Origin of the sequence: Nostoc sp. 'Peltigera membranacea cyanobiont' 213 (genome assembly GCF_002245975.1) — a bacterium.
Classification (GTDB): Bacteria; Cyanobacteriota; Cyanobacteriia; order Cyanobacteriales; family Nostocaceae; genus Nostoc.
In genome coordinates this window covers 57,672-115,342 of the sequence record NZ_NOLI01000001.1, presented here as the reverse complement: position 1 = coordinate 115,342, position 57,671 = coordinate 57,672, and the positions used below count along the sequence as shown (strand labels likewise).

The 57,671-nt window shown below is 38.8% G+C and carries 46 protein-coding genes and 1 pseudogene; 15 read left to right on the top strand and 32 right to left on the bottom strand.

All coding sequences use genetic code 11. From position 1 onward, the window contains the following. Positions 1-427 precede the first annotated feature (427 nt). The 4 genes from CDG77_RS00505 (at position 428) to CDG77_RS00490 (ending at position 4,170) form a co-directional block, all read left to right on the top strand. A complete protein-coding gene (locus CDG77_RS00505) occupies positions 428-2,896 on the top strand; it encodes an ATP-dependent Clp protease ATP-binding subunit (protein ID WP_094327349.1) in 2,469 nt (822 codons plus the stop codon). An 83-nt stretch (positions 2,897-2,979) separates the two neighbouring features. Next, positions 2,980-3,252, top strand: coding sequence for a hypothetical protein (locus CDG77_RS00500; protein WP_317615900.1), 273 nt, complete (start codon positions 2,980-2,982; stop codon positions 3,250-3,252). A gap of 283 nt (positions 3,253-3,535) precedes the next feature. Beyond that, positions 3,536-3,808, top strand: a complete 273-nt coding sequence (locus CDG77_RS00495; RefSeq protein WP_094327348.1) for a hypothetical protein — start codon at positions 3,536-3,538, stop codon at positions 3,806-3,808. Beyond that, a complete protein-coding gene (locus CDG77_RS00490; RefSeq protein ID WP_094327347.1) occupies positions 3,805-4,170 on the top strand; it encodes a clan AA aspartic protease in 366 nt (121 codons plus the stop codon). The genes CDG77_RS00495 and CDG77_RS00490 overlap by 4 nt, the downstream gene beginning before the upstream one ends. A 54-nt stretch (positions 4,171-4,224) precedes the next feature. On the opposite strand, the gene CDG77_RS00485 is transcribed toward CDG77_RS00490, so the two are convergent. Both CDG77_RS00485 and CDG77_RS00480 read right to left on the bottom strand, forming a co-directional pair. Beyond that, a complete protein-coding gene (locus CDG77_RS00485; protein ID WP_094327346.1) occupies positions 4,225-5,202 on the bottom strand; it encodes a Bpu10I family restriction endonuclease in 978 nt (325 codons plus the stop codon). Then, the gene (locus CDG77_RS00480) at positions 5,175-6,416 is read right to left on the bottom strand and encodes a DNA cytosine methyltransferase (RefSeq protein ID WP_094327345.1); all 1,242 of its coding nucleotides are present in this window, start codon (positions 6,414-6,416) and stop codon (positions 5,175-5,177) included. The genes CDG77_RS00485 and CDG77_RS00480 overlap by 28 nt, the downstream gene beginning before the upstream one ends. 184 nt (positions 6,417-6,600) lie before the next feature. Here CDG77_RS00480 and CDG77_RS00475 point away from each other — a divergent pair, with 184 nt between their 5' ends. Further along, positions 6,601-8,127 carry an ArnT family glycosyltransferase gene (locus CDG77_RS00475; RefSeq protein WP_094327368.1) on the top strand — a complete coding sequence of 509 codons (1,527 nt, stop codon included), beginning with the start codon at positions 6,601-6,603 and terminating at the stop codon, positions 8,125-8,127. 296 nt (positions 8,128-8,423) lie between these two features. On the opposite strand, the gene CDG77_RS00470 is transcribed toward CDG77_RS00475, so the two are convergent. The 4 genes from CDG77_RS00470 to CDG77_RS00450 form a co-directional block, all read right to left on the bottom strand. Next, on the bottom strand, positions 8,424-9,806 hold the full coding sequence (locus tag CDG77_RS00470) for a DUF2079 domain-containing protein (protein WP_094327344.1): 1,383 nt from the start codon (positions 9,804-9,806) through the stop codon (positions 8,424-8,426). A gap of 41 nt (positions 9,807-9,847) precedes the next feature. Beyond that, positions 9,848-10,963, bottom strand: coding sequence for a hypothetical protein (locus CDG77_RS00465; protein ID WP_223269673.1), 1,116 nt, complete (start codon positions 10,961-10,963; stop codon positions 9,848-9,850). 313 nt (positions 10,964-11,276) lie between these two features. Beyond that, on the bottom strand, positions 11,277-13,208 hold the full coding sequence (locus CDG77_RS37305; protein WP_223269672.1) for a DMT family transporter: 1,932 nt from the start codon (positions 13,206-13,208) through the stop codon (positions 11,277-11,279). A 44-nt stretch (positions 13,209-13,252) separates the two neighbouring features. Beyond that, positions 13,253-14,560 carry a mannosyltransferase family protein gene (locus CDG77_RS00450; protein WP_094327342.1) on the bottom strand — a complete coding sequence of 436 codons (1,308 nt, stop codon included), beginning with the start codon at positions 14,558-14,560 and terminating at the stop codon, positions 13,253-13,255. Positions 14,561-15,017: 457 nt separating this feature from the next. On the opposite strand from CDG77_RS00450, the gene dxr reads away from it, so the two are divergent. Further along, positions 15,018-16,214: a 1-deoxy-D-xylulose-5-phosphate reductoisomerase gene (gene dxr, locus CDG77_RS00445; protein WP_094327341.1), complete on the top strand. Its 1,197-nt coding sequence runs from the start codon at positions 15,018-15,020 to the stop codon at positions 16,212-16,214. Between the two features lie 418 nt (positions 16,215-16,632). On the opposite strand, the gene CDG77_RS00440 is transcribed toward dxr, so the two are convergent. The 12 genes from CDG77_RS00440 to CDG77_RS00385 form a co-directional block, all read right to left on the bottom strand. Then, positions 16,633-17,457: a WecB/TagA/CpsF family glycosyltransferase gene (locus tag CDG77_RS00440; protein WP_094327340.1), complete on the bottom strand. Its 825-nt coding sequence runs from the start codon at positions 17,455-17,457 to the stop codon at positions 16,633-16,635. A 126-nt stretch (positions 17,458-17,583) separates the two neighbouring features. Then, a complete protein-coding gene (locus CDG77_RS00435; protein WP_094327339.1) occupies positions 17,584-18,735 on the bottom strand; it encodes a glycosyltransferase family 4 protein in 1,152 nt (383 codons plus the stop codon). A 106-nt stretch (positions 18,736-18,841) separates the two neighbouring features. Then, on the bottom strand, positions 18,842-19,735 hold the full coding sequence (locus tag CDG77_RS00430; protein WP_094327338.1) for a glycosyltransferase family 2 protein: 894 nt from the start codon (positions 19,733-19,735) through the stop codon (positions 18,842-18,844). A gap of 75 nt (positions 19,736-19,810) precedes the next feature. After that, the gene (locus tag CDG77_RS00425; RefSeq protein ID WP_094327337.1) at positions 19,811-20,827 is read right to left on the bottom strand and encodes a hypothetical protein; all 1,017 of its coding nucleotides are present in this window, start codon (positions 20,825-20,827) and stop codon (positions 19,811-19,813) included. Between the two features lie 24 nt (positions 20,828-20,851). After that, positions 20,852-22,123 (bottom strand): glycosyltransferase family 4 protein, encoded by a 1,272-nt coding sequence (locus CDG77_RS00420; RefSeq protein ID WP_094327336.1) that lies wholly within the window; start codon positions 22,121-22,123, stop codon positions 20,852-20,854. 67 nt (positions 22,124-22,190) lie between these two features. Next, the gene (locus CDG77_RS00415; protein ID WP_094327335.1) at positions 22,191-23,018 is read right to left on the bottom strand and encodes a class I SAM-dependent methyltransferase; all 828 of its coding nucleotides are present in this window, start codon (positions 23,016-23,018) and stop codon (positions 22,191-22,193) included. 42 nt (positions 23,019-23,060) lie between these two features. Further along, a complete protein-coding gene (locus CDG77_RS00410) occupies positions 23,061-24,281 on the bottom strand; it encodes an O-antigen ligase family protein (protein WP_190233877.1) in 1,221 nt (406 codons plus the stop codon). 33 nt (positions 24,282-24,314) lie between these two features. Next, positions 24,315-25,241 (bottom strand): hemolytic protein HlpA-like protein, encoded by a 927-nt coding sequence (locus tag CDG77_RS00405; protein WP_094327333.1) that lies wholly within the window; start codon positions 25,239-25,241, stop codon positions 24,315-24,317. Between the two features lie 54 nt (positions 25,242-25,295). Then, entirely contained in the window at positions 25,296-26,618 is a 1,323-nt protein-coding gene (locus CDG77_RS00400) for a flippase (protein ID WP_094327332.1), read from the bottom strand. Between the two features lie 100 nt (positions 26,619-26,718). Further along, complete coding sequence (locus CDG77_RS00395) at positions 26,719-27,672, bottom strand: glycosyltransferase family 2 protein (protein ID WP_094327331.1); 954 nt, start codon at positions 27,670-27,672, stop codon at positions 26,719-26,721. A 51-nt stretch (positions 27,673-27,723) separates the two neighbouring features. After that, positions 27,724-28,665: a hypothetical protein gene (locus CDG77_RS00390; RefSeq protein WP_094327330.1), complete on the bottom strand. Its 942-nt coding sequence runs from the start codon at positions 28,663-28,665 to the stop codon at positions 27,724-27,726. Between the two features lie 73 nt (positions 28,666-28,738). Beyond that, positions 28,739-30,943: a GumC family protein gene (locus tag CDG77_RS00385; protein ID WP_094327329.1), complete on the bottom strand. Its 2,205-nt coding sequence runs from the start codon at positions 30,941-30,943 to the stop codon at positions 28,739-28,741. 1,518 nt (positions 30,944-32,461) lie between these two features. Here CDG77_RS00385 and CDG77_RS00380 point away from each other — a divergent pair. The 4 genes from CDG77_RS00380 (at position 32,462) to CDG77_RS00365 (ending at position 35,856) form a co-directional block, all read left to right on the top strand. Next, complete coding sequence (locus CDG77_RS00380; protein ID WP_094327328.1) at positions 32,462-32,878, top strand: hypothetical protein; 417 nt, start codon at positions 32,462-32,464, stop codon at positions 32,876-32,878. 71 nt (positions 32,879-32,949) lie between these two features. Then, the gene (locus tag CDG77_RS00375) at positions 32,950-33,306 is read left to right on the top strand and encodes a deaminase (RefSeq protein WP_094327327.1); all 357 of its coding nucleotides are present in this window, start codon (positions 32,950-32,952) and stop codon (positions 33,304-33,306) included. A 939-nt stretch (positions 33,307-34,245) separates the two neighbouring features. Beyond that, positions 34,246-35,265 (top strand): RNA polymerase sigma factor, RpoD/SigA family, encoded by a 1,020-nt coding sequence (locus tag CDG77_RS00370; protein WP_223269671.1) that lies wholly within the window; start codon positions 34,246-34,248, stop codon positions 35,263-35,265. Between the two features lie 96 nt (positions 35,266-35,361). Next, a complete protein-coding gene (locus tag CDG77_RS00365) occupies positions 35,362-35,856 on the top strand; it encodes an ureidoglycolate lyase (RefSeq protein WP_094327326.1) in 495 nt (164 codons plus the stop codon). Positions 35,857-36,170: 314 nt separating this feature from the next. Here CDG77_RS00365 and alaS read toward each other — a convergent pair whose 3' ends face one another. Next, positions 36,171-38,813, bottom strand: coding sequence for an alanine--tRNA ligase (gene alaS, locus CDG77_RS00360; protein ID WP_094327325.1), 2,643 nt, complete (start codon positions 38,811-38,813; stop codon positions 36,171-36,173). Positions 38,814-39,064: 251 nt separating this feature from the next. On the opposite strand from alaS, the gene CDG77_RS00355 reads away from it, so the two are divergent. Further along, positions 39,065-39,265, top strand: a complete 201-nt coding sequence (locus tag CDG77_RS00355) for a heavy-metal-associated domain-containing protein (RefSeq protein ID WP_094327324.1) — start codon at positions 39,065-39,067, stop codon at positions 39,263-39,265. A 935-nt stretch (positions 39,266-40,200) separates the two neighbouring features. Continuing rightward, the gene (locus CDG77_RS00350) at positions 40,201-41,226 is read left to right on the top strand and encodes a GGDEF domain-containing protein (RefSeq protein ID WP_094327323.1); all 1,026 of its coding nucleotides are present in this window, start codon (positions 40,201-40,203) and stop codon (positions 41,224-41,226) included. A 20-nt stretch (positions 41,227-41,246) separates the two neighbouring features. On the opposite strand, the gene CDG77_RS00345 is transcribed toward CDG77_RS00350, so the two are convergent. Then, entirely contained in the window at positions 41,247-41,930 is a 684-nt protein-coding gene (locus CDG77_RS00345; RefSeq protein ID WP_094327322.1) for an ATP-dependent Zn protease, read from the bottom strand. A 565-nt stretch (positions 41,931-42,495) separates the two neighbouring features. Here CDG77_RS00345 and CDG77_RS00340 point away from each other — a divergent pair. Then, a complete protein-coding gene (locus tag CDG77_RS00340) occupies positions 42,496-43,131 on the top strand; it encodes a PEP-CTERM sorting domain-containing protein (RefSeq protein ID WP_223269670.1) in 636 nt (211 codons plus the stop codon). 153 nt (positions 43,132-43,284) lie between these two features. Here the strand turns inward: CDG77_RS00340 and CDG77_RS35080 are convergent. The 5 genes and pseudogenes from CDG77_RS35080 to CDG77_RS00320 form a co-directional block, all read right to left on the bottom strand. After that, positions 43,285-43,374, bottom strand: a pseudogene (locus tag CDG77_RS35080) (formyltetrahydrofolate deformylase); the annotation flags it as partial. Between the two features lie 79 nt (positions 43,375-43,453). Continuing rightward, positions 43,454-44,044 carry a hypothetical protein gene (locus tag CDG77_RS00335; protein WP_094327321.1) on the bottom strand — a complete coding sequence of 197 codons (591 nt, stop codon included), beginning with the start codon at positions 44,042-44,044 and terminating at the stop codon, positions 43,454-43,456. Positions 44,045-44,191: 147 nt separating this feature from the next. Further along, a complete protein-coding gene (purU, locus tag CDG77_RS00330) occupies positions 44,192-45,046 on the bottom strand; it encodes a formyltetrahydrofolate deformylase (RefSeq protein ID WP_094327320.1) in 855 nt (284 codons plus the stop codon). Between the two features lie 19 nt (positions 45,047-45,065). Further along, the gene (locus CDG77_RS00325; RefSeq protein ID WP_094327319.1) at positions 45,066-45,692 is read right to left on the bottom strand and encodes a DUF4340 domain-containing protein; all 627 of its coding nucleotides are present in this window, start codon (positions 45,690-45,692) and stop codon (positions 45,066-45,068) included. 273 nt (positions 45,693-45,965) lie between these two features. Then, on the bottom strand, positions 45,966-47,777 hold the full coding sequence (locus CDG77_RS00320) for a GldG family protein (RefSeq protein ID WP_094327318.1): 1,812 nt from the start codon (positions 47,775-47,777) through the stop codon (positions 45,966-45,968). Between the two features lie 139 nt (positions 47,778-47,916). Between CDG77_RS00320 and CDG77_RS00315 the strand changes: the two genes are divergently transcribed. Further along, a complete protein-coding gene (locus CDG77_RS00315; protein WP_094327317.1) occupies positions 47,917-48,291 on the top strand; it encodes a four helix bundle protein in 375 nt (124 codons plus the stop codon). 24 nt (positions 48,292-48,315) lie between these two features. Here CDG77_RS00315 and CDG77_RS00310 read toward each other — a convergent pair whose 3' ends face one another. From CDG77_RS00310 to CDG77_RS00285, 6 genes are all read right to left on the bottom strand, one after another. After that, entirely contained in the window at positions 48,316-49,128 is an 813-nt protein-coding gene (locus CDG77_RS00310; protein ID WP_094327316.1) for an ABC transporter permease, read from the bottom strand. After that, positions 49,129-50,133: an ABC transporter ATP-binding protein gene (locus CDG77_RS00305; RefSeq protein ID WP_094327315.1), complete on the bottom strand. Its 1,005-nt coding sequence runs from the start codon at positions 50,131-50,133 to the stop codon at positions 49,129-49,131. 163 nt (positions 50,134-50,296) lie between these two features. Continuing rightward, positions 50,297-50,560: a hypothetical protein gene (locus CDG77_RS00300; RefSeq protein WP_094327314.1), complete on the bottom strand. Its 264-nt coding sequence runs from the start codon at positions 50,558-50,560 to the stop codon at positions 50,297-50,299. Between the two features lie 88 nt (positions 50,561-50,648). Continuing rightward, the gene (locus CDG77_RS00295; protein ID WP_094327313.1) at positions 50,649-52,385 is read right to left on the bottom strand and encodes a diflavin flavoprotein; all 1,737 of its coding nucleotides are present in this window, start codon (positions 52,383-52,385) and stop codon (positions 50,649-50,651) included. Between the two features lie 29 nt (positions 52,386-52,414). Continuing rightward, positions 52,415-52,936 (bottom strand): phosphate-starvation-inducible PsiE family protein, encoded by a 522-nt coding sequence (locus CDG77_RS00290; RefSeq protein ID WP_094327312.1) that lies wholly within the window; start codon positions 52,934-52,936, stop codon positions 52,415-52,417. Between the two features lie 135 nt (positions 52,937-53,071). After that, entirely contained in the window at positions 53,072-54,802 is a 1,731-nt protein-coding gene (locus tag CDG77_RS00285) for a diflavin flavoprotein (protein WP_094327311.1), read from the bottom strand. 208 nt (positions 54,803-55,010) lie between these two features. On the opposite strand from CDG77_RS00285, the gene CDG77_RS00280 reads away from it, so the two are divergent. After that, positions 55,011-55,961: a 1-aminocyclopropane-1-carboxylate deaminase/D-cysteine desulfhydrase gene (locus CDG77_RS00280; protein WP_094327310.1), complete on the top strand. Its 951-nt coding sequence runs from the start codon at positions 55,011-55,013 to the stop codon at positions 55,959-55,961. A 30-nt stretch (positions 55,962-55,991) separates the two neighbouring features. Here the strand turns inward: CDG77_RS00280 and CDG77_RS00275 are convergent, their stop codons facing one another. Beyond that, positions 55,992-57,374 (bottom strand): DUF2079 domain-containing protein, encoded by a 1,383-nt coding sequence (locus CDG77_RS00275; RefSeq protein WP_094327309.1) that lies wholly within the window; start codon positions 57,372-57,374, stop codon positions 55,992-55,994. Between the last annotated feature and the right edge of the window lie 297 nt (positions 57,375-57,671).

Genomic DNA, 57,671 nt, shown 5'->3' with positions numbered 1-57,671 from the left:
GCAGGCTACTGTAGGCATCGCGGCAGGCTACGATCGGGCTTGCGATCGGCTTCAGCAAAAAAGAGCAACTTTGCTAGCTTTATTTATATTTAAATATTTTATAGAAAAATTAAATAATATAAAGAAAACATATATAATGTTTTTTCTGCTTGATATTTGAAAATTTATATGGTATTTGTAGGTGTTTGGGATTAAGTAAGTAAATTCTCAATATAAGCAGTCAGCTATTTGTAATAAATCCCAAAAACGCTGGTGAACTAAAGCTCCTCAGTACACTAGCCACACAAAAGTAGTCAATAGTTAACAATTAGCCCATCAACTAAAGTCATAGCTTCAAGATGTCTATAATCTGTTATACAGGCATCCAAAAGCTTTGCCTGTGCTAAAATCAGCATACCGGCACGACCGCAGATGATGGGATAAAGCCATGTTTGAGCGCTTCACTGAAAAAGCCATTAAGGTAATCATGCTGGCCCAAGAAGAGGCCCGCCGTTTAGGTCACAACTTTGTCGGAACCGAGCAGATCCTCTTGGGTCTGATTGGCGAAGGCACTGGTGTGGCTGCTAAGGTGCTGAAATCAATGGGTGTCAATCTCAAAGATGCCCGAATTGAAGTTGAAAAAATTATAGGACGGGGATCGGGCTTTGTTGCCGTGGAAATTCCCTTTACGCCACGGGCAAAGCGAGTTTTAGAACTCTCCCTAGAAGAAGCACGCCAACTGGGGCATAACTACATTGGCACCGAGCATCTGCTGTTGGGCCTAATCCGCGAAGGGGAAGGCGTCGCAGCCAGGGTGCTAGAAAACCTCGGTGTGGATCTATCTAAGGTAAGAACCCAAGTTATCCGCATGTTGGGAGAAACTGCCGAAGTTTCACCAGGCGGTTCATCCGGGCGGACAAAAACCCCGACTCTGGATGAATTTGGTTCAAACCTGACCCAAATGGCGATGGATAATAAGCTCGATCCAGTGGTGGGACGCGCCAAGGAAATTGAGCGCGTTATTCAGATATTGGGTCGCCGAACCAAAAATAACCCAGTGCTGATTGGGGAACCAGGGGTTGGTAAAACTGCGATCGCTGAAGGTTTAGCCTCCCGCATTGCTACTAAAGATATCCCTGACATCCTGGAAGATAAACGCGTCGTCACGCTGGATATTGGTTTGCTCGTAGCAGGAACCAAGTACCGGGGTGAATTTGAAGAACGCTTGAAAAAAATCATGGATGAAATCCGCTCGGCGGGTAATGTCATTCTCGTGATTGATGAGGTACACACCTTAATTGGTGCAGGTGCGGCAGAAGGTGCTATTGACGCAGCAAATATCCTCAAGCCAGCTTTGGCTAGAGGTGAGTTGCAGTGCATCGGTGCTACCACCTTGGATGAATACCGGAAGCACATCGAGCGAGATGCAGCGCTAGAGCGGCGTTTCCAGCCAGTGATGGTTGGCGAACCTACAGTTGATGAAACAATTGAAATTTTATATGGTCTGCGCGAACGCTACGAGCAACACCATAAACTGAAAATCTCCGACGAAGCATTAGTGGCGGCGGCGAAGTTATCAGATCGTTACATTAGCGATCGCTTCCTCCCAGATAAAGCCATCGACTTAGTTGATGAAGCTGGTTCTAGGGTGCGCTTGATTAACTCCCAACTGCCACCCGCAGCCAAAGAGTTAGACAAAGAACTGCGTCAGATATTAAAAGAAAAAGATGACGCGGTGCGCTCTCAAGACTTCGACAAAGCTGGGGGACTGCGCGATCGCGAAATGGAAATCAAAGCCGAAATCCGAGCGATCGCTCAAAGCAAGACCAATGCAACAGGTACAGAAGGTGAAGAACCTGTAGTTACAGAAGAAGACATTGCCCACATTGTCGCTTCTTGGACTGGAGTACCGGTGAACAAACTCACCGAATCTGAATCTGAAAAGCTGCTGCACATGGAAGACACCTTGCATCAGCGTTTAATTGGTCAGGATGAAGCTGTGAAGGCAGTCTCACGAGCAATTCGTCGCGCTCGTGTCGGTTTGAAAAATCCCAATCGACCCATAGCTAGCTTTGTCTTCTCTGGGCCGACTGGTGTAGGTAAAACCGAGTTGGCGAAATCCTTAGCAGCTTACTTCTTCGGTTCCGAAGAAGCGATGATCCGCTTAGATATGTCCGAATACATGGAGCGTCACACCGTCAGCAAGCTGATTGGTTCCCCTCCAGGTTATGTTGGCTATAACGAAGGTGGTCAGTTGACCGAAGCCGTGCGGCGGCGTCCTTACACCGTGGTGTTGTTCGACGAAATCGAAAAAGCGCACCCCGATGTCTTCAATATGCTGCTGCAAATTTTGGAAGACGGTCGGTTAACTGATGCCAAAGGTCGCACGGTGGACTTCAAGAACACCTTGCTGATTTTAACTTCCAATATTGGTTCTAAGGTAATTGAAAAAGGCGGTAGCGGTATCGGCTTTGAATTCTCCGAAGATGCCAGCGAGTCAACTTACAACCGAATTCGCTCTTTGGTGAACGAAGAACTCAAACAGTACTTCCGTCCAGAGTTTCTCAACCGACTTGATGAAATTATCGTCTTCCGTCAGTTGAACAAGCCGGAAGTGACCCAAATCGCCGAAATTATGCTCAAGGAAGTATTTGGTCGTCTGACGGAAAAGGGTATCACCTTAGAAGTCACAGACCGCTTCAAGGATCGTTTGATTCAAGAAGGTTACAGTCCCAGCTACGGCGCGAGGCCATTACGTCGGGCAATTATGCGCCTGTTAGAAGATAGCCTAGCAGAAGAAATTCTGTCTGGTCGCATTAAAGATGGCGATACAGCCCTTGTTGATGTGGATGAAAATGGCATTGTCCAAGTTAGTTCTCAACAGCGTCGGGAATTGTTACCCCAAGGTGTTGAGTAATATTTAGGGTTTGGGATTTTTAGATTAAATCCCAAATTAAAAAACGGTAGAGTATTAATTGCTCTACCGTTTTTTGTTTGAATATGTCTAATGCAGACGACGAATACCGCGTTATTGCGCCGCAAGATCCAATGAAGAATAATTGGGAATTTATGGAAGTATGGATAGATTCAAGTCATTCCCCTCCATATATTCTTTTATTGCTTTGCGACAGTGAAGATAACTGTCAGATTTATGATCCGGCACAGGGTTATAAAGTTGTATTTTCTACTAATAACTATGATGAAGCCAAGTTATATTTACTAGAAGATGAGTTTGAATCAGTTCAAGGTAGGCTTTTAGCTGCGGAATTATAGCGGTTCTCAGTTGGGTGCAAACGCCCAGTTATTGGGGAGTCCGAAACCAGAATTCAGGAGAACTTTATATTCTGACTCCTGACTCTAAGCTGTCTTGGGTGTATTTTAGTCATTTGAAATCGCCATAGCTTGAAATTGATTCATTTGTTAGAGAAATAAAATTAGGTGATCGCTATTTGTTTTATTGCTTAACCCAAAGATAACAGATGTAGAAAATTCAGTTTAAAGGCACAACAGATAATCAAGTAGAATTAATACACAGTAGCAACAAAGGAGCAAAGCTGTGCAAAGCATACTTTTAAGCCGAGAAGAAGTTGCACGACGTGCGAAAGAATTATACGAAAACAGCATTCGTCAACAAGTAGAGCGAGAAGAAAACATAGGTAAAATGGTGATTATCGATATAGAAACAGGTGAATACGCAATTGATAAAACAGGCTTAGAATCGGCACGATATTTACGTAATAAAAACCCATTAGCTCGACTTTTTGGCATTCGCATTGGTTATAAAGTCGCTGTTTCCTTCAGTGGTGACATGGAGCGCGATTATCGGTGATTTCTGGTATTGTCAAGAACGGACGCGCAACCATTGATATCATATTTCGACTGCCCAATCAACCAGACTTTACCATTGAATTTGTTATCGATACAGGTTTTACAGAGTTTCTTTCTTTACCCCCAGCAGCAGTTACTTTGTTGTGTTTTCCTTTTGTGTATGATATGTATGCAAATTTAGCTGACAATAGTAATGTAATCTTGCCAGTACATCAAGCTACCATTATTTTGAATGGAGAAGAACGGGAAGTGAATGTACTTGCTACAGGACGGCTACCTCTATTAGGAACTGCTTTACTTGATGAGCATGAACTTGTCATACAGTTTATCGAGGGCGGTTTAGTAACAATTGATGAATTGTAGTTGCTTTCTGGATATCTTAATTTTCTATCAACAGTATGGTGAATAGGTCAATCGCTACTCGTCAATTAGCCACCCACGCTCTATGCCGTGTTCAATTCCGCCAGTCCAATCCATTTTCAGATGCTTCCGCACTTTATGGAATAGATGTTGAACTACAACTGGATTAATTGAATTTTTAAGATATTTTTCTTCATACCTAAATTCTCGGTCAGTGTTTTTCTGCTGACGTAGTACGTAAATCTGGTCAACCTTGTACTTGCGAAGATTGACATCACTGGTCAGCTTAATCCACTCCATAAGTACAACATATAAACTGTTTGGATTTCTTGCCTTTAAGTCCTCTGCTGCTCGTGATGAACCTTCGAGCATAGTTTTATCGAGATATGTCTTACATTCAATTGCAACAACTGGAATATCGAAAATGTGCGTTTCGGTGTTTCCTGTAACTGTAACTTCAGAGTAATTTTCCGGTTCCTCTTTAAGAAGTGGGAGTATTTCACCAGGATTTTCATCTTTCTCCGGTGGGGTTGCTGCTTCAAATGATACTTGAATAGTGGCTCCAATTACAAAGTCATGATCTTTCTTTTCAATACGTGCATACGGTCGCTTCAGCATCTCAGAGTATTTTGGCGGCACAAAGAAAATATCTTTGAATGTATGTGATTTGCCGATGAGAGCATTTTCTCCAAAGTCTCTGACCAAATCTTTAAACAGATAATAAAGAAATTCCTCCAGTACGCTAGAGTGAAGGTTTGATCGAGAATCAAACTTTTCAGCATAGTGCTGCTGGTCTAAAAAATCCTTATATTTTGATAGAAGTTCTACCCTAGTAGCAATAATTGCGTCATCTTGAGCAGTAGGTGTTGATGTCGGCCCAAGTAATTGGAGATTAACTGAACGCCACTTATCATACTCAGTTCTAATTTCAGTGAGATATTTTTTACTCTCAACATCTCTGTATTTTGTGCGGTGATTCTCCTTTTGTTCAAGATTAGAGCCGTGAACTAAAGGGTTCCTATCGCTTTTGGGCATAGCTGTAATTTATTTTGAAGATGAAGTGCGATCGCTTTAGCAAGAATAGGTGGTACAGCATTACCTACCTGATTGTACTGGCAAAGAAACTTCTCATCAAATCTCTCTTCCCGATGTAATAACTTGTGAGATACAACAGTCTTCTTTCCTAGAAACCGATAAGTGTCAGGAAAAGATTGAACACGCGCCCCTTCACGGGCTGTCAAATTGCGATGCTGGAAAGGATGAAGAAAATTGGCGTAAAACGAAGCGGCTATTGTATGTGATGGTTTATATGGATTTAAACGTCGGTTATTCTGGTCATAACTTATCTCAGATAACTCACCATTTCCACTACGTCGTCTCGCCCCATGTTCTTTTGGTGCATCTGAACTTGATTCACCCCATTTAATATGTTTGAAGCGTTCTACAAGCCTCTGGGAATGATCCATTGCAACATGATTGTAAAGTGTTGTACTGCCATTTCTGATCCAGCTTTGATAATTATTGAGAGGTTCTGAAATGTAAGGTTGTTCCTCTTCACCCTCACGTGCATTCAGTGGTGGTAAATCTGATATAGCATGCCACAAGCTTATGGCAGGAAGTAAACCCATACAGGCAAATATTGATAATTGAGAGCTATTGATATGTAATAAATCTAAGGAATGTGTTTTTGGAGGAATACCTAATTTTTTTCCTGTTTTATTTCCCACAATAAAAATTCGCTCCCTAATTTGGGGCACACCATATTCGGCAGCATTTAATGACCATACTTCTACAAAATACCCTAGATTCTCAAAAGTTTCTTTAATGATATCTGTTACCTTTCTACCTTCAATATTTTTGCGCGAAAGTAAACCTTTAACATTCTCCATTACAAAAGCTTGAGGTTCGAGAAAACATATCCAGTGAGCAAAGTTAATGAATAAACTATTTCTAGGGTCTTTAGGATCTTTTTGTGCTGGGCCGGCAATACTAAAGCCTTGACATGGAGGCCCACCAATAACAATATCCGGTTTGAAGTGACAGATATCGTTAATGCTACTTGCAGTGTTTAAATCACGGATATCCTGTTGAAGAACTGTCATATTAGGGCGGTTATAACGTAGTGTATCACAAGCCCAGGTATCAATCTCAACGGATAAAGGAACAGAGAAACCTGCCATCTCGAAACCTAGACCAAAGCCGCCAGCCCCAGCAAACAAATCAATAGTGATAGGTTGTGCTGTTACCATAGGCTCTTAATGTGGTTACTCATCTGGTTTACCTTCTAAACATTCTAGGATGATACCCTTGTAGCGCTTTGTCAACCTGCTACACAGTTATACGCTCTTTTAAAAAACTAACCAAACTCTCGTTACGAAATCTGGGGTACAATACCGCCTTACAGCCGTTGAAATGATTATCCCGATTTTAGATATGCGTCTATTCCGAGAAAAAGAATGGTTATTTAGCTTGCTGATAATATCTCTAGTTCTGTGGCTGGTATTTTTAGGAAACTCCCCTTTACGAGATTGGGATGAAGGTACTTATGCTATAGTTGCCAGAGAAATTTACCGGACTGGGAACTGGCTTTATCCCACCCTTCAGGGAGAACCATTTTTATTAAAACCGCCTTTGATGCAATGGTTAATTGCTTGGTGCTACCAACTAGGAGGAGTGCAAGAGTTAACTACACGTTTACCTGGTGCAGTTTTAACTGCCTTGGGAGTGCCTTTGCTTTACTTGGTAGGGCGTTTAGCTTTTAAGCAAAGTTTACCAGCTTTATTTGCTGCTTTAGTTTACTTGACAATGTTGCCTGTGGTGCGTCATGGACGACTAGCAATGTTAGATGGGATGACTATTTCTTTTTTCTTGCTGCTGTTGTTTTGTCTTTTGAAAGCACGTCAGAACCGAAAATATGCTCTAGGTGTGGGATTTTGTCTGGGGTTAATTATTCTGACTAAGGGGATGATAGTTTTGCTGTTGGGGGCGATCGCAACTTTATTTCTGCTTGCAGATCGACAATTAGCTTTGTTGAAAAGTCCCTATCTCTGGGTGGGAATTTTGTTAGGAAATGCCCCTGCGATCGCTTGGTATACTGCCCAATGGCAACATTATGGGAATACTTTCTTAGAAGTGCATTTTCAAGCACAAGCTTTTGACCGCCTTACACAAACTGTTGAAGGTAATAGCGGGCCTCCTTGGTACTATTTATTAGAATTACTCAAATATGGTTTTCCCTGGCTGCTATTTTTACCTGGAGGGCTTTATCTAGCATGGAAAAAACGTCATAATACTTGGGGTTCTCTAGTTCTGTTAGGCATAGTTGTTTACTTAGGAACTATTTCTTTTATGAGAACTAAACTTCCGTGGTATGTCATGCCTGTATATCCATTTTTAGCCTTGGCAATTGGTGCTAATTTGAACGAGGTTTGGCAGAATCGTCATTTTAAAATGCGAAGTTGGACAATATTTTTGGCGATTATTTCTATCGCCGGTTTAGGAGGCTGTGTTTACTTCTTTATGAAGAAACAGCCGATTTTAATAGTTATGAGTATTGTTTTGGCAATAAGTATAGGAATTGCAGCATGGCTAGTTAAACAGCGCGATCGCAAATTCATTCCAGTTTTATTTACAGGTATGTATTTAGTTTTAATCCTACTGGTAAGTTCGCAATCTTGGATTTGGGAATTAAAAGAAGCTTTTCCAGTCAAACCAGTTGCAGCATTAATTCGCCAACACGTATTACCAGGAACAACAATCTATAGCTCATTTGCTTATAATCGTCCTAGTTTAGATTTCTATAGCGATTGCAAAGTAATTTCTGCTGCTGTTGCTGTCTTAAAAGAACAATTTGATAAAAAATCTTATTTATTATTAGATAATCCGACTTTACAACAGACAAATTTATCTGAATATCATATTTTAGGCATTGCTGATAATTTTACTCTGATTTCACAATAAATTAAGGTGATTTCCGTCAATAAATCTACCATCGCTGTTGGTTTCGACTTCGCTCAACCAACTAAGGGATAGAGAGTTGAGCGAACTCGAAATTCATCAACCTGGGTATACAGCGCTTCCGGCTATTATGCAATACAGTTTTTTTCCTTGCCCTCTCCTATCAAAGCTTTCAGATTTGGGGATGTACCTCATAGCTGCCGTAAGTGCTGTATTCTTTGTCAGAAATCACCTAAGTAATCCCTGATAGACTTTTTTGCAAAAGAATGTCAAGACTATTTGGTTTTATAAATATGATATTAGCTAATTTTTTTTTCAAAAAGATATATATCATCTTGTTGATATTGTAATTTGTATTTTGACTGATTTTTCAAAATATTTGCCAAGTTTGAAAGAGATTCTGAACTTGCAGCCCAACCGGGATGACGGACATTGAGCAAGACATAATGAAACTTATTCAATTCAGTAATATCTTGAGAAGGATTATATTTAAAACTAATCAAATCTCTATGGGTTAAATGTGGAGTAATTATATCTGTAGTCAGAACGCTATCTTTAGTTTTAACTAAAGCGATCGCCTCTTTTGTGGCTGACCAATTGTCCAGATGATGAAGATATTTTGAGCTAAAGAACCCAACTTTACCTAAAGCAAAAAACCAAACTAAAGACCACAAAAAAATTACTCGTCTTTGTTTTAGCCATCCTTTACCTGCTGCTAGGCTGGCAATTCCAACTAAAATAATAAATGGAATTGCTGGTAAAGAATAATGCAAAACTAGATTTTTTTGTGAGGGATGATCTGCAAGCAAATTTAGTGCTACACAAGGAATTAGACTAATCAAAGGGATAAGATATTGTGGTTTTAAAGCCCAAACAATAGGTAATAATAAGAAACATAAATATTCTAAATTTATAGCTGAAAAAATGTTTTTAAAAATAATTTGCGGCTGGTAAAGTAATATTTGTACCATTTCGGAAAATGAGTTTCCTAAATAGCTATATCGATAAAGATGACGGGTAAGTAGCGCTGCTTCGCTACCAAAGAAAGGGATGATAATCCAGTTAGCAATCAAAAACCACATTGTCCCACCAATAATGGCGATCGCACCATATAAGCGTCGCTTTTCAAACAAGAGTAACCAAATCCCCATAGCCACTACAGTCAGGGACAATACAGCTTTACAACCCAATATCAAAAGAATACTGACGCAAAACCAAACTATTTTTCTCGATCTAGCAGCGAAAACTGCCATCAAAAGTGCAGGGACAGCGATGGTATCTGGATGAAAATCGCATAAATTGCTATTGTAAATCACTGGATACATTAGATATACAGCTACCATTGCAACTGCTAAATTTTCTTTTAAACCTGCTTGTAGTGCCAGAAAATATGTAGGTAAAACACCTAAAGCTAAAGCAACAGACTGGACTGCAAATAGCCAATAAACACTAGGATAAATTTTGTATAGTAAAGCCAAAGGATATAAAATCCAAGCAGCATGATCGGCTAAAACATGAAAACCAAGTACAGAAGAAACTGGCGGTTTTCCCTGACTAATTAAGTAAATTCCTTGGTCAAAAAATGCTAAATCTCCAGATGAATTAAATAACTCATGTCGTAAGCTACTGGAGATAAATAAAATTAAGGTACTAATGCCGATAATTGCTCTGATATTATTCATTTTTGGCAGTCGTCCTATTACTTAAATCCTAGTTGCCTTTACTACAATTTTCTATCGATATTCGAGGAAAATTCAGCTTGTAATTTCGGATAAATTACATCGCACTTTCGCACAACAAACCAGAGGGTAAAACCTAAAGGGATTGAAAATAACTGGATAAATATGGGAGTTCCTAAATAGCCAAAAAATGATGCCATTTGCACAACTATAGCTACCCAAAAATATCTGGGAAAGTAAAAGGCAAAGATAATCGAAAGAATATCAGCAGGATAAAAATATCTTTCGTGCATTTTAGGCAGGATATATGGCATAAACAAAACTGATATGGTCGCTAAGTGTATCAGTCTGTCTTGAGTGATTTTTAATCTACTTTTATAAACAATATATACCAATAAAAATATTGCACATATAGTTAATGTTAAAGCTATAGGGACAACAATATTATAAAAATTGTTAGGAATCCATTGATAAAGATTAGGTGCGCCTTTAGCCAATTCCTTGTACTTATTAGCTTGGTTAAAGTATACCAAAAGCAATTCTAATATCGGTCTTCCCATCAACCAAGATGGTAAAACTGTAACTACATATACTGCTGGAATTAATGGTAAATAATACCAGTGTATTCTTTTTTTGAGCAAGAGAATCAATAACAAAGGTGCTAAAAACATAGCTTGCAATTTAAAAGAAAGTGCTACACCAAAACTAAGTAAGGCTGGTATTTCTTTTTGAATAGATAAGAAGTAAATACAGGCAATCAAACCCGTTGTATAGATAACATCACATTGACCCCAGAGGGCACTATTATATATAACAGTCGGACTCAATATAACTACCAAAAAGGCAAATATAGGTTTCCTCCCCTCTGGGTATTTTAGTCTGACAATTTTGTAAGTTAAAAAGGCACAAAGAAAATCAACAGTCATCGCAAAAAGCTTGATTGTGAAGATTTTCGGCAACGCAGATAGCAGGGTGGCAGAAATTAAAATCCAGTATAGGTAGGAGGGTGTGTAATCGGCAAAACTATATTTGAGGGCGCTAAAGCCACCATGAGATGCTATGAAATCATACCAGGGTGCTAAAAAAAACTTATAATCTACCGATTTATTTGGAACACAAACTAATCGAATCAGCACTGCTAATATAATGCCAATAACCAAGTATCCCGAAGCCAGGGATGGGAAAGAGTTTAACAGCCTATTGAACTGGTGTTTCACTGATTTTAATAATGTCTTATCGGAAGTTTTCGTTATAAATTGTATCAGTCTTGGCAGTGTCCACTAAATCAAGAGTAATAGAAGCAAGTACATCTAAGAGGATTTTTGTAAAGTCTAATTTTTTACTTGACTGGACTATTGTCGCGGCGATATGAGACTTTATCTACCTCCATTGGTTGGTTTAAAAACTTGATTTTTCGTGCTTTCTGCGTAGGCAGATTTTGTTTGCATAGTAGCTAATTATATTCGCCCAATACTACGAGCCTTCGTTTGTAACTTGAACAGTGGATTGGCTAGATTGGGCTAGATAAATACCCACTAAAACTACAGCGAAAGTCGCCCAGTCAAACAAACCTACCTGTTCTGAAAAAATGAACCAAGCAAAAATCGAGGCTAAAACTGGTTCGAGGAGAAGTGTGACGGCGACGACGCTTGAAGAGATTCTGCTGAGGCTATAAGCTAAAAGTCCCTGACCCAACACTTGGCAGAAGAGGGCTTGGAAAATGATGAAAAACCAACCCATCCAGGAATATGGCAGCAGCCTATCTTCGAGGAATGCTACGACGGGTAGGAGAAACATTGTTGTTACTCCACAGCGCCAGAGCATGATAGTTGCGGTGCTAAATCGGGTTCGGAGTCGTTCTATCAGCAGCATACACGTGGCCATGAAAACCGCAGTTAGCAATGCCAATGCATCACCCAGTATTTGAGCGGTTGCAAATTGTACCTTATTGAGTTCAAATGCGATCGCTCCCGCCAAGGCTATAACCAGTCCAATCACGAATCTGTTATTGAAGCGCCGACCAAATAACAGATACCCAGCCAAAGCCACAAATAAGGAGTTCAAATTAGATAGTAAAGCAACATTGGCAACACTAGTTTGACTCAGCGACCAAGCCCATAAAAGAAGGTAGGTTCCAGCAGAGGTTCCCATTGCCAACAAGAGCCACACTTCTTGACTCGTAAAAGGCTTCTTCTCTATAGGTTCATTATCAGACTGTTGGCTGCCAAAAGCCTCAAGTCCATTCCATAGTGCAAAGACGATTGTGGCAATCCAACTGCGATGAAATACTACAGCATTTGCACCAATTTCTTGTTGACATAATTTGGTCAGAGATGGTGCTAAAGATATGGGAATTAGGGCAAACAATAACGATGCAGTTCCTAAGAAAGCTGGTGTTTCGGAGAACTGTTGCTTTAGTAATGACAGTTTGCTCGTCATACTTTTAACGAAAGTGTTAACTATAGTTGTGACTGATTCTTGGAATGGGAAATTAACGGCAGGTTGGCTAGATACGGCTAAGTATAAACCCATTAAAACTACAGCGAAACCTGCCCAATTTGAGAAAGTTAATTTTTCTGAAAATACGATCGGAGCGAAAATGCCGCTAAATACAGGCTCTAACAGATGCACCAAGGAGACAACCACAGAAGAAAACTTGGCAAGGCTGTAGGTCAAAAGCCCATGACCTAAAACTTGGCAGATCAGCGCTAGAGAAATGACCCAAAGCCACCCACTGACTGTAGATGGGAAAAGCGGATCTTGAGTGAATAAAAGTATGGGGAAGATGACTAGGGCGCTAATCGTACAGATCCATAACTGGATTGTGGTTGGAGTAAATTTAGTTCGTAATTTTTCTACCAAGAGCAGGTATCCACTCAAGAAAATCGCAGAAACGATCGCAGCAAAACCCCCTTGAACTTCATCTGTAGCGATTTGCAATTCCTCAAATTCTATAGCGATCGCTCCCCCAAGGGCGATGACCATGCCAATCAGGAATTGGCTCTCAAAAGCTTTACGATATAATAGCCACACCCCTAAGCTAGTAAATATAGGGGCGAGATTATGCAACACGCTAGAAATCGCAACGCTAGTTTCAGTTAGCGACCAAGCCAAAAAGACTAAAGTGCCAGCCCAAAAGATCCCAGCACTTCCCAATAGCCATAAATCCTGGCTGGTGTAGCATTGTTCTTCTACAGGTTTGTCTGAGGAAAGTCGCTGACGTATTGCCTTGTATCCATTCCAGAGCAAGAAGAACACACTAGCTAGCCATAAGCGATTAAATACAGTGGCATTGGGGCTAAGTTGAGTTTCGCTCAATTTCACGAAAATAGAGCCAAAAGAGATGGCACCGACACCGACAAATAATGCCGCAAGGGCTATCTTCTTTTGATTGGATACATTCATTAGGAAATTTAAATTCAACTTCTCACCGATAAAGAATCAAACCTCTAACCAACCCAACGCTCTTGGGCAAATCCTACAGCTATTTTGGCTAGTAATGTCACAAAAACGCCCAAGATTAAATATCCCTGACGCGGATGGCGAGATAGCAGCACACCAATGGCTATATTCAAAGGCACAATACCATAAGCGAGACGGCTCAAAGAAATAGTACCTCCAGAGGCTAGCAGCAAACCAATACCGCAAAAACCATACATCACGGTAACTGCGGTCAGTTGCGTGCGTAAGCGCCACAACACATAGCCACCACCCAAGACCATGAACAAGTTGAGCAAGTTATTGATCCACTGTTCGCTTGCTAGGAGCAACAAAAATAAGACTAAAGCATAAAAGCCATAAAATAATTTTACAGAACTAAAACGTTGACGGAAGCGCCATAAAGAATAAGCACTGGCAACAATCACGCTCAACAACAAGAGATACCAATGGTCTTGAATCCCACCAGAGGAGTTTTGAACCCAACCATATTGCCAGTTTTTTGTGCCAACTGCAATTTGCATGAACATATTTAACCAACCCTGCCAATCAAATCCTAGAGTTGGTCGCCATCCTCGTTGCGCTTCGATAAAAGCTAAAGGGTTGTCAAAATAAATCGCACAATAAAAACTGAATAGAAGTATGCCAATGGCGGTAACGAAACCAGCGATATAGGCAATAGGTGGTCGGCGTTCTTTCCAGGCTGCGATCGCTAATGCTGGAATTAGTGCCATCCCTGTAGGACGTGTTGCTGTCGCCATCGCGCCCCAAAGCCCAGTCCAGCCATACTGCTTTCGATCGAAAGCCTGCAAAGCTGACGTACTCAAAAACAAATACAGCCCCTCTGTGTAAACCACCCCCGTAAACATGGAAGATGGATATAAAGAAACTACAGCAGTAGTCCACTGTGCTGCATTGATGCCATAATGCTCCTTAACCCAAAAGTACAAACAGTAAAGGGCTGCGAAAAATGCCAGGTTGTTGACTAACGTTCCTGCTAATTCAAACGGCAAGCCCAATTTCATCAAAACCCAGATGCTTAAAGGAAACAGGGGAAAGAAAGCAAGATTATGTTGCTTACCGTCATTTACAAATTCATATCCAGAAGTAGCGATCGCTCGATAGTGGATACTATCCCAGGCATCAAAAACTCCCCAGCCAAAATGCGGCAAAAATTCTTCTGCTGGTGATGGTAGTTTTGGCGCAACCAGCAACATAGCTATCCAAATGAATATTCGACTGGCAAGCCATAAGGCTGCTGGAAACAGGAAATCATTTTTCCATAAAACTTTTTTTATAACTATCTGAACTTTGACCATAAGGTTGAGTGCTTTAACAAACTCCTTTCTGCATTCTTTTACTTATGGCTGTAACACAGCAATTGATGAGTAATATTTTGCATATTAAATCCTCCATTAATTTAATTAATAAACTGGACAGATTAGCAATTAATTGAAATTATTTCTTATTTGGTTACTTTTGCCAATTCTCTCGGAGTTTATCTCTAAAAACATAGTATTTATAAATACAATTTTTGTCTAGTTCTCTGCAAAATAAACAATTTTATTACTTTATGGCTAGCAGTCTATGAGTTAAAACTAATGGATTTGGTCTAGCGCAGTAAGAAAAACATGGGTAATTTTCCCTTTGTATCCCTGCATCTCTCTCCCCATGTCTACTACTTGTCCGCGTCAGTGTATCGATTATAGTGATTGCTGTTATGAAAGAGTCCCCAGCAATTTATAGTGGGAGTTGTCTGTAAATCCTTAAGCAATTGTGAAAGCGATTACTCTTCTTGGTTCCACTGGTTCTATCGGTACTCAGACCTTAGATATTGTCACTCAGTACCCAGATCAGTTTCGGATTGTGGGATTGGCAGCTGGGAACAATGTAGAGATGTTGGCTGCTCAAATTCGGCAATTTCGACCGAAAATAGCAGCAATTTGCTCAGAAGATAAATTACCAGCGCTCAAAGAAGCTATCATTGACCTAGATCCCCAACCGATTCTACTGGCAGGTGATGCCGGAGTGATAGAAGTTGCTCGCTATGGCGATGCTCAAACTGTTGTCACTGGAATCGTTGGTTGTGCTGGTTTGCTACCAACGATCGCAGCTATTGAAGCTGGTAAAGATATTGCCTTAGCGAACAAAGAAACTTTGATTGCTGGGGCCCCTGTGGTTCTACCCCTGGTCGAAAAACACGGTGTAAAATTACTCCCAGCTGATTCCGAACATTCCGCAATCTTTCAATGTCTCCAAGGTGTGCCAAAGGCAGGATTGCGGAAAATTATACTCACGGCATCTGGCGGGGCTTTCCGCGATTGGGATGTAGAAAAATTAGCAGATGTAACCGTTGCGGACGCTCTCAAACATCCTAATTGGTCAATGGGGCGGAAAATCACGGTAGACTCTGCTACTTTGATGAATAAAGGACTGGAAGTAATTGAGGCTCACTTCCTGTTTGGGTTAGATTATGACAATATCGAAATTGTCATTCATCCCCAAAGCATTATTCACTCGCTAATTGAACTGCAAGATACTTCTGTTTTAGCTCAACTTGGCTGGCCCGATATGCGCTTACCTTTACTGTATGCTCTATCTTGGCCCGATCGCATCTACACCAACTGGGAACGACTAGATTTAGTGAAAGCTGGAAATTTAACCTTCCGGGAACCAGATCACCAAAAGTATCCTTGTATGCAGTTAGCTTATGCTGTGGGTAAAGCTGCTGGTTCGATGCCAGCTGTGTTAAACGCTGCAAATGAGCAAGCTGTGGCTTTATTTTTAGATGAAAAAATTCGCTTTTTAGATATTCCCCGGTGTATAGAAATGGTGTGCGATCGCCATCAAAATGATAACCGGACAAGTCCTTCTTTAGATGACATTTTGGCAGCAGATAAATGGGCAAGACAAGAAGTTTTAATAGCGACTGAAAAGTTAGAAACTCAATCGCGGATAATTTCTCTGCGATAAAAACCTCAACTCATATACCCGAAAGGCAGATTTTCTGACTATTGACCAATTCTTGTTTAGCCTTCAGCATTAGCTTGAAGGCTAACGGTTAAATTCACTTGCGCTAAGTAATTCTTGATTAAGAGGATGTTTTAAAAGTCTTATTGTTGGTATCAAAACGTTCTAGATCCCCCTAAATCCACGCCACTTGCTTCACTTTGGGAGACCCCAAGACCGCAGTGGCTCCCCTTCAAAAGGAGGACTTTGATTCTGGTTCCCCCCTTTTGAAGGGGGGTTAGGGGGGAGCGACAAGTGCCTAAAATCACAGCTAAATACTTTTAAAACATCCTCTAAGCCTTAATCCTCTAAGCCTTAATACAGTATTTCATAAATTCATAACGAATTGAGTTACCTACTGACAAGGCTTTGCAAGACTCAATCACGCAACAAACTTGTGAAATCTTGTACTGAGAAATAACAGCATTTTATTTTTTTTTTGTTGGCTTGGTATACTCCAAATTTCCCGTAGAAATAACGTAGCTACAAACCAAGGCTCAAGTAAGTAACGTCTCCAAAGTCTCTTCGGTTCAGACAACAACCGATACAACCATTCCAAACCCACCTTCCCCATCCAGCGAGGAGGAGTGGGTAGTACTCCTGCGACATAATCCATACAGGCTCCACTAGTCAAAATACTATTGGCATGAATATGTTCAAGATTTTCAGAAATCCAATGCTCTTGGCGTGGCATACCCATCCCCACCATTAATACATGAGGTTTGTAAGCATTAATTGCAGCCAGAGTAGCGAGATTTTCTTGACTATCTTTATCCAGATCGATGTAGCCATGAGCGCAAGCAATCTGTAAATTAGGAAATCTCTGGTGCAAAATACTTGCTCCTTGTTCCGCTACTCCTGGCTTTGAACCTAAATAGAATACACGCCAGCCTTTATTCGCTGCTTCTTCCATCAAAGGCCACACCCAGTCAGCATAGGTTACTCTTTGTTCTCGTTTCATCGGAAAACCTAACAATTTTCCAATAAACAATAGAGGCATACCATCAATATGGATATATTCAGCCTGGGCATAAAAAGATTGCATCTTTGGATCGTTATGAAATAGATAAAGACTATGCAAGTTATGATTAGCAATAATCCATTTCTCATTTTTATCAATAGATTCTTCAATTAGTAAGTTTAACTCTGGGATAGAGAGTGCATCAACTTTAACACCAAGAAGCTTATAAGAAAATCGATTTTTCATGACTTAAGATTTTTATTTTTAGAATTTATGAGAGTTAATGCCACAGGGAAGGTTATTATTTAAAAAGCAATTTGTAACAATATTTAAAATCTGAAATATTTAAATATTAAGTATTCTTCGCTTAAACTAAGAATGACTGATTTTCATAAGGATTTCGGCGATATTGTGCGCTCTTGCATTCCAGGAATATTTCTCTGTAATTAAGTTATATGCTGTATCCACAAGCGATTGATATTTATCAAAGTTTGAAGCTGCATCCAGCACTGTGTTAGCAACTTCTTCAGTAGAGTATCCTGTTACTAAAAGATGTTCTAAATTCCGAAATTCTTCTAAACCTCGCAATCCTTCTGGTGTTGATACAACTAGTTTTTTACTAGCGAAATAATCTAATGCCTTATTCCGAGCGCCACCTGCTACTGCTTGTTTAGAGAATGGTAACAAAGCAATATCTGCATACTTAAGATGCTCAACAAAATCCTCTCTTTTAGGTAAAAACCCTAAAAAAGAAATATTAGAGGGTATTGGTTCTGAAATATCGCTACTATCCCTACCTATGATAACAAAATGTACTTTTTGCTGATGACTTTCGAGATGTTTAGCAACCTCAATAGTCATTGATACAGACATATCATTACTTGGAAATTGAAATGTTTTAGGAGCAATAAGAACCACTATTTTTGCCGGTCTAAATGCTTGATAGGGGTCTTTATCCAAAAACGATTCAGTATTTAGCAAGTCTTCCGTCACTCCATTCCCAATACTATAAATCTGCTGTGGAATTTTACCATACCACTGAGAAATTAGTTTAGGAATCGAGTCACCTGCTGCAATAATTGGACTACCAGAGAATATCAAAATTCCCTGAGCAATATATGTCTTAATACATTGTACAAACTCTTTGAAAGGATTGGCAACTGAAAATAAGCGCATCCAGTATTCATACGCTGAAAATGTATGAAAATCTAAGACAAGAGAGGAACTGCTGTGCTTTCTAAGCTTTAGTGAAATTAAAGCAGCTAATCCAGGTAAAGTTTCTTGAGCATAAACAATATCTGGGCAAAACTCATCAATGCACTTTTCTATAGTCTGAATATATGACTTCAGGCTTCTTGAGCCAATGGAAATCGAAGGTGCATACTTAACAGATGAACAATCTAATCCTAGCTGAAAAACATCAAAATCTTTAGTAAGATATTGTCCAAGATAAAAAGGTCTAGTAAATGCACCAAATGGTTGACTAGAATCAAGTGTTGAGACAATTAGTAAGCGTTTACCCATAATATGAGGAATTATTTCAATGTTTCTTAAATGGATTTTTTAAGATAAATTTTTCAGCTAAGATTCTTCTTAATTGTATAAAAATTATTTTATACTAAGAGGATAATCAAATTTTCGAGTTAGTTTGGCTGATGTCATCAGAAAATGTAGGAGAAATTGCCAAATCTTTGTAACCAATAATTGCTCTAATATAGGGTAAAAACCAGTAAAATATCCATAATGGCCCAGAGTGTCTGATACAAAATACAGTCCAGGGTTTTAATGGAAATCCTTTAATTTGCAGCGCCTTTTTCAAGCGTTGTAATATACTCAAATTAGTATCTACCCAACTATTGCGGATAGAATTTTTTGTACAGCTACCAATATACCCAGGGGCTACCCATATTTGACAACCTAATTTACGCGCTCTGAGCGCATAATCTAAGTCTCCTAAACTGTGAATAAAAGCTGTATCAATATTGCCAATTTTTGCCGCAACACCTTCAGGAATTAGCACACAGTTACCATACATAGCATCGCATTTTTGAATAACCGAACTTGGTTCTAAAAATTCAAACTTATTGGAATACCACTTTTTAGATTTTACTGCTCCTCCATAGGTTGCTTTTCCTGTCATTGGGTCTTTAGTTGAACCAACTACAATTGAGTCTGGATAACCTTGTTCCGTCAAATTTTGATGAATCTGTAATAATTTACTAACAGCATTAGCTTCTAGAAATGTGTCATCATTCAACCACAGATAATAGTCATATTGATTTTTTATCGCCTCACCAAAGGCGAGATGCATTCCTCCCACCCAAAATAAATTTCCATTACCCTGAAGAATGTGTACCTCTGGGTATTCTGCTTTGATAGCCTGTGCAGTTCCATCAGAGCTACCATCATCAGTTAAATAAACATCAAAATGATTTTTTTGCTCATATAAAGTATGTAGACAGGCAAGAGTGGTATTACGCCTGTTATGACAGGTCATAACTATAGCTAAATTTGCTTGTTTCATCCCATTTACCTCATGTCTTCCTATGAAAATGTTCAATCCAAATAATCAAGTTATACGGAATTATTTTGATTACGTTTAAAGTTTAGCTATTTTCTCTATCCAGCTACTCAAATTAATATCTAAATTAAAGTTTCGTAATTTTTGTTCCATTCTTCTAACTACCAGCATATATCGATGCAAAACTGATACGCGAGGCATCTTGAGCCTGACAACCTCTTGACACAACCATCGATATTTTTCTGAATCAAGATTAAGTTTTTTCAGTCTTTTAATTTGTGCATCCCAATCGTTATAGAAGAATAGGTTGAAATAATGAATTGATGTAATATCATTCCAGTCTTTAATTTGTAGTTCTGTTGATAATCGGTTATGTAAAGGCAAAGGATAACTATAATTAGCAGGAAGATGTTCGACGTTTTCTTCTAATGCACATAAAGTTACCGATAAAACAGACTGCTCAACAAAATAAAGACCTTGAGGAGGAGTGATATCAAGGCGCATTACTTTTTCAAAATTCTCTTTCCAAGCTGTAAATATACCTGCACTCCTTCTCACAACGACTAAACCAGAATTCCAGTAGGCTCTAATTTTTTTCTTACCAATTGGTGTTTCCACAAATACCTCGCGCTTTACCCCCAGCACTTCATATAACTTTTGCCAATACCATTCTTGAGAGTCTTGCAGACCTGTAGAACCAATTCCTTGACCATACTCAGGACGTAACCGAGCGTTACAATTGACGGGTAACAAAAACTCTTTTGGCTCAGAAAAAAAGCATTTGTCACTGTCTAGAAAAACTAATATTTCTGCGTCGATATGTTGTTCAGCATAGGCACAAGCCAGAGGTTTATTTGCTAAATAATATTCATGAAATTCTTGATTGATAGGGACTTGTTGATGATTTACCTGCAACGCTTCAAATGCTTTTTGGGTTTGCTTTGATATAGGTTCACCCACTCTAGGATGAAAACTAAATATAGGCGTATCCTTTAATTCTCCACAGAACTTACGAATACTTTCTGCAAGCATTAAAGATTGAGCTTCCAAGCGACCAGGTTCTGTACAAATTATAAAAGCTATAGGTATTGACATATTATAAAGTATTGATTTACTAAGTCAGTTCCTAAATGAAGATTTCTTTGCTGTCATCAATATTTCCTGAAATAAAGCTGAATAACGACGCGCTTGAAGTTCTAGAGTAAATTCTTGTTCTGCTTTCTCGCGAGCATAAAATGACAGCTTTTCTAATCTCTGCTCATTTTCAAGTACCCAGGCAATTCCTTTGGCAAAATCCTCAATTTCATAAGGTTTAGCTAAATAGCCGTTTTGCTGATGATCGACAATATCTTTTAAGCCAGTAGAATTAAATGCAACAACTGGAGTACCACAAGCGAGTGATTCAGAAGCTGTCTGTCCAAAAGATTCTTGCAGAGACGGCACAAGCATCACATCAGCTGCTGAGTAAACAGTTGCTAAAGATATATCATCATATAAATGTCCCAAATAGTGGGTTTTGAAGCCCAAATCAGGTGGATTTTCAGGTTGAGATGCACCGAAAACAACGATCTCTAACTTATCTTTCCAGCCAGATTTGCTAAATTCTTGTAGTGCTGGTTGCAGGTAATGAAAACCTTTTCTAGAGTCATTGGTTGCATCTAATGCTCCAAATAAAATGAGTTGTTTATCCAGAGGTAAATTCAGTAGTTCTCGCGCTAAACCTTGATCGACGGGTTTATATTTTTGAGTATCCAACCCATTGGGAATTACTTCAATTCGTAAATTTTTAAACAAAGAACTAGATTTGGCGCATTCGGCTAACCAAGAACCTGGCGAAACAATGGTCAGATTTAAATTTTTCAAAGCTTTGGTTTTACGTTGCCATACCCAATGGGATAAATCACAATCCTTTTTGCTGTTCAGTTGAGGACAGGCTCCACAGGAGATTTGGTAACGATCGCAATCCCCAGTGTAGCTACATCCTCCAGTAAATGCCCACATATCATGAATTGTCCAGACCAAAGGGCGCTTTAGTTTAGCAATAGTTTCTATTTGCATAAAAGCTGCGCTAACCCAATGCAAATTGATTATATCTGGATTAATCTGAGCAACTTGAGAAATAACTCTATCTGGCAACCATTGAATAAAAAATGGAGTATTTTGCTTTTGAGAATAAAGTTTTAAAGGTAAAGTTTCCAATGTCAACTTTGCCTTAGCGATGCCTTGCAATAATCTGATATTAGGTGCAATTACTGTTTTGTCATCAGTATATTTTTCTTGCACCAGCATTTGTGATTGTAAGTTAATATTTTGTAAACCTTTGTGCAACCGATATGCAGCACGAGCCGCACCACCTGCCACATCCTGGGTACTAAGGAGCAAAACCTTCATATTAGTATTATTGAACTTGAAAAAAATATTCTTGATAAGACTAATCCTCTATCGCAGAGAATCAATATTAGTTGTTTGGCTTTATGCCCTCACAATATAGCGAGCCTGGTAGATATACTGCCCCATCAGCATTAATATCCAAGACTTCATTACTAAAGTTTGGAATATCACTTGTATGGGCATCCATAAATTTAATATCTGAAAAACCAACTCTTTCAAAGAGCGTTTTCATACTATAGCTATCATACATCCACTTATGTTTTTCACCCAAGGATGTTTCATCTATCATAGACTTGCGGACATAGCGTGGTATTAACTTCTTTACCATGTCAATATAGAGGTATTTGAATTTGTTTCTGAGTTTATTTTGATTGATATTAAATACCTTTTCTAACAAAGAAGAAGTATTATTATTTGCTATCTCTTCTTTGATTTTAACACCTGTTCTTTCTTCTACATAGGTGATGGATGGCTCATCATTGTTTTCAAGCACTTGCCGCCAATAAGTTTTCATCAATCCGCCTTGTTCTGTTCTTACCAATTGATCGATTAACTCAATAATAACCCATTCATATTGTTTCCTTGCTTCCTCGTTTTTAATACTGTCGATAATTCTTAAGTATTCACGGCATGTTCGTTCTAAGTCAGGAACAACGATGCGTAAAATGCCTTGAGGTTTGAGAACTCTATAGCATTCTTTAACCAGCATTTCTCCTGTGTCTTTAGAGAAATGCTCTAGGACATGACTGCTATAAATTACATCGAAATAATCTTTAGGATATGGAAGTGGTTGCAGTAAATTATGAGCAATTACTTCAGGATGCTCAGAATTAAAATCTATATTGATCCATCCAGAAGAAAATCTGTGTCCACATCCAAAATTTAACTTTTTCATGTTTTCTCTCCTTTCAATTATGGAAGTATGTAAACTACTGACTTATTTATATATTGGTGTACGCTGAAAACTAAGAGTCAGAGATAAAGAGGTTGTGACATACATTAACCAATTCCAACTGGGAGTTAATAATCTTGCTTCTGAAAAATTCACGATGACGATGATAACTAGCATCTGCATTGGCCAATAATCTTCAGGTTTTTCTGCCACCGAAACAATTCGAGTCAGTGCCATTACGAAGAACCGGATAAATCCTGCTGCAAAAGTCAAGAAACCTAAAAATCCTAATTCTAACAATAGTTCTAAAAAACCATTGTGAGCATTACTTGCCCAATCATAAGTAGCTCTCAGATTAGATGCAGCATTACTAGTCCAAAATCCAGAAAATCCATAACCTAGCCAAGGTCTTTCCAAAACCTTAGATATCACTAGTTCCCAAAGATCAGAGCGTCCATTGAAGGTAAGGTCTTTACCAGAAGTACCAACTACAGTTTCGGCATTATTGATCAGTAATATTGAAAAAATAATGAGTAGCATTAGAGCTGAAGTAATCATAATAACTTGTAATTTATAATTAGTTTTTTGAAAGGATCGATAAAAAGGCAAAAGTAATATCATTGTAAATAGGATCGCCAAAGATGTTGTTGAACGTGTGAGGATAATTAGACATATAGATAACCCACATAGTGCCCACATTAACCAGCGATATCGATAACTACTAAGGGCCAGATGTAAGAAAACTCCTGCACTCCAGTTCATCATGTAACCTAATTCATTTTTATGACCATAAATTCCGCTCCACATATCTACTAATTCCGGTGATTTGTGAATATAACCTGGTATGAATGCAGAGAAGATCATAGACAATAATGCAGCTGCACCAAGAGCCCAAGCTATTAGCCTCATTTGTTCTCTAAGGGGATAACGTACTGCCAAATAGATTGCAAGAAAATATATTCGGATTAGACCTTTTATATCTTTTAGAGTAGAACTTAGGTCTTCTGACCACAATATAGAAAATATAACTATTGCTAGTAAAAGAAACTGTAATGGACTTTTTCTAATTACATAAATAAAACCTTTCCAGTACGAAATTAGAAAATAAAATAATATTAAATATGAAATTATATTGAACAAAGTATCTACCTTATCGCCTCCAAGTGTAGACATAGAAACTTCTTGTGCAGGGTGTATTGTTAATACCCCTGCTGCAATGAGTAGTAGTAAGATAGTTAATATTTTTTCTGTTAACTTTACGTTCATTATTGACATTTAATTAATTAACTAAAGATATCACTATTTTTTTATCGTTGAGTAATTCAATCTTTTCTTCACTTCCTCTTTAAAAATATTCAATATAGTTGCTTTATATACTGTTTTCTGAGTAAAATTATCTGCCTCTACATTTCTCACAATATACGGTGGATGTTTTAAAGGAAATTCCATTGCTTGCATCGACATATTGATGAACGAAAATTCCTGGTTGGAAGTGAAGTGAGTCGCGTCCGCCCCAACGCCAACATTAGAAATCAAATTTACATTGGGAATAATGCTTAAGCTACCCTGTATCCAGCAGGCAAATGTCCATTGGTAATCCCAGGTTATACCTGTAGGATTGTTATAAACAGACTGAAATATTCGTCGCCAATAACTTACTGCTTTCGGATCGACAAGAATGTCATGTAAGAGGTTTTCTGATTCCACTTCTTGCCAGAGTTTGATAGTCAAATCATAATGCTGCCAAGCACGTCTCCAACTTGCCCAACCCCAGCAGTGGTTGTAACGAGAAAAATAGTAACTGTAATTGGTGCGTTTTCGTCCAAATTGAAGATTTTGAGCAGAGATTGTGGCAATTCTGGTATCGTCTCTATATTTTTCTAGCAGTTCTTCGCTAAATCTGAAAAATGTCGGATGAGGGATACAATCATCTTCTAAAATAATTGTCTCTTCAACATTATTAAATACCCAATCTAAACCACTAGATACTCGTTTTGCACAACCTAAGTTGATATCAGAATAATTTTTGATAACCTCGCATTCCCAATCAACTCTTTCAATAATTGCGCGAGTTGCTTCACACTTTTCTGCCTCATCTTCGCGGTCGGTGCGTGCCCCATCTGCAATTACAAAAAGTTTTCTTGGTTTGGCTTGGCGAATAGCTTCAAAAACCTTCTCTGTTGTTTGTGGGCGCTTGAAAATAATAAAAGTTACTGGTGTTTCCATCTTGGATTAATTTTGCTCAATATACTTGATACTGCAAAAGTTAGATAATAACGATCAATACTTATAGAAAGGAAGAAGCGATCGCACCTGAATCTTAAAAATCTTTTGTGTTCTTGAATCAAATGCATTGCATATAAAAGTAGCAGCAGCTTGTGAAATTATTGTTGCACTCGCAGCCCCAAGTCCACCATATTTAGGAATAAGGAATAAATTGAGAATAATGTTTAGCATCGCCCCGAATAAAGTTTTACCTAAAGAAACATGGTTCAAACCCTCAGCAATAAACCAAGGTGATGTGGCCAGACCCATAAATACAAAGAAAGAAGTCCAAATATGAACTGATAATATTGGTCCCGCTTCCGCATATCCACTTCCAAACATCACTATAATTATCTTTTCGGATAGGAATGTCATTGGCAGAGCGATTCCTAACGATATACATGTCATTAGACTGAGTAATTGTCCTATTCTCTGATAGTAAAGACTTTCTGATTTTTCCTTAGCTGCGTAAATTGAAGGAGCAACAGAAGAAACAATAGCCCCTGGAATGAAATACCAAATTTCAGAGACACGGACAGCAGCAGAATAAATTCCAACCTCACTATTTCCGATCATTTGACCTAACATCACCTGATCGATTCTCATAAAAATCATGATAGCGAACCCCGAAAAAATTAGAGGTAAACTCTCTTTAAGAAGGGTTTTGGCAGTAGACAAACTCCAACGCCATAACCAGAATGAATACCCTTTAACTTGGTAAACAATTAGTAAGCCAATTGCACTCATTGCAAATTCTGCTAATGTTACCCAAGCAAAAGCTAACAATGATGCTTTTGTTAAAATTAGTACGATTTTAATAACAGTATTTAGCAGAAATGCTATGTTTCTAGCGATCACACTATATTTTGACTGCACCTGTGATTGAAACCACAAATCAATGGTATCAGTCGCCCTGAAAATTCCTGCCATTCCTAAAATTGCAACTAGCGATATTTTCAGTGTTTCATGCTCACCCAAGAAAAACATAGTGCTAACTGCAAATAATACAGAAGCAGTTCCACCAAGCAATTTTAGCCAAAAAGTGGTTCCTAAAATTTCCTCTCTATTTGTTGATTGACGGATAATATGGCGAATTACTACATCATCCAACCCTAGAGTGAAAATTGGGCTAAATAAGCTAACAAAAGCTAAAGTATAGTTAAAAAGACCATACTGCTGTACTCCTAAGTAGCGTGCTACCCATACTCCTACAACCAAGCTTGCACCCATACGGAGAATGCGGTCAGCAAACAACCAACCTGTATTGGCAATAATTGCACGCAGCCCAGAACGAGATGTAAATTTTGATAAACTAGGAATTTTTAATTTACTTAGCATTATTTTTAGGAGTTAATTCTGTCTGTGACATTTTATCGTGTACTATTTTTGTTTTTTAAAGTGAAGTATTATGTTGATTTATCTAGGCTTCATTTATTACCTACAACATTTTGAATTTACCAGCCATTAGAGTTTTCAAAAAATAGCTAAATAATAAAATTATGCCCTTCATTTTCCAAAAGAAATTATGCTCAAACAAAAATATTATTTTCAGGTATGAAATAAAATCTTCATATTTTGGACATGGTATTGTTTTTAACTCATTGAGAGAGGTAAAAGCCAATAATAACGGTAAAGTTAAATTATTTTTTTGCAAAATGTAATTAAATAGAGAATTACGTTTCCAAAATCTCTTATATTCATAGTTATTGTCTATATCTAAGAATTTCTTGTTATGATACTGGTTGTTTTGATGTATTCTATACATCACTAAAGGTTTAGACATATAAAACTTTTTAGCCCCTACCAAAGAAGCCCCCCATATCAGACAGTCATCAGCCCTTACACGCCAATCTTCTATATTGGGAATAGGTAAAAATTTTCTAATTATTTCTCTACGTATTGATAATGTTGAAGTTATGGAGCCAATCCATTCACCACTATATAAAGTTCTGATGACTGAATAACCTAAATCCAAATCAACGGTATCAACTTGAAATGTTTCTTCCACTGCCCCAAATTTCTTATAGGCACAAAATATAAAATCACATTCATTACGTCTATTATAAAAATTTAGGGTGGTTTCTAAATATTGAGGTTCATAAATATCATCGGCATCTAGAAAAAATATAATGTCCCCAGTCGCAGCTAAAAACCCTTCGTTAAAGGATGATAATTGCCCCTGATTTTTTTCTTTTAAAATAGATTTAACATTAGCTAATTGAGTATATTTAGCAATAGCTTCTACAGAATTATCTGTGGAAGCATCATCAACAATAATAATTTCATCAAATTTAATAGTTTGATTTAAAGCGCTATCAATCGCCTCTGAGAGAAACTCAGCGTAATTGTAATTATTAATTAAACAAGATGTTTTGATTTTATTTATAACCATATAAAAATGCATCTCCAATAGAAAAATAAAATGGAGTTTTTCAATTGACAACTACCAATAGGCTGGATATTTTGAAGGATTTGTTGGTATATCGTCAGGTTTACATCTGACCCAGTATTCATTATAAAGAGACTGAAAAAATGGAATTTTATCCCAACGATTGCCTTTAATTCCAAAAAGAATTTGAGTTGCTCCTCCAAGATGCATAGCCTGTTTCCCTAGAGATTTAACGTAAGCAGCTAATGGAAGTCCATAAGCACCGCATCCTATAATAGCTATGTCAAAATCTTGATCTTTAATGTGGTTACACATCCAATCATAAGCATCAAACCAAGTATTAAACTGGGTTTGAGTTCCAGCCAGAGACTGAACTGCTTTGAAGGTAATTAACTCAAATTCAGGCAGAATATTTGGATTTTTGAAAAGTAACTTTCTATGGTTTTTATATTGTGATAGAATAGTTTCTGCAAAAGGATGAATGACTAAAACCTTTTTCCCTTCAAGATTCTGGCTCCAAGGGTTGTTATGATAATAAGGCTCAAGTGTATTTAATTCAACAAAAGAAGCTTGTGGACAAGAGTTTCTGATGATTTCTGGCTCTCCAATTTGAAACCATACTCCCAAAGCATCTATAGATTTCGACGATTCTAGAAAAAGTTGGCTAAATTGATTTAGATGTTTTTCATCTACTGGAAAAAACCCAGAATCATTAGACATCGATTCAAATATAGATCCCTTGTAACCTCCTTTTAGGTATTCATGCACACAATAAGCTTCTGTGCTGCCAAAGCGACTAATCATAAAAGGTTTACTATCTGTAATCAGATTGGTAAGTAATTCATTGCTTTGTTGAGGAGATAAAATTTGCTTATATATATCATAATTTTTTACCTGATTTTTGAGAATTATTGTCTTTGTATAAACAGAGCCTTTCCATTTAGCTAATGGAGTATTTGATTTTAGGAATTGCTTGAGATTTTTGCTTAATGTCATTAATTTAATCCTACAGTCAAAAACTTTGGTTTAGATGTTTGTAGTAAGGCTCTAAGGCTCTACATACGAAAATTTAACGCTCTTTGGTAAATTTGGTTAAACTGCTAGAGACTAAATCTTGTTCAATTTGTCGTTTTTTGCTTTCAGGTAAATAATTATTAGACTCGTTTTTAATATTCACACCATTAATGACTATCCCTAACACCTTCTGACCTGACTGATTTAAAAACTCTTTAGCTGCATTAGCACTGTTCAAGTCAACTACCCCAGGACGAACGACTAATAGAATACCGTCAGTGAGAGTGCTTAAAACAGCAGCATCTGCTATTCCTGAGAGAGGTGGAGTATCAAAAATAACTAGATCGTAATCTCTACCAAAGTTACTTATCAATGTTGCCATCCGTTGAGAATCTAGCAGCGCTACCGGATTGGGAGGCAAAACTCCAGAAGTAAGAACCTCTAAATTAGGCATAACTTCTTGAACAACTGCATCTAAAGAAACTTGACCTACAATGACATTACTTAGTCCAACTGTATTGTTTAGCCCCCAGATATGATGCTGTATGGGATGACGCATATCTGCATCCACCAACAACACTCGACGGCCTGCTTGAGCCATAGTCACAGCTAGATTTGCAGACACGTCAGACTTTCCTTCTTTGGCAACGGAACTTGTTATTACAATGCTTTTTAGCGGTTTATCAGAACAGAGAAACTTCAAGTTTACTTGGAGTATTTGATATGCGTTACCAAGAGGGAAATAAGGAATATCTCTACCAATGATTTTGGGGATAGGTCTATCAATTCCTCCTATAGAAGAATGGGCTTTACCATTTTTGCCTTGTGCTGGAATTACTCCTAAAACAGTGTATTTCAGGACTTCTTTAGCTTCTTTAACTGTCTTCACTGAGCGGTCTATCAAGTCTAAACTAAAGGCGACAATGACACCTAAGAAAAGACCAACTGCTCCTCCACCAACAATAAATAGCGTTTTGCGAGGCCCTTCTGCTTTTTCGGGAACTAAAGCTAAGGAAATTACACGAGCATTAGGAATCTTTTGGTTTTCTGCAATATCAATTTCTTGACGTTTCTTTAATAGTGTTTCGTAAGTTGTTTGAGCCGCTTGTAGTTTTCGTTCTAACTCTCGTTGCTTCTGTTCTAGCTTTGGCAAATTATTTGCTCGTTTGATGTAAGCAGTTTGCTGTTGGGAGAGAGTGTCAATTTGTCTTTTTAGACCGATACGATCTGCCTGAGCACGAGTAATATCTGCAATTAAGCTTTGGCGCAGTTGTCCAACCTGTAAACTTCCCTGTGTTACCTGTGCTGTACCAGCGACTTGTCCTGTCCGCTGTTTTAACAAGCTCTGAAGAGCTACAACTTTTGCTTGTAAGTCAATAATTGTAGGGTGCTCAGGTGAAAAACGGGTACGTTCCACTGCCAGCTTACTTTCTGTTTCTTGGAGTTGGGTAAGCACTGTTTGAACTCCAGGTGCTTGACTCAATTCAGATGCAATTACACCCTGTTGTGGATTTACTTGAGCTTCCTTGCTTAACTGTTCTAAACGACCTGTGACATTATTTAGTTGAGCTTGAGCTTCAGAAAGTTGGTTTCCTAACTTAGAAATCGTATCGACTGCTGCGGTTGCTTCTTGTTCCAGAACAACAATTTTATTCTGTTCTTTAAATACCCGCAGTTTTGATTCAGCTCTTGTAACAATGTCCTCAGCTTTGGGTACTTCCGTTACAAGAACCTCTTTAGCTGTTCGTGCTTCCTCCTGATTAGCCTTGATATTTAGGTCAATATAACTTTTGATAACTTCATTTACAACTTTGGCAGCCAGTCCAGGATCGTTACCTTTATAAGAAACTTGTACAACATCGGTGCCTTTGATTCCTTCTATTTTTAGTTGTGTTGCCAAGTCAGGAATCGACAGTAGTTTGCCTTTACTATCTTTGAGTTGAAGTGAATTAATTGTTTTGCCAATCACTGGATTTGAGCCAATAACTCTCACCTGAGTTTCCAAGGGATTGTCGTTTAAGTTCAAAGCTTCCAATCTTCCAATATCTTCTGATACCCCTGTGAGTGAGGAAGAACGATTTGTTTTAATCATCAAACTCCCTTCTGCCTTGTATGAGGGTTTCAGTGAAAACGCATACAAGCATCCAAGGGTAACAGCTATGCTAAAAATTCCAACTAGAGGTAGCCAACGCCGTTGAATAACTTCTAAGTATTTCTGAATATTTACTTCTTCAAACTGTGGTAAAGATTCCATCGTCATAATAAGGAAAATTTAAAATTAAAGACTATTTGCTGTAGATTTTCTTAGTAATGTTTGCGTTGGTAATGAGTTAACGCTTTGTGCTTTAGGTTGCTTAAGAGGTGAAGTAAACTAACAGATATTTTAATTCATGCTACCCTATTTCCATTTACAGATGGAACATATACAGTAGGTAATTTGAACTATTTACATTCCGAATACACTCTTGCTAACTAAAACAAAACCTCCTTCATCACAAGATAAAGCGATTTTAGAAAAGTCAAGATTCTATCAAAGCCAGACTCAAAGAGACTCAACTTTTTTTTAATTTTAATGAGACTATTGTAGTATTAATTTATCAAAGTTTGCTAGTGTATACTCTGATAGCTACATATAGAATCTTGACGATTTTATTAACTGATTTTAAATTGTTTTAAACCCAAAGTATTACCTGACAGCTTAACTCACAGAATATATTCCACTAAACTGCGTCAAACATATTTTCTGCATATATTACCCACCTTTACAGGGTTTTATATTTTGCTGAGAGAAACAACAGGATAACTCATATTTTTAGTACTTTATTAGCACTCCTTTTTTTGTTGATTCAGTTTTCCGTTAATGCTGATGTAATTATTGATTATTAATCCAACATTCAATATCATATTATGTAAGAACACTTAATTGGATAACTTTACAAAAAATTCATATAATATACTAGTACATTAGCTGCCGATTCGCCAAGTTTGAAAAGATAAGAGCAATTAATACCTTAATGGTAAGAGATATAGCAATTTTGCCAGCCACAAGTAATGTAAGCACTTCAGAGATAGACTCTTTGTAGGGAGAAGAGATAATTGGAAAGATTGTATGGATATTTACATAAGCTTATTAGAAGCTTTCAGCAACAACTAATTCTTACTCTGAAATAATGCTGAATAATGCCAAACTTGGGGAATTATACGGAACTGACAATACTCAGATTACATAATCCGAGTATCTAAATTGTAATAACTCGTACTCAGTTTAATTTGCCTAGACTGGTGAAAGGTTTGTTGATGTGCCTTGAGACGTGAAAATTACAACACAGTTCCCGTCCTTGGGTTTATACCCCAGTATTTTAGCTTCAACTGTAAACTTGCAATCATCTTGTAAGATGTATTCTGCAATAGATGGAGAACACATCTTACAAGATTTAGCTGAACAATATTGATGTTGTGTTATCTATGTAACCGTATGGTAACACGTAGAAAAGATAAACGGCTAGTAGTACGGGTAACAAAATATGAATTAGCGCAGTTACAAAGGGAGGCAGATAACAGGGGAGTGTGAAATTTTGATGTGTTAGAGGGTGGATTCCTCAACGATCTCCTCCTAGACAAAAATCTACCTCTGATTAGACTTCACTAGATTTTTTATGAAGTTTACCTATACTTCTTAGTACCTGTGTTAGTCTGAAGTACTAAAACTAGACTGCTATTGTTTGGTGTCTGTATCTAGCGAATGCTAATTATTAAACTGACATTAAGAGATTGAATTATGAAATCCTCTTTTATCTCCTTAGTGGTTGTGATTGGTGTACTTGTTCTACCTCAGAGTGTCTATGCTAACCAAGATAATGTTCCGATCGCAACAGGCGATGCTCTAAAGCAGCAATTTCCCGCTCGCAATCAGGCTGGAGCTTTATTGACGGAACCCGCGACAATTACCACTACATGGAGTAATTTTACGGGACAGACTAATAATCCCAAACAAACTGCTGAATCGATTTCGCTAGTGCAGGAACGAGGATGTCAAAAGATTAACCCCCTTGAATTCATCAATAACCCTGGTGCTTTCTTTAAAGAATGTCAGAAGCCAACAAATATCCCAAGTTCTCAAAGTACTGAGCCAATTGAGTATTTTAAGGTTCCTAAGCTCGATTCTGGTATTAGTGTAACAGTTACTAAATTTTGATATAGGAATTTTTTTACTAAAGATAGCTAATTTTTGGTACTGTAATTTATCTAGATAATTTACGCTAAAACATGGATGAAATGTTTATGCTGGCTGCTTTAGCTCAAAGCAGAAAAGCTTTGCCGGAATGTTTGCCTAATCCACCAGTAGGCTGTGTAATTGTAGATACTCAAAAGATAGTAGCTCAAGGATACACGCAAGTACCAGGAAAACATCATGCTGAGGCTGACGCACTTAAACAGATTCAAGGTAAAGCTTTCAACTTGTTGAAAATGTATGTAACTCTTGAACCCTGTTCTTTTCATGGACGCACACCTGCATGTGCTTTAGCGATCGCAGAGGATTGTTGTATACATGAAATATATGTATCTCTAGTCGATCCAGATCCCCGCAATAATGGTCAACCCATCAAGATGTTTTCTAGCTAAGAGTCTCAGATAATTTCCGACTGATTGCAGAAGTGGGGAATTTTATTGTTTGAGTGTGCTACATAAGAATTAACTACCCACTTCTAAACGTAAATCTTTTCGCTTCAATAAGATATTAGTAGCGATCGCGGGTGTTCATGTCTTGCCAAGTACTATCCTTGGTGCTAATGTGACCACTGTTACTACTTTTATTCTAAAAATGTCTCCAAAAGCAATCAGATTGATAGTATGGCATTCAATACAGATGTCTGCGTCCAGTATGACATAAGTGCGTCAGATATACCTGCGTCTTCGTCATTCTAAATCCTTAACTACAAGTATTTAGCCGGACTCCGCAAGAAAGCTGTTCTTGAGCATGAAAGTGCTTTTGTTAATATTTAGCGATCGCCTGTTATGTATCCAGCTTGAGATGATTTAATTATCTAGGAACAAATAAAAGTAAAAAATGAATATTTTATATGTAATTAATTCCACTTAATTACAATTACATAGAAGTATAATCAACCTGTTAAAAAATTAAAAGCTCCGTGCTTTAAGAATTCGGAGTTATGTTGATATATGCTGTTATTAAGTTCTCTTTTGGGAATTAAATTGTTGCTAAATCAAGTTTTCATTTTTCCCATTAACTACATTGAAGAATTAAACTACATATAATTGTGTTTGAAAATATGCAATTCTCCATGAGAAACAAGTGTAATTACTTCAAAAGATATAGTGATAATACTTTAGGGTAATTGATTTGTGACTGGTGATAATGTTAGTATTATGAGGTGGGTTGATTTTGGGTTTATTATCTCCAACAATTAACTTGTAATGTATCATAGACCAAAATTCATCAGTATTGCCAATTAATATGATTAGCAGTGTGGAATGGCTATGGGTCTGAATATATAGACTTGATACCAATAAATTGAAGAGGTTACAGAGGAGCAAATAACCATGAGCAACTTAACATCTCCACCTACCGAAGTTCAAAAAACGAAGAAAAAAAGTTTAGCCGCAGATAAAAAACCTCGAGCTACAGATGATATTGTACGTAGTTATCTGCAAGAGATCGGGCGTGTAGATTTGTTGACTCGCGAACAAGAGGTTATTTTTGCCCAACAAGTGCAGCTGATGATGAATTTCTTAGCTGCTAAAGAAGAATTGGCTATGAAATTAGACCACGAACCCACGCTACAAGAATGGGCAGATCGGGTGGAGTTAGGTGTTGAGGTACTAGAGCAACAGTTAAGTCAAGGACACCAAGCCAAGAAAAAGATGATTCAGGCTAATCTCCGGTTGGTGGTGGCTGTGGCGAAGAAATACCAGCACCGCAATCTGGAATTTATGGATCTAATTCAAGAAGGGACTTTGGGTTTAGAGCGAGGAGTGGATAAATTTGATCCTGCTCTTGGTTATAAGTTTTCTACCTACGCTTACTGGTGGATTCGTCAAGGAATCACGCGAGCGATCGCTCAACAAGGACGAACTATTCGTTTACCGATCCACGTCTTTGAGAAACTGAACAAAATTAAACGGGTACAGCGAGAATTATCTCAACAACTGGGTCGCGTTCCCACAACTGCTGAAATTGCGACTGCGTTATCTTTGACACCTAGCCAAGTTAGAGAATGTTTGTATTTGGCTCGTCAACCTTTCTCGCTAGAGGCGCGAGTTGGCGAACAACAAGATACAGAATTGCAGGACATCCTGGAAGATGACGGGCCTTCTCCTGAAGATTATGCTGTTGAAGAATCTTTGCACCAAGATTTACATGACTTGTTGGCAAAATTGTCTCCACAACAGCGAGAAATATTAACCTTGCGATTTGGTTTGACTGATGGCTATGAACTTTCTTTAGCCCAGATTGGCGATCGCATGGGTATTAGTCGAGAACGGGTACGTCAGATTGAGCAAAAAGCTCTCAGTCTCCTCCGACGACAAAAGGAACAAGTACGGAGTTATCTAGCTAGTTAAGGTCATTTTTTCCCAATCCACCATAATGGCTGTATGTATAAAATTCGGTCAGTTTGGGGGAAAATAAACCTAAGTAATGTCTCTCAAAGATTTGATATGGGCAGATCAAAGACAGTGCAACAATTGCAAGCGCAATGGGTGAGTTCTGAAAACTTTCGGCGTTATGGACAGGTAATTTTTGCAAGTGTTGATGGCAAAGGTTACGATGTGGAAGATGCCCAGTTAAACCTGCAAAATGGAATTCCACGATTTTATATTATGCGGTTGGAGAAGAGAGGGCGAAAGTTTCATAAAATTACTCGCCATCAGCAATGCACTCAATGTTTAGGTTCTTTGGATGGGAAGGATTGGTTAATTGCTGTTTGTCCTCCTCATAATGATGTGAGTGAGCCAGCATTAGAAGAGATTGCTGCTTTTCGGATTCCGGGGAATTGTTTTATTAAGCTACATGAGGGAACTTGGCACGCTGGCCCTCATTTTGACCATGAAGCTGTGGATTTTTATAATTTGGAATTAGCTGATACGAATGTGGTGGATCATTTTACTCATGATTTTTTTAAGAGTCATGAATTAGAGTTTGAGATGGTTTAAGGAAATCAACGAACCACAGAGGCAATAGAGTTGCCAGTGCGTTGCGGGGGTGGAGGAGTTTGTAGCACCTGGCGCAACACAGAGAGAAGAGAAATAGAGAGGATTTTTGCGTCTGTTTTGGAATGTTCAGGACTTACGCAGAAAGGCAGTGAAAGCCTAGATTTTTCGTAGGGGCAATTCATGAATTGCCCCTAATAGTCTGTCAAATTGATTTTGACGGTTAGAGAGACGCGATAAATCGCCGTCTCTACAGGGAATTTATCCATCAATTATTTATTGACAGACTACTACGACAGATGCTGTAACAAAGAGTTTTAACTCAATGCCGATTTTAAATCACTTTCCGCTTGTGCCAACGCATCTGGTAATTTACTCGCATCGCGTCCGCCAGCTTGGGCTAAGTTTGGTCTGCCGCCACCGCCACCACCGCAGATTTTAGCGATCGCACCGACAAATTTACCAGCTTGCAAACCTTTTTTGTTGACTTCTTGACTAAAAGCTGCAACTATGCTTACCTTGTCGGCTTCGGGAACAGAACCCAGTACCACTGCACCGTTACCGATTTTTTGCAATAAGCGTTCGGCTGCGGTTTTTAATGATTCTGGATCGACATCTTCTAATTGGGCGACGATAATTTTATGATCGCCTACAATTTCGGCTGTTTGTAGCAAGCTGTCAGATTTAGCGATCGCTAATTGTACCTTCAAGGTTTCCAATTCCTTTTGGCTATTTTTCAGTTCGCTTTGGAGAGTTGTGATTCTATCTGGTACTTCTTCAGGTTTAACTTTAAAGCGATCGCTCAAATCTTTAACTACTTTATCCCGCAGGTTGAGATAATCTAATATTGCTGGCCCTGAAACAGCTTCAATACGCCGTACCCCAGAAGCCACACCAGCTTCCGAGATAATCTTGAAAACGCCAATTTCAGCCGTATTGCTGACATGAGTTCCACCGCATAGTTCCATTGATACGCTGGGGAAGTCAATCACCCGCACTTCGTCGCCGTATTTTTCGCCGAACATGGCAACAGCACCCTTAGCTTTCGCCTCTGCTAAAGGTAATACTTCCACCTTTGCAGCATGTGCTTCGGCAATCCAAGTGTTTACCTGTTCTTCGATTTGTTGCACTTCCTCTGCTGTTAACGCGCGGGGACAGTTGAAATCGAAGCGCAACCGATCGAAGGAAACCAAGGAACCTGCTTGAGATATGCCATCATCAACAATTTTTTTCAACGCTGCTTGTAACAGGTGCGTTGCGGTATGGTTCGCTTGGGCGCGACGGCGACAAGCCGGATCGATTTGGGCGGTGACGCGATCGCCTACGCGCAGTGTACCCCGTTCGATGCGTCCAAAGTGAACAAAGAAATCAGATTCTTTTTTTACGTCTTCAACGCGAACAACAATCCCATCACCAGAGATATAACCGCGATCGCCGATTTGTCCGCCAGATTCCGCATAAAATGGCGTTTTATCAAGAACAATTTGTACTTGTGTCCCCGCTTCTGCTTCCTCTTGGGAAACACCTTCTACTAAGATTGCTTCGACTTTCGCCGTCGCAGTCGGTTGGGTATAGCCTAAAAACTCGGTGACTTGGATGTGTTCTGCTAGCTTGTCGAGGGAACCTTGCACAGTTAAATCGATGGTTTCATGTGCATCTCTACCACGTCCTTTTTGGATTTCCATTTGTGCCTCAAATCCCTCAACATCAACTGTGAGATTATTTTCCTCGGCAACTTCTTGAGTAAGTTCGAGGGGAAATCCGTAAGTGTCATAGAGGGTAAATGCGCTTTCACCACTAATTTGAGTATTTCCTTGTTGTTTCACCTCTTGGATGATTTCTTCTAGGAGTTTTTCGCCTCTATCCAGAGTTCTGAGGAAATTGGATTCTTCCCGTTGTAACTCAGCTTTAATTGCTGCTTCCCGTTGGCGCACATTGGGGTAAGCTGATTCGGAAAGTGCGATCGCAGTTTCAGCAACTTGAGTAGTAAATTCACCAGAAATTCCAATTAATCGCCCATGACGCACCACGCGCCGAATTAATCGCCGCAGCACATAACCCCTTCCGACGTTGGAAGCGCGAATTTCATCAGCGATCATGTGGATGACAGCGCGAATATGATCGCCAATGACTTTTAGGGAAGTTTTGGTTTTTTCATCACTGCTGTGGTAATCAACACCAGCAATTTGCCCTGCTGTTTGGATAATTGGAAAAATCAGGTCAGTTTCGTAGTTATTGGGTACTTTTTGGAGAATTTGCGCCATTCGATCCAAACCCATGCCGGTGTCGATGTTCTTGTTTTGCAGTGGCGTTAAATTACCGGAAGCATCGCGGTTATATTGCATGAACACGAGGTTGTAAAACTCGATAAACCGGGAATCGTCTTCTAAATCGATATTTTCGTCACCGCGTTCTGGGTGGAAGTCGTAATATATTTCGGAACAAGGGCCACAAGGGCCAGTCGGGCCAGATACCCAAAAGTTATCGTCTTCGCCCAAGCGTTTAATTCTCGCTATCGGCACACCGATTTGATCGCGCCAAATTCCAAAGGCTTCATCATCATCTTTAAAAACGCTGACAACGAGATTTTGGGGGGAAAAGCCAAAGACTTGTGTGGAGATTTCCCAACCCCAAGCGATCGCTTGTTCTTTAAAATAATCACCAAAGCTGAAGTTACCCAGCATCTCAAAAAACGTGTGATGCCGTTTAGTGCGTCCGACATTTTCGATGTCATTGGTACGGATACACTTTTGTGAAGTCGTAGCCCGCTTAAAATCTGGTGTGCGCTGCCCCAAGAATATCGGCTTAAATGGTAGCATCCCCGCGATCGTCAGCAGCACAGTTGGGTCTTCTGGCACGAGAGAGGCACTTGGAAGGATTTGGTGACTCCGTTGGGCAAAGAAGTTGAGGAATATGTTGCGAATTTCGTTACCGCTTAGGTACTGGGGATTTGAAGACATAGGTATTTTTAACTTTAGACTTTAGACTTGGGCGTAGCGGTACTAGGTAGGTGTATTTTCATCAATAGCTTTATATATTCTTGCATTTTGTTTCATATTACCGCCAGCAAATTGTGCAAGTCTGTGAGCTATATGCAGTAATGAGGATGCTTTTAGACCATTATCTGCCTCTAGCAGGATGTGTAACCGCCTTTCGATAGTTAGCATTGATTCTTAAGAAATACTTTAAAAACCCCGTACCAAAGTAACAAATGGCACTAAAACTGAAAGTATCAAATATTGCTTGTGAGGGATGTGCAGAAACAATTACTGAATCCATCCATGTTATGGAACCTGAGTCCAAGGTGGATGTCGATGTTAAAGCTAAAACTGTCACAGTGGAATCCGCAGCATCTGACGAGTCAATCAAACAGGTAATTGTTGCTGCTGGTTACACAGTTGAAGGTTATTGAGGCGATTTTAGCTTTTCGTAGAAATTGAGATTTTAAAATCTCAGGCTAGGCTAACAAAATTTTTTATATATTGATTCTGCCCTTTCTATAGGCGGAATCAAACTAATTTACCCACATTAGGGGCAGGTTTTGACATCAAGCTTTTTATTTAGCTTTGTTTTCTAGATTTATGATGTTGCAACCAATTAAACAAAAAATGCGAGTTAAGTAAACAAACCCAGATAAAGCGAGTAGGCAGAGACTTTTTATTTCTCCTGCAAATACATTGTTAAATCAAGCTTTATACCCCACTTCCAATTGGGGATTTTTACCCTATAAATTCGCTCTGCAATTGTAGAGTTTATTAGTACCAGAAAGCTCCATGTCCATATCAGCAGGGAGTTTTGCCGTCTATTTAGTTATGCATTGTTTTTGCCATTCACTCTTACCTTAATACCTAATGAAAGCCTAGTTTATTAATAAAAAGGCTGAAGTTTCCTATGGGAAATAACATTTTTAATTCAATGATGAAATTTTGGTTTTGATCGTTGAATTAAAAAATTTTATATTTTCTACCTTAAAAGAAATTTAGTTACCTAATGTGACAGTTATTACAAACTATCTATTTTGGTAATTTTCTTAGAGAAATAGCACTTAAGAAACTACAGTAATAGTTTTTATACATCTAAATAATGTTCAGTATTTTTACTGTTTGAAAAAGATTCTGTAAGGAAGACATTAGTTGTCAGAAGTAGATATTTCAGAAACTGTAATAGTAAATGTAAGACCTTAAAAGGAGATTAAATTTGAAAAAATAATTTAGATTCAGTGTTTAAAAAATAATATGTCAAGAAATATAACTCAGCCTAAAAAATCATATTTAGCATTAGGCAACAATAGCAGCATGTTACTCAAATTAATTTCTTTAAAATTTAAATAGGATAAAAAATAAAGCAATGAATATTTCTATTCTGGTCTTTGGAAAAAATAATTTTATCGCCACACTTCCAGATCAGATCCGTTATGCGACTGCTTTTAATGTAGAAGATATGGACAATCTGAATCAAGCAGTGTCGCGGATTAAAACAACGCCCCCCGATATAATACTTGTGCAGGCTAGTCTTGATGGCAGTATGGAACTGTGCAGTTGGTTGAAAGACCAGACAAAACTATCTTGGATATACTGCATTCTTTTCGAGGATCGTTCCCAACAACTTACTGATAGAAATAAGGGTTGGCACAGAGAATTAGAGATGAGCGCTGCGGCCCTAAAGCAAGGAGCCGATGCTTATATTTGGCATCTTATCGATCAAAAAACAGACCATAATTTGGCAGAGTTGACTGCTAATCATGGATTAATACTTGCTCAATTGACTGTTGGCTTGCGAAAAGCACAAAAATATCGAGATTTGATTCGGACAAATGATATGTTATCAGCGATCGCCTTAGCTGATTCGTTGACAGAATTAAATAATCGTCGTGCTTTAGAATGGGACTTACCGAGGCAAATTGAAAGAGCTAGAAGTCAAAAAACTTCTCTGAGTTTGATTATTCTAGATGTAGATTATTTCAAGAAAGTTAACGATACTCACGGACATTTAGTAGGCGATCGCATTTTGCAAGTATTATGTCAGCGTCTGCGACACAACCTGCGCTGTCAAGACACAGCATTCCGCTATGGTGGCGAAGAATTTGTAATTCTTCTGGCTAACACTACTGATGAAGAAGCACTATTAGTAGCCCGTCGTCTTAATCGCGTAGTCAGCGACGAACCATTTGCACTCAGTAATAAACTGACAATTAATATCACTATTAGTCTGGGCACAGCTAGTCTGCAAGCTGATGATGATGAACAAGGAGAGAGTCTGCTGAATCGCGCCGATCAGTGTCTGTTACAGGCTAAAAATGCTGGGCGTAATCGAGTTATTCACTCGAAGTACTTATCTCATCATGTCTCACATTTAAAAGCTGTTTCTTCATAAAAGTAGGGATTTGTCATTTGTCATTTGTCATTCCCCATTCCTAACTCAGCATGACAATCTTCTACCGAAGCGCGTTGTCGCATGGCATTAACTAAAGCTTCATAACTAGACCAATTTTCTTGCAGTAGGGTTTTTGCTTGGAGGGCATGAAACCGCAGTTTCTGTTGATAAACTGATTCAGAAAAGCCCAAAATTGTCAATACTCCTATCAGCTTGCTTTTATCATCAGCGCCACCCTCAGCATCATTAAAAACTAGGGTTTCAGCAGCAATACCCGCCATCCAAACAGTGCAGTAGCGGTCTAGCATTTGGGCGGTGATTTTACCCACTTCTAATTGAGATGCTAATTCGCGATCGTCAAAGCTAACGCCACCTTGCCCAGGTTGCCCCTGTTTCCAGGCTTCCCAAGCACTGAGTGTGTAGCCGGTAACGGGAATCCCCAGCAGGTCAGCAACTAAAAAATGCCCTGCTTCGTGGTGGACGATGCGATCGCGGTGTTCTTTTGAAAATCCAGCAATCCAATCCAAAAAGATAGTACCACCCTTGCCTTGCAAGCTAAAACTATCCAACGTAGCTATGCCTAATATAGTGAAGGTTGCAAGTGCCGGCACTGCTGGCGACAAATTCAAAAATGGCCCCACCAGTACCGATAGGGTCATGAGAAAGATAGATATTGCAACTAAATTTAAAGTAGTCTGGCTCATTGAGAGTTTTTTGAGTGCAGCTTAATATTTCATTATAAAGCGATGTCTACGACAGGCGGAGATACAGCACAACTTCTGTATCAACTACCTTTATCAATCTCTTGAAACAGCCTGTTAACTAGCCGATAAGCATCCCATCAAATTAATGTAGATCGGTAAATTGAGTTAAACAATAAGAGTCATTTAATAAATTAAAATTATCTGAAACCAAGGCTTATTACCAATAGTATTAGCGTATAAGTTAATTCCGTTTGACTTGATTAAATATCTCCAAAAAATCATATATTTTGGATATGTTTTTGTTTCTTTTTAGCAAACAATACAAATGGATAAGTTTTATCATTAAGTAACAAAATCTTAATTTATTTATCTATAGTACTCATATCTAATTTTTGAACAAGATTTCAGATAAAACCCTGATGAAACATGCTTTTCAGTCTCAGGATGTTTTCAGAAATCAAATCGGAGTCCTATATATAAATAGGTATCTTTGATGTTAAACTACCATTGGTTTTGGATTGCACTGTAGCTTAACTCAACCGACAGGAGCCGATTCTTCCTGACTATGCTGAAAACAATTGCACTGAAAAATTCCATGAAAACTCTAGCTCTACTATCTGTCACAGCCTTCGCCGCAACATCTGGATTAGTTTTCGGCACAATGCAAGCTGCCTCTGCTTTAAGTTGGAACTGGAATTATTCTGGTACTGGCATAGCAGCAAACGGTACTTTCACAACAAATAATACCCCTAACGATTTAGGTTTTTACCTGATTTCTGGAATTACTGGTACACGAAATGGTGAAACAATTACCGATCTACAACCTGCCGGAACTCCAATACCAGGAAACGAACCTTTTAATGTTGACAATTTAATTAGTCTTAATACTCAGCAGTTAACAATTGATGGTTTTGGGTATTCTACATCGGGGGGAAACTATTCTAGTCCGTTTTTCGCTAATTTTTTGCCAACACCGGGTTATTTAGAGGTTTTTTCTGCACCGCCAATTACACCAGGGTCGGAAAATTTTGGGACGGAAGATAGTGAGTTACCCATTAGTTTTTCTGCAACCATAATCACTGTTCCTGAACCCACCTCAATTCTTAGCTTAGTCGCCCTCGGTACTCTCTGCGCTGGTTCAGCACTCAAACGGAATAAGCGATCCAAATTCACTGAGAAGAAGCTCAAAAAAGTTTCCTAAAAACATACAGAAATCTTCAGCTAATTAAACCTTAGCGTGAGTTAACACAGATGTCATTGATGTTAGTGTCAGCTTAAGTTCTATCAAATGGAATTCGCGGCTACACAAACAAAATCTGCGTATGCGGAATAACACAAAATTAAATTTTCAAAATCACTCAAATACCACTGTCCTATTACCATAGACTAATACACGATTTTGTAAGTGCGATCGCACTACTCTTGCTAATACAACTCTCTCCAAAGCCTCAAAAAAGAACTACGTAGATCCAATATTCCTCAATTAGCTAGAAAATTAGAAACTGATTTACTTATCGTGCTGTTTATTCATCAGTTTTTTTCAGTAACCGACTTAAACCATCTAGTAAACCTTCGCTAGTATACTGCAAAACGGATGAATGGGGTGAATGAGGGTTATTCAATGACCATACCAATTTACTTTCTATAAAAGATGTAGGATTAGTTTTATAAATAATGTTGCTTTTCTCTTCATTCGATAATCCATGACTATCCCAGAACAATAACCTCTCTAAAGAAACTAAAGCTTGATAAGACTCATTTGCATTAAATTCAGAAGAGTAATTCTGAATAATATCTAGTAGCGGTAGAAGTGCGATTTTGGATGAGGCTTTACCAATTGTAAATAATAAACTAGATAAACTACTCGTTGATTTATTTGAATCAGTAATCTCTCTTTGTAGAAATTCTACAATTTCTGCCTCTTCACTCTCAGTTAAATTTATATTTATTAACTCCTCTTTGACTAAATGATTATATCTACTCATTCTGTTCTCTAGTGGTAACTGCCAAGAATTAATTTCTAGGACGAATGATATATCAGTAATTGCATTACTGCGTATGTATTCGTCATCAGACTTTATATTTGCGAACAGTTCGTTAATTAAATAATTCATAGCTTTAAGCTGATCGATCTCAACTAATCAATTTAAAAAACCCTTCTTCCAGTACAACTGCGGCAATTATTGAAATAACTATTTTTTCAAAGGTCGCGTAGGCAGACTTTTTTGTATAGCCGCAACTTCAATTTTTATAAGCATCATTTACTCAAATACCACTGTCCTATTACCGTATACTAATACACGATTTTGTAAGTGCGATCGCACCGCTCTTGCTAATACAACTCTCTCCAAATCTTTGCCTTTTCTCACCAAATCATCAACCTCATCACGGTGACTTACTCGCACTACATCCTGTTCAATAATCGGGCCGGCATCTAAATCAGGAGTGGCATAATGAGCAGTTGCCCCAATAATTTTTACCCCACGTTCAAAAGCTCGGTGATAGGGATTTGCACCGATAAAAGCTGGTAGAAATGAATGATGTATATTAATAATTTGTGGAAATTGACTAATAAAATCTGCACTAACAATCTGCATATATTTCGCCAATACAACTAAATCTATTTTGTACTGGCGGAGTAATTGTAGTTGTTGGGCTTCTTGTTCTGATTTATTGTCTTTATTAATGGGAATGTGCTGAAAGTCAATATTAAATTGTTCTGCCACCACCTTTAAATTAGAATGGTTACTAATAATTAAAGGAATTTCAGCCACAAATTCTTTAGCGCGTTGTCGCCAAATTAAATCAAATAGACAATGGTCTTGCCGACTTACCCAAATAGCAATGCGTGGTACTGTATCAGAAAAACGTATTTCCCACTTAGCGCCAAGAGGTTGAGCAATGGAATTAAAAGCCGGGGCAATAAATTCTCGCGGTAAATTAAACCCCTCTAGCTGCCATTCAATGCGCGTGAGAAATAACCCAGCAGCAAAGTCTGTATGCTGATCTGCATGAATAATATTACCACCGTTAGAATAGATGAAATTGGCAAATTTCGCCACCAGTCCCCGTTGATCTGGGCAGGAAATCAGCAATGTTGCTGTCGGATTTGTCATAATATCGCCAGATTTTAAATTATTTGCTGTTTGTCGGACTCGGTTTCGGAATGGTGAGCGAAGAAGGTAGTTTCTGACTATTATCTACCGGTTGCTGCCACTCTGATAGATCCCGATTCACGGCATTTGCAAAATCTGTAGATACCAACAGCACATTTATATTTCCATCGGTTTTTGTAGCAGGGTCAGTTTGAGCATATAAGAAACGTCCGTTAAAGTTAGATTTACCCAAAATTAACTCATGGCTTTGTCGGTTTTTTAGGGTGATATTGATAGTGGCTGGGGGTTGATCTAAGGCAAATTGTCCAAGCTCTTTTGCTGGAGTTGATAAGGTGCGATCGCTATTACCTTTGACCAACAAATCCATTAAATAAGAAACAATAGCATCATTGGCTGGGGCTGATATGGGAGATTTGATTACCCACTTGGGGTTACTGGGTTCAGGGTTACGTTCTAGATTCAGGGTGAGTTTTTTTGTCTTGATTATTAGAGATTGCACATCATCTGCGGCAAAAGAGAAAATTTTCTGCTTTTGCTCCTTGACTTCTTCTCGCACAGTCGCACCACGAATTTCATGGAAGTAAACAAAAGCGCCTAAACCCAGCATTAGCAGTATCAAAATTAAAGTCGTTCTCGGCAATTTCATTTTTTAGTCATTTGTCATTTGTTATTTGTCATTTGTCATTTGTCATTTGTCATTTGTCATTTGTCATTTGTCATTTGTCATTTGTCATTGGTGAAGAGTTAGTATTTAGGGAACTCCAAAAAATAAATTATTCAATTTGTCTACTCAACTAGACTTCTTTCTTCCTTGTCTCCCTTGTCTTCCTTGTCCCCCTTGTCCCTCTGCGACGGAATATTTTTTTACTTGGAAATCCCTTATAACTCCTAACTCTTGTACAGAAGCGATTAATCGCATCTATCGTCGTTTCCACCAGATAAGAACTGCGATCGCAAATCCAATTAAAGGCAAAATTAAAAGAGATGACAATATTAAAAAATTACCTTGTGTGGTTGTCAGGGTTATCCGACGGTTTTTCGGTTCTTTGGGGCGAATGGAAAGGGGTTGTTGATCCTGTTGACTCAGCCAAGTCACTGAGTTGAGGAATACATCCCCATTTAATTGCTGTTGAAACAAGCCATCGGTGGCGAAATTGGAATTTCCTAAAACTACTAAGCGCGACTCAGTAGCTGTTTGAGATGAGGGAGTTGGAGAAGCAGTAGCCGCAGATGTGGGAGTGGGGGTAGCTTTGCCTTGGGTAGTTGGTGATGGCAAAGGTGAAGCTTGTGGAGTGCTGCGGGAGGCGGAAGGAGTGGGGGTAGCTTTGCCTTGGGTGGTTGGTGATGGCAGAGGTGAAGCTTGCGGAGTTCTGCGGGAAGCGGAAGGAGTGGAGCTAGTTTTGCCTTGAGTGGTTGGTGATGGTAGTGGCGAAGGTGTCGGTGAAGCTTGGGGAATGGAAGCAGATTTAGCTGCTTGTTTTCTGGTTAAAGCAACACCCAAGGTTAAAGGCCCTTTCAGGTCTTTACCTTCATTAAACTCCAATTTTTCGCTTTGGAGGTCGCTTTCTGCCCAGCTTTTGGGATAGGGTTTGGTTCGTAGCAATGGAGTAGCCTGAACACCAGGCACAGAGGTAATTTCCAGTGGTCGGGAAATCGGATAAAAAGAATTTCCGTTACCGAAATCTTTGGTAATTGGATGTTGTCCGTATTCTGTGACTAAGGGTGCAGCAGGGCCAAGTCCGACTACGCTTTCACCAGAGACATCAACTGCTAAACGATTATCCAGACGAACACCCCACTCTTGTAGCAAGCTGTTAAGTTTGGGATCGGTATTTGGATCGATCATCAGCAGTAAGTTACCGCCGCGATTAAGATATTCTTGCAAAGCTTTGACTTCGCCTTCAAATAGCCCTCGCTTGGGGCCTGCTACTATCACTACAGACGCATCTTGAGGAACTTTAGAAGTTTCTCCTAAATTCAGAGGTGATGTTGTAAAATTTTTGTCGCCTAATCCCTGAACAGCTTGTGATATTGCATCTTTACCAGGCGAAAGTTGGCGTTCGCCATGACCTTGCAGTAAGTAAACTTTGGCTGTGGTTGAATTTGTTAGTTGTTGCAGCCGACTAGTTAATCTGATTTCTGACAAACGCTCATTTTGATTTACTGTTTGTACTAATTGCCGTTTCTCTCCAGATTCTAAATAAACTTCCCCGTAATCTTTAACGCCAAACTTTTCTGCAACTCCTGGTCTAGCTTGGGGGTCGATATACTCATATTTAAATTTTGAGCTTTGCCGTTGATAATTTTCTAGTAATTCTCGGTCTTGGGGATTTTGGTTAATATCAAATACCCACACTTTAACTGGTTGTGGTAAAACACTCACCAATTCTCGTGACTGAGGCGCAAGGGTAAATAATTGACTTTCTGTTAAGTCTGCCCGCAAGTGATAGCGAGTACCCAAAAAGTTAATCAATCCCAAAATTGCTAATACTGCTAGAGTTGCTACTAGGGCATTAGTCCCAGCTTGGGTAGAGCGACGTTTCCACCAGTTAGTCTCATAGCTTTGCCATATTATTCCCAACCCACTGATTACAATTCCCGTAATCAGAAATACCAATGGAATTAATCCCCACTGTTCAGAGACTAACCCAACTGTTAAGCCGACAGCAATTAGGAACGGGCCCAACCAAAACAAATATTTCCACAGTTTCTTTTTTGCAACTATCTTCATAATTTGTCATTTGTCATTTGTCATTGGTCATTTGTCATTGGTCATTTGTCATTGGTCGTGTGTCAAAAATTAGTGACAAGTAAAAATATATGCACGAAAATTGATGAAATAAAAATTAGCAAGACAACTAACTGAATCAATGGCAACAAAGCGTTTTCAAGAATTACAGGTGTATCAATTGTCAGAACAATTATCAGATTACATTTGGAAAATTGTTGAAGGATGGAACTTTTTTGCAAAAGATACTATTGGTAAACAGATTGTTCGTTCGGCAGATAGTATCGGTGCCAATATAGCAGAAGGTGTAGGAAGAGGTAGTTTTCAAGAAAATAGACGTTTTATAAGGATAGTGAGAGGTTCTTTGAATGAAACTCAACATTGGTTAAGACGAGCTTACACTCGTAACCTTTTAACTAGCGAACAGATAAATGCAATCAAAACAATCATTAACGAACTAGCACCAAAATTAAACTCCTACCTAAACTCAATTGGCAATGTACCAGATGACAAATGACAAATGACAAATGACAAATGATGACTATTGCCTTTGAAAACGTAGTGCATCAATTGATTGGGCAGTGAGAAAGATGCCCAAAAAAATGTAACTAGCGAATAAAATTAAGGCGCTGGTATCAAAAATTCCTTGAATTAAGGTGTTGTAATTTTTCAGCAACGACAGATAACCTAAAGCTTCACCTACTGGACCAGGAACAATTCTGGCGATTAAATCAATCAATAACAATAATAAAATTACTGCAAATGTGAAGACGGCAGACAGAATTGTACTGTCTGTTAAGGAGGAAATAAACATTCCTACAGATAAAATTGCTGCTGCTAGTAAGATTAATCCAAAATGACCCAGTAAGGGAATTGAGAACGCCATTGGTGGATTCGATCCACTGATTGCGATCGCTTCCAACACTAGCATGGGTACAACCATTGTGGTAAAAAATGTTAGCACACCTAATAACTTACCTACTGCTACCGCCCAATTGGTAATCGGTGATGTGGCTAATAGTTCTAAAGTGCCGCGCTTCCGTTCTTCGGCATAGAGTCCCATTGAGAGAATCGGCAAGATAAACAACAATAGCCACCCCATACGATCTAAAAATGCCCGAACAAATTCGTAAGGGACATCTATCGGCGGTGTTGGCACTCCGAGTTGTTGCCCTTGTGCATCTATGGCCGCCACTCCTACCAAAATTCCATCTGGCCCTAGCAAAATCATCACGAAGAATAACCCGGCGATGAACCAAAATATGCCTGCGATCGCATAAGCTAAAGGCGATACAAAATAACTCTGTAACTCTCGGCGATAAATGGCAATAATATTACTCAGCACTATACCCATTTATGCTGCTTCTCCTTCTTTCTCTGCTGCTAAGTCTACCTCAGTCTCGAAATTTTTTTCTTCTGTGGTTAGTTGCAAGAATACATCTTCTAAGGTAGCGTTGACTCGCCGCAGTTCATGTAAACCAAAGCCTGCACGCACTAATGTTGCCACAATATCCTTTCCTGGTTCTTTTCCCGGTTGCGATATCACCCGCAGGTAAGCGCGATTTGTCTGCGGTTGATGTCCTCCGGCTGTCGGAATTGATTCTATCAGACTCACACCTGCGACATTTTGCAATACCTGTTTCGCTAGGGCAGCTTCTCCTTCTATTTCTAATTCATAGCCTGAGCCACCTGTCAACTGAGTCATCAGGTTTTCTGGTGTATTAGTTGCCACAACTTTACCGCGATTGATGATGGCGACGCGGCTACAAGTCATGCTTACTTCTGGCAGAATGTGCGTGGAAAGAATAATTGTATGAGTACCAGCGAGGCTTTTGATTAAATTCCGCACTTCTATGATTTGTCGAGGATCGAGTCCAACAGTGGGTTCATCGAGAATGATTGCTGGTGGATCGTGGACGATCGCTTGAGCAATTCCGACACGTTGGCGGTATCCTTTAGAGAGTTTGCGAATAATTACCCGCCGCTTATCTTCTAAGTTACAGCGTTTGATGGCGGCTGTTACCTTGTTGCTGCGATCGCCTGCTGATACTCCCTTAATTTGGGCGACAAAATGCAAAAATCCCTCCACCGTCATATCTGGATATAACGGCGGTGTTTCGGGTAAGTAACCAATTCGTTGGCGCACAGCCAGAGAATTTTCATGGACATCATAACCAGCAATCCGGGCATTACCATTGGTTGCCGGTAAATAACCAGCCAGAATCCGCATGGTTGTGGTTTTTCCAGCACCATTGGGGCCAAGAAGCCCTAAAATCTCCCCAGGTTCGACGCTAAAAGTCACATCAGTAATCGCTGAGGTAGAGCCGTATATTTTACTTAGATGTTCAACTTCGATCATCGGTATAGTGGCGATCGCAATTTATAAGATACCCAACAATCTTAGATCGCAATATTGAGTATGGGGGACTGGCACTAAGATTAGCCGACAACGGGTAAAGTTCCTGAAAACTCTAATCCCTTTGCATATTAGAGAAGGGAGAAAAATTAAAACCTCTCTCCTCTTAATGAGAAGAAAGGTTTTCTAAATCCCGTGAAAAGTCAGCATTGTCAGTTAAAAGAATGGCATTGTCAGCCAAAACAATGCCATTGTCAGCCGGAACAATCGCATTGTCAGGCAGAACAATCGCATTGTCAGACGAAACAATGGCATTGTCAGACGAAACAATGGCATTGTCAGGCGAAACAATCGTATTGTCAGGCAGAACAATGGCATTGTCAGGCAAAACAATGGCATTGTCAGGCGAAACAATCGTATTGTCAGGCAAAACAATGGCATTGCAACTCTAAAAGACTTGTGTGTATGGCGTAGCTTTACAAAGAAAGAGATTTTTTAGACAAGAGTGAACAGTCAGATTAATAATAGCTGCCAGATTTCCGATGTTCTAAAGCCGTGACACCATCATTTTCCAACACTTCACCGCGATCGATGACGGCATAAATTAACCATCGATCGCCACATTCAAGTTGATTTTGCACCGTACATTCTAAATAGGCTAATGCCTCATTTAAAATCAAACAACCATTATCAGCAGTTTTTGTGGCAAGATTTGCAAAGGGATTATCGCCTAAAGTGCTATGACGAGAAAAATAACGTCGGACATTTCTTCCTTCTTTGAGGATATTCAGCACAAATTTATCGCCAGGATGATGCATTAACTCTGCATTCTGCTCGTTAGCGATCGCAATCATAATTCCTGGCGGGTTAAAAGTTGCCTGCGATATCCAAGAAGTTAAAACGCCTTTGTGAGTTTCTTCATCACGAGTTGTCACAACACACAGAGAACCAACGATCCGCCCCACCGCTTGTTCGGTACGATCTACATGGGTTTCTGTCATAATCTGGCGAGAACTACGCAGCTTTTTAGTTTTCTTCAAGTTTTGGGCAAAAAAAGCACCTGCTTCTTGACACTGCTGAAGAATTTCAGGAGTAGGGCTGAAACGCACCCGAATTGTTTCAAACCCTAGTTGATAATTTGCATCTTTGAGCTTGCTTTCGATTAAATCTATTGCTTCTCCACTCCAACCGTAAGAACCAAACACGCCTGCTAACTTAGTTTTAGCCGCCACCGAGAGAACTATTCCTAAAGCTGTTTGAATTTGAGTCGGTGCATGTCCGCCTAATGTGGGTGAGCCGATAATCAAACCGTCGCAAGTTTCGACAATGCGGTTAATCTCGGCAGAATCAGCTAATTCACAGTTGATTGATTTTACATTTACGCCATTTTGAATCAAACCTTGTGCGATCGCATTCGCCATAATTGCTGTATTACCATAAGCAGAAGCGTAAAGCAAAGCGACACTCAATTCTTGAGATTTTTGTCCTTGACACCATTGACGATAATCATAAGTAAAACGGCTGAGGCTGTAACGCACAACTGGCCCGTGTGCTGGGGCATAACATCTGGCTCCCAAAACCGATATTTTATCTAAAGCTACTTCAACTTGTTTAGCTTGCGGTGCATGAAGACATTCAAAATAATAACGACGTTCCGCATCTAACCCTTTCCAATCTTCATCAAACAAAGTATCTTCGCAAATATGAGCGCCGAAAAGTTTATCTGTGTAGAGAATTTTCGTTGCAGAATCATAAGTACAAAGTCCATCAGCCCACCGGGGAGTTGGTACGGTGACAAATGAGAGAAGATGTCCTTGTCCTAAATCTAGAGTATCCTGCGATCGCATCGCTTGAATAGGTGATTCAAATTCGGGAAAGGCAGTTTTTAGAGCATTAGCGGCGGGGCGAGAACAAATGAGAGTGGCTTGAGGAACCAGAGAGAGCAATACTTGCAAAGTTGCTCTGCGGTTGGGGTTGACATGACTGAGAACAATGTAATCTAGGGTAATGAAATCTAGACGTTGTGCAAGTTGCTCAAGGTAAATTTCGGTAAAAGATTCGCCGGGAGGGTCAATTAAAGCCTTTTTATCAGCTTGAATCAGATAAGAATTCGCTGTAGTTCCCCGTTGGCGGGAATACTCCACCTCAAATTTTAGTCTGTCCCAAGTCCGCGATCGCAAAATCAGAGTATTTTTACCAATTTCAGCAACTTGTACATCTCTGCTATGGTTAGACGTTAATGTGGCAGTGGACATAATATTCTCTCTTAATTACGAATTACGAATTACGAATTATGCTGGCCATTGGTTTGTGTTAATTCAGACTTAACTTTGCTTCTGTAGCGTTTTGATACTTCTTGTTCTGGATCGATACCTTCAAAGGTAGGGGGTAGCCAAACTCGGAGAAATAGTAATGCTCCCAGGACTAATAAAAAGGCACAAGTTGCTAAAATTTGACTCCAATTAGTTTCTAGAACACCTTTAACAATGACTTCTCGCAAGGCAGAAACAATGGAAACTTCAACAGCTACGCCAATAGATACTCGATGTTCCTGTAGGTAAATAATTAACAATCGGAATAGCTCAACTAAGATCAGTAAAAAGAGAATATCGGCAGTAACAGCATGAAAATCTAGAGGCGGAAGTAAGGAGAGAAACATATCTCTCACCTGAAGCACCATGAAGCTAAATAAACCAATACACAGAGAAATTACAATTATATCTTGGATAAATTCCAAACTTCGTACTACGCGCCCACGATTGATTTCATACATTGTAATCGGAGTATTCTCAACAGATTTATACATACTTTTCTATGATTTATGAGTGAGGAGTGAGGAGTGAGGAGTGAGGAGTTAGGAGTTAGGAGTTGAGAAGATGAGGCAGAACAGGAGAATAACCAATTCCCAATGCCCAATGCCCAATGCCTCATGCCCCCCAATTTAATAATGATTGCCAATTTTGCGGTGATGGGCGGCGGTAAGTGCATCTAGCTTGGCGACTCTTCCAGTTTGGACTGTGCTATAAATTACCCAATGATCTCCACAATCCATGCGGCTAGTAATTTCACATTCCATGTAAGCTAGAGCTTCAGCTAAAACGGGCGATTCATTTTTAGCTGGATATGTTTTCACTCCAGCAAATCTATCTGCACCAGGAGCAAAACGCTTGAGGAAATGTTTCATTAATCCTTGATATTTCCCTTCTTCTAAAACATTTAGAACAAAGCGATCGCCAACGTGCATCAAAGATTCAATTGCCCGGTCTTTGGATACTGCGATCGCAACTCCTAAAGGCTCAAGACTGGCTTGTGTTACCCAAGAAGCAAACATTGCACTCTGAACTTCTCCTTTTTTAGCGGTGATGATGTATAGTCCTGTGCTAATCCGCCCTAAAGCCTTCTCTAACTCGGTATTAATAGATTTGATTTGTTTAATGGTGCGATCGCGGTTCAACCATTGACCCAAATCTGTCCCCGCTTCATCACAAAGTTGTTCCGTTGCTTGAGTAGGAATTTCCTTAACTAAAATAGGAGGAAAAGCTTCAGTTAATCCCAGTTCTTGAAACTTATTACGTAAAGGATAAATTGGTTCATCTTCTCCACCTCCCGACTCTAATAAACCAACAGCCTGTTTCTTGTGAACAGCAGCTAAAATCGTACTTAAAGCCGCTTGAGCCATTACTGAAGATTGGGGTGGCATTGCAATTACTAAACCAGAAGATTGTGCAACTAATTCTCGAACTTCTTGAGGTTCCGAACTATTGAGAGGAAATAATTCTACTGCCGCACCTGTTTTCGCGCATCCATGAGCTATGGTACGGACTAGCTGCTCGCTATAACCGTAATCTTCAACATAAAATAGAGCTACTAAAGCCTCTGTTTTTGCTTGTTCTAAACTCCAGTTTTCATACCGTCCGAGCCATTCAGATATATAGTGTTGTAATAAAGGGCCATGTCCTGTAGCAACTGTTTTTATTTCTAACTTTTCAATCCGCTTTAAAGCTGCCAAGACAGACCGAGCATTAGGCCCCATTAAACAATCATAATAATATTGAAAATCTTCCTCAAGTAAGGTGATATTTTCATCATAAGTGTGGTCATCACAGTAGTGCATCCCAAACACATCACAGGTGTAGAGAGTACTAGTTTTGTGGTCATAAGTAAAGATTGTGTCAGGCCAGTGTAAGTTAGGTGCAGAGATAAATTCTAATTCGTGCCCGTTGCCTAAATCTAATCTTTCTCCACTTTTCACCTGCTTTGAATTGAAAGGCTGGTGAACCATATTTTCTAAAAATTGAATAGCTACCTTAGCACCGACAATAGTAATGGAAGGAGCTAATTGCAAAATATTTTTTACTAAGCCGCTATGGTCTGGTTCTGTGTGGCTAATAATCAAATAATCTATTTTAGTCGGATCGATTAATCCCACCACTATCTCAAGATATAATTCCTCAAACTTGCGGTGAGATGTGTCAACTAAGGCAACCTTTTCTCCCTGAATTAAAAAAGAATTATAAGTCGTACCATTCCGTAGACCAAACTCGACATCAAAACGTTCTCTATCCCAGTCGAGACAACGAATAGCAGTTGTTTGAGGAGCAATTTCAACAGTTTGAACTGTCAAACGTCCTGAGTTGGGAGTAACTTGAGTGGGCTGGATGAGTGCAACCATTTGTTTTCTCCAAAAAGATTGTTGTCTGAAGCGAGCTTTATGTTTCTTATATTGACCTGAAATACTGAATTAGTAAAATGCTAATTTCTAAAGCTAATCATCAGAAAGTTTTATTCATCATTTATATTGATTTACCATTGAATTACTCAATGTTTACCATCAATAATGAATGTGAGAAAGTGTAAATAATCAGTTAAAATCTTTAGAGATGTCGTTAATATTTTTTCCTGCTCCCATACAAAAAATCAACAGCGAAATCGCCCGCCACGCTGGTGTCGATCTGTATGTGCTGCGCCTGGATTTGATGCACCCGTGGGTTAACGGCAACAAGTGGTTCAAACTAAAATACAATCTTTTAGAGGCCAAGGAGAAACATTTTACAACCCTGTTAACCTTTGGCGGCGCTTATTCCAATCACATTTATGCAACTGCGGCGGCTGGTAATCTTTTTGGTTTTCGTACCATTGGTGTAATTCGTGGAGAGGAGACGCTACGACTAAACCCAACGCTGAGTTTTGCTGTCCAACAGGGTATGCAGCTTGTATACCTGAACCGCGAGATGTATCGACAGCGCAACACAGCAGCGCTACAGGAATATCTGCAACAACGCTTCGGTGAGGTGTTTATTATTCCCGAAGGTGGGAGTAATTTAAATGGTGTGCGCGGCTGTACAGAGATCGTTGGTGATGGGATGCCTACGGCAGGCTACGCCTACGAATTCGATCGTATATGCGTAGCCTGCGGTACAGCTACCACACTCGCTGGTATCGCGCTTTCGTTGCATCAAGGACAAAGAGCGATCGCTTTTCCCGTTCTAAAAAATGGCGCATTTCTCGCACAAGAAACCGAAAGTTTATTGACAAATTACCTCGCCTCTGATTTACCTACACCATTTAACTCTCCCGCTTCCTGGGAATTAGTGTGTGATTATCATTTTGGCGGCTATGCAAAGGTAAACGACGAATTGCTAATGTTTAGCCAACAATTCAAGGAAGAACATGGCATACCCCTTGATTACGTATATACCGCCAAAATGTTTTACGGAGTAATGGATTTGCTAAAGCAGGGATTTTTTTCTAAAGGAGATTCGTTACTTCTGATACACACAGGAGGCTTACAAGGCAACATCGGCATAGAGGAGCGATATCTGCAACGTTAAACATACTTTATGCAAAGAAAAATTGCTGTATCATACCCTTACAAACAAATAAACGTCATCAGCTTCGTACACAAGTTTGAAACTAGAACTGTTTCTCAGTTGGTATATTAAATCAGGATTAAACTCAGGTTTATTAATTATTAAATCTAAAAGTATGTACTTAAAGATTTCATTATCCTTTTCCAACTTCCATTCTTGATTAATTAACTTAATAGTTTGACGTTTAGCTAAATGGGGCGCGATCTTTGCTGTAGTTAAAACACTTTCCTTCGTTTGAACTAGACTTACAGCAGTATATAGAGAATGAAGATTAGGTAAATTTGATAAATAACGGGTTACGAAAAAATCATATTTAGCTAACACTAAAAAAGAAAGAATAGCAGAAATTATTAATATTTTAGGTTTCAGCCAACGCCTCTTATTTTCTTGCTGATATTCTTTTATAGAATGTATTAACCATACAATAATAAAAGGAAAAATAGGTAATGAGTAATGATGAGCTAAATCTCGTTGTGCTGCATAATCAGAAAAAATATTTAATAATAACATAGGTAAAGCAGGTATTATAAATAGTATCTGCTTCCAATGTAATCCAATAATCACTGGTAATAAAAGAAGAAAATAATAAAATAATGCATCAGGAGACAAAAACTTGCCTAAAATTAAATTAGGATTACTGAAAATATTAATGATTATTTCCTTTGGAGAACTACCAAGGGAAGCATAAAATACAACTCCTCCAGCTTGTCCGCCTCTCAACAAAGGTGTTAAATAACCAATAGTAAAAATATACCAAAATAAGCCTATTAAAATACAACCTAATCCATAAACTCTTCGATTTTGTAATAGTAGCCAAACACCAAAAGCTATTACCGTTAAGCTTAAGCTATCCTTACAAATTAAAACTAACCCAATAGCCAAAAATAATTGATAAGTACATTTCTCTATTGCTGCCCAAATTGCCCACAATAATGCAGGAACTGCTATACTTTCTGGACGAAAATCAGTAAAAAAATTACTATTAAATAAAGCAGGGTAAAGTAAATAAGACAAACTTATTGCTCTTGAATAAGCTATAGATAGTCCTGCTTGTAGGCTTAATAAATAAATAGGTAAACATCCAAAAGCTAAACCAAGAGCTTGAACTAAAAACAACCAGTATTCACTAGGATATATTTTATATAGTAAACTTATCGGATACAATATAAAAGCTGCATGATCGCCTATAACATGAAATCCAAAAAAAGAAGATATTGGGGGTAGATATTGACTTATCAAATATACCCATTGATCAAACAGAGCTAAATCAAGAGCGTTAGAGTTAAATAAAAGATGTCTTAAACTACTAGAAACAAATAATATTAAAGTTCCTATAATAACTAAAAAGCTAATAAAACCAAGCTTTCTTTGCATATTAATAACTAATAAATAGCCAATTTATTAGTTTAATACAGAAGCGCCTATCACCAAAAGATATTAATATAGCTTAATAAAAAAATTGCCTTATACCATTTTTTTGTGAGGCTGCGCTAAACCCTTTTAACTTCTTTCTTTGTGTTCTTCTCTACGAAATGCTACGCGAATGTGTCCTTTGCAGTTCGTTTTTCTTTCTTGTACTTATGGTTTAGCGCATCTTCATACAGAATTGGTGTTAGAGGATGTTTCAAAATAAATTCAGAAAAAATTTCAATAAATAAATTCTGGAAGAAA

Excerpts from the sequence above, each read along its gene's own strand:
- CDG77_RS00505 (WP_094327349.1), top strand. The coding sequence starts at position 428 with ATGTTTGAGCGCTTCACTGAAAAAGCCATTAAGGTAATCATGCTGGCC.
- CDG77_RS00500 (WP_317615900.1), top strand. The coding sequence starts at position 2,980 with ATGTCTAATGCAGACGACGAATACCGCGTTATTGCGCCGCAAGATCCA.
- CDG77_RS00485 (WP_094327346.1), bottom strand. The coding sequence starts at position 5,202 with ATGCCCAAAAGCGATAGGAACCCTTTAGTTCACGGCTCTAATCTTGAA.
- CDG77_RS00480 (WP_094327345.1), bottom strand. The coding sequence starts at position 6,416 with ATGGTAACAGCACAACCTATCACTATTGATTTGTTTGCTGGGGCTGGC.
- CDG77_RS00475 (WP_094327368.1), top strand. The coding sequence starts at position 6,601 with ATGCGTCTATTCCGAGAAAAAGAATGGTTATTTAGCTTGCTGATAATA.
- CDG77_RS00470 (WP_094327344.1), bottom strand. The coding sequence starts at position 9,806 with ATGAATAATATCAGAGCAATTATCGGCATTAGTACCTTAATTTTATTT.
- CDG77_RS37305 (WP_223269672.1), bottom strand. The coding sequence starts at position 13,208 with ATGAATGTATCCAATCAAAAGAAGATAGCCCTTGCGGCATTATTTGTC.
- CDG77_RS00450 (WP_094327342.1), bottom strand. The coding sequence starts at position 14,560 with ATGGTCAAAGTTCAGATAGTTATAAAAAAAGTTTTATGGAAAAATGAT.
- CDG77_RS00440 (WP_094327340.1), bottom strand. The coding sequence starts at position 17,457 with ATGAAAAATCGATTTTCTTATAAGCTTCTTGGTGTTAAAGTTGATGCA.
- CDG77_RS00435 (WP_094327339.1), bottom strand. The coding sequence starts at position 18,735 with ATGGGTAAACGCTTACTAATTGTCTCAACACTTGATTCTAGTCAACCA.
- CDG77_RS00430 (WP_094327338.1), bottom strand. The coding sequence starts at position 19,735 with ATGAAACAAGCAAATTTAGCTATAGTTATGACCTGTCATAACAGGCGT.
- CDG77_RS00425 (WP_094327337.1), bottom strand. The coding sequence starts at position 20,827 with ATGTCAATACCTATAGCTTTTATAATTTGTACAGAACCTGGTCGCTTG.
- CDG77_RS00420 (WP_094327336.1), bottom strand. The coding sequence starts at position 22,123 with ATGAAGGTTTTGCTCCTTAGTACCCAGGATGTGGCAGGTGGTGCGGCT.
- CDG77_RS00415 (WP_094327335.1), bottom strand. The coding sequence starts at position 23,018 with ATGAAAAAGTTAAATTTTGGATGTGGACACAGATTTTCTTCTGGATGG.
- CDG77_RS00410 (WP_190233877.1), bottom strand. The coding sequence starts at position 24,281 with ATGAACGTAAAGTTAACAGAAAAAATATTAACTATCTTACTACTACTC.
- CDG77_RS00405 (WP_094327333.1), bottom strand. The coding sequence starts at position 25,241 with ATGGAAACACCAGTAACTTTTATTATTTTCAAGCGCCCACAAACAACA.
- CDG77_RS00400 (WP_094327332.1), bottom strand. The coding sequence starts at position 26,618 with ATGCTAAGTAAATTAAAAATTCCTAGTTTATCAAAATTTACATCTCGT.
- CDG77_RS00395 (WP_094327331.1), bottom strand. The coding sequence starts at position 27,672 with ATGGTTATAAATAAAATCAAAACATCTTGTTTAATTAATAATTACAAT.
- CDG77_RS00390 (WP_094327330.1), bottom strand. The coding sequence starts at position 28,665 with ATGACATTAAGCAAAAATCTCAAGCAATTCCTAAAATCAAATACTCCA.
- CDG77_RS00385 (WP_094327329.1), bottom strand. The coding sequence starts at position 30,943 with ATGACGATGGAATCTTTACCACAGTTTGAAGAAGTAAATATTCAGAAA.
- CDG77_RS00380 (WP_094327328.1), top strand. The coding sequence starts at position 32,462 with ATGAAATCCTCTTTTATCTCCTTAGTGGTTGTGATTGGTGTACTTGTT.
- CDG77_RS00375 (WP_094327327.1), top strand. The coding sequence starts at position 32,950 with ATGGATGAAATGTTTATGCTGGCTGCTTTAGCTCAAAGCAGAAAAGCT.
- CDG77_RS00370 (WP_223269671.1), top strand. The coding sequence starts at position 34,246 with ATGAGCAACTTAACATCTCCACCTACCGAAGTTCAAAAAACGAAGAAA.
- CDG77_RS00365 (WP_094327326.1), top strand. The coding sequence starts at position 35,362 with ATGGGCAGATCAAAGACAGTGCAACAATTGCAAGCGCAATGGGTGAGT.
- alaS (WP_094327325.1), bottom strand. The coding sequence starts at position 38,813 with ATGTCTTCAAATCCCCAGTACCTAAGCGGTAACGAAATTCGCAACATA.
- CDG77_RS00355 (WP_094327324.1), top strand. The coding sequence starts at position 39,065 with ATGGCACTAAAACTGAAAGTATCAAATATTGCTTGTGAGGGATGTGCA.
- CDG77_RS00350 (WP_094327323.1), top strand. The coding sequence starts at position 40,201 with ATGAATATTTCTATTCTGGTCTTTGGAAAAAATAATTTTATCGCCACA.
- CDG77_RS00345 (WP_094327322.1), bottom strand. The coding sequence starts at position 41,930 with ATGAGCCAGACTACTTTAAATTTAGTTGCAATATCTATCTTTCTCATG.
- CDG77_RS00340 (WP_223269670.1), top strand. The coding sequence starts at position 42,496 with ATGCTGAAAACAATTGCACTGAAAAATTCCATGAAAACTCTAGCTCTA.
- CDG77_RS00335 (WP_094327321.1), bottom strand. The coding sequence starts at position 44,044 with ATGAATTATTTAATTAACGAACTGTTCGCAAATATAAAGTCTGATGAC.
- purU (WP_094327320.1), bottom strand. The coding sequence starts at position 45,046 with ATGACAAATCCGACAGCAACATTGCTGATTTCCTGCCCAGATCAACGG.
- CDG77_RS00325 (WP_094327319.1), bottom strand. The coding sequence starts at position 45,692 with ATGAAATTGCCGAGAACGACTTTAATTTTGATACTGCTAATGCTGGGT.
- CDG77_RS00320 (WP_094327318.1), bottom strand. The coding sequence starts at position 47,777 with ATGAAGATAGTTGCAAAAAAGAAACTGTGGAAATATTTGTTTTGGTTG.
- CDG77_RS00315 (WP_094327317.1), top strand. The coding sequence starts at position 47,917 with ATGGCAACAAAGCGTTTTCAAGAATTACAGGTGTATCAATTGTCAGAA.
- CDG77_RS00310 (WP_094327316.1), bottom strand. The coding sequence starts at position 49,128 with ATGGGTATAGTGCTGAGTAATATTATTGCCATTTATCGCCGAGAGTTA.
- CDG77_RS00305 (WP_094327315.1), bottom strand. The coding sequence starts at position 50,133 with ATGATCGAAGTTGAACATCTAAGTAAAATATACGGCTCTACCTCAGCG.
- CDG77_RS00295 (WP_094327313.1), bottom strand. The coding sequence starts at position 52,385 with ATGTCCACTGCCACATTAACGTCTAACCATAGCAGAGATGTACAAGTT.
- CDG77_RS00290 (WP_094327312.1), bottom strand. The coding sequence starts at position 52,936 with ATGTATAAATCTGTTGAGAATACTCCGATTACAATGTATGAAATCAAT.
- CDG77_RS00285 (WP_094327311.1), bottom strand. The coding sequence starts at position 54,802 with ATGGTTGCACTCATCCAGCCCACTCAAGTTACTCCCAACTCAGGACGT.
- CDG77_RS00280 (WP_094327310.1), top strand. The coding sequence starts at position 55,011 with ATGTCGTTAATATTTTTTCCTGCTCCCATACAAAAAATCAACAGCGAA.
- CDG77_RS00275 (WP_094327309.1), bottom strand. The coding sequence starts at position 57,374 with ATGCAAAGAAAGCTTGGTTTTATTAGCTTTTTAGTTATTATAGGAACT.